General features: G+C 53.5%; 53 protein-coding genes (1 of these 53 running past the window's edge). 16 read left to right on the top strand and 37 right to left on the bottom strand.

Annotation, left to right across the window (positions count from 1 at the left end; genetic code table 11):
* Nucleotides 1-391: 391 nt before the first annotated feature.
* Complete coding sequence (gene gmhB / locus N5923_RS01950; protein ID WP_267140761.1) at nucleotides 392-952, bottom strand: D-glycero-beta-D-manno-heptose 1,7-bisphosphate 7-phosphatase; 561 nt, start codon at nucleotides 950-952, stop codon at nucleotides 392-394.
* A 189-nt stretch (nucleotides 953-1,141) separates the two neighbouring features.
* Between gmhB and metN the strand changes: the two genes are divergently transcribed.
* The 6 genes from metN to proS all read left to right on the top strand — a co-directional run bounded on the left by metN (nucleotide 1,142) and on the right by proS (nucleotide 6,821).
* Complete coding sequence (gene metN, locus N5923_RS01955; protein ID WP_267140762.1) at nucleotides 1,142-2,173, top strand: methionine ABC transporter ATP-binding protein MetN; 1,032 nt, start codon at nucleotides 1,142-1,144, stop codon at nucleotides 2,171-2,173.
* Nucleotides 2,166-2,819 carry a methionine ABC transporter permease MetI gene (locus N5923_RS01960; RefSeq protein ID WP_017800330.1) on the top strand — a complete coding sequence of 218 codons (654 nt, stop codon included), beginning with the start codon at nucleotides 2,166-2,168 and terminating at the stop codon, nucleotides 2,817-2,819. The genes metN and N5923_RS01960 overlap by 8 nt, the downstream gene beginning before the upstream one ends.
* Before the next feature lie 37 nt (nucleotides 2,820-2,856).
* Nucleotides 2,857-3,672 carry a MetQ/NlpA family lipoprotein gene (locus tag N5923_RS01965; RefSeq protein ID WP_267140763.1) on the top strand — a complete coding sequence of 272 codons (816 nt, stop codon included), beginning with the start codon at nucleotides 2,857-2,859 and terminating at the stop codon, nucleotides 3,670-3,672.
* Between the two features lie 150 nt (nucleotides 3,673-3,822).
* Nucleotides 3,823-4,230 (top strand): Rcs stress response system protein RcsF, encoded by a 408-nt coding sequence (gene rcsF, locus N5923_RS01970; RefSeq protein ID WP_267140764.1) that lies wholly within the window; start codon nucleotides 3,823-3,825, stop codon nucleotides 4,228-4,230.
* A complete protein-coding gene (gene tsaA / locus N5923_RS01975) occupies nucleotides 4,227-4,934 on the top strand; it encodes a tRNA (N6-threonylcarbamoyladenosine(37)-N6)-methyltransferase TrmO (RefSeq protein WP_267140765.1) in 708 nt (235 codons plus the stop codon). Before rcsF ends, tsaA begins: the two co-directional genes overlap by 4 nt.
* 168 nt (nucleotides 4,935-5,102) lie before the next feature.
* Nucleotides 5,103-6,821, top strand: coding sequence for a proline--tRNA ligase (gene proS / locus N5923_RS01980; RefSeq protein WP_267140766.1), 1,719 nt, complete (start codon nucleotides 5,103-5,105; stop codon nucleotides 6,819-6,821).
* 50 nt (nucleotides 6,822-6,871) lie between these two features.
* Here the strand turns inward: proS and N5923_RS01985 are convergent, their stop codons facing one another.
* The 4 genes from N5923_RS01985 to N5923_RS02000 all read right to left on the bottom strand — a co-directional run bounded on the left by N5923_RS01985 (nucleotide 6,872) and on the right by N5923_RS02000 (nucleotide 12,222).
* Nucleotides 6,872-8,728 (bottom strand): M48 family metallopeptidase, encoded by a 1,857-nt coding sequence (locus tag N5923_RS01985; protein WP_267140767.1) that lies wholly within the window; start codon nucleotides 8,726-8,728, stop codon nucleotides 6,872-6,874.
* 328 nt (nucleotides 8,729-9,056) lie between these two features.
* Nucleotides 9,057-10,913, bottom strand: coding sequence for a M48 family metallopeptidase (locus N5923_RS01990; protein ID WP_267140768.1), 1,857 nt, complete (start codon nucleotides 10,911-10,913; stop codon nucleotides 9,057-9,059).
* 347 nt (nucleotides 10,914-11,260) lie between these two features.
* On the bottom strand, nucleotides 11,261-11,671 hold the full coding sequence (arfB, locus tag N5923_RS01995) for an alternative ribosome rescue aminoacyl-tRNA hydrolase ArfB (protein ID WP_267140769.1): 411 nt from the start codon (nucleotides 11,669-11,671) through the stop codon (nucleotides 11,261-11,263).
* The gene (locus N5923_RS02000; protein WP_017800337.1) at nucleotides 11,668-12,222 is read right to left on the bottom strand and encodes a YaeQ family protein; all 555 of its coding nucleotides are present in this window, start codon (nucleotides 12,220-12,222) and stop codon (nucleotides 11,668-11,670) included. The genes arfB and N5923_RS02000 overlap by 4 nt, the downstream gene beginning before the upstream one ends.
* A gap of 134 nt (nucleotides 12,223-12,356) precedes the next feature.
* Here N5923_RS02000 and N5923_RS02005 point away from each other — a divergent pair, with 134 nt between their 5' ends.
* Both N5923_RS02005 and rof read left to right on the top strand, forming a co-directional pair.
* A complete protein-coding gene (locus N5923_RS02005; protein WP_267140770.1) occupies nucleotides 12,357-12,557 on the top strand; it encodes a YaeP family protein in 201 nt (66 codons plus the stop codon).
* On the top strand, nucleotides 12,544-12,807 hold the full coding sequence (gene rof, locus N5923_RS02010) for a Rho-binding antiterminator (RefSeq protein ID WP_267140771.1): 264 nt from the start codon (nucleotides 12,544-12,546) through the stop codon (nucleotides 12,805-12,807). The genes N5923_RS02005 and rof overlap by 14 nt, the downstream gene beginning before the upstream one ends.
* A gap of 35 nt (nucleotides 12,808-12,842) precedes the next feature.
* Here rof and N5923_RS02015 read toward each other — a convergent pair whose 3' ends face one another.
* The 22 genes from N5923_RS02015 to rpsB form a co-directional block, all read right to left on the bottom strand.
* Complete coding sequence (locus N5923_RS02015) at nucleotides 12,843-13,157, bottom strand: c-type cytochrome (RefSeq protein ID WP_267140772.1); 315 nt, start codon at nucleotides 13,155-13,157, stop codon at nucleotides 12,843-12,845.
* A gap of 12 nt (nucleotides 13,158-13,169) precedes the next feature.
* A complete protein-coding gene (gene tilS / locus N5923_RS02020; RefSeq protein ID WP_267140773.1) occupies nucleotides 13,170-14,471 on the bottom strand; it encodes a tRNA lysidine(34) synthetase TilS in 1,302 nt (433 codons plus the stop codon).
* Between the two features lie 47 nt (nucleotides 14,472-14,518).
* Nucleotides 14,519-14,908, bottom strand: a complete 390-nt coding sequence (locus N5923_RS02025; RefSeq protein ID WP_267140774.1) for a VOC family protein — start codon at nucleotides 14,906-14,908, stop codon at nucleotides 14,519-14,521.
* A gap of 77 nt (nucleotides 14,909-14,985) precedes the next feature.
* Nucleotides 14,986-17,130 (bottom strand): lysine decarboxylase LdcC, encoded by a 2,145-nt coding sequence (locus tag N5923_RS02030; RefSeq protein WP_267140775.1) that lies wholly within the window; start codon nucleotides 17,128-17,130, stop codon nucleotides 14,986-14,988.
* Between the two features lie 118 nt (nucleotides 17,131-17,248).
* Nucleotides 17,249-18,379 (bottom strand): ABC transporter substrate-binding protein, encoded by a 1,131-nt coding sequence (locus N5923_RS02035; protein WP_407704363.1) that lies wholly within the window; start codon nucleotides 18,377-18,379, stop codon nucleotides 17,249-17,251.
* Between the two features lie 239 nt (nucleotides 18,380-18,618).
* Complete coding sequence (accA, locus tag N5923_RS02040) at nucleotides 18,619-19,578, bottom strand: acetyl-CoA carboxylase carboxyl transferase subunit alpha (protein ID WP_267140776.1); 960 nt, start codon at nucleotides 19,576-19,578, stop codon at nucleotides 18,619-18,621.
* 12 nt (nucleotides 19,579-19,590) lie between these two features.
* Entirely contained in the window at nucleotides 19,591-23,073 is a 3,483-nt protein-coding gene (dnaE, locus tag N5923_RS02045) for a DNA polymerase III subunit alpha (protein ID WP_267140777.1), read from the bottom strand.
* Nucleotides 23,074-23,121: 48 nt separating this feature from the next.
* Nucleotides 23,122-23,766 (bottom strand): ribonuclease HII, encoded by a 645-nt coding sequence (gene rnhB / locus N5923_RS02050; protein ID WP_267140778.1) that lies wholly within the window; start codon nucleotides 23,764-23,766, stop codon nucleotides 23,122-23,124.
* A complete protein-coding gene (lpxB, locus tag N5923_RS02055; RefSeq protein WP_267140779.1) occupies nucleotides 23,759-24,907 on the bottom strand; it encodes a lipid-A-disaccharide synthase in 1,149 nt (382 codons plus the stop codon). The genes rnhB and lpxB overlap by 8 nt, the downstream gene beginning before the upstream one ends.
* Before the next feature lie 3 nt (nucleotides 24,908-24,910).
* Complete coding sequence (gene lpxA, locus N5923_RS02060; RefSeq protein WP_267140780.1) at nucleotides 24,911-25,699, bottom strand: acyl-ACP--UDP-N-acetylglucosamine O-acyltransferase; 789 nt, start codon at nucleotides 25,697-25,699, stop codon at nucleotides 24,911-24,913.
* Nucleotides 25,700-25,702: 3 nt separating this feature from the next.
* Entirely contained in the window at nucleotides 25,703-26,158 is a 456-nt protein-coding gene (gene fabZ / locus N5923_RS02065; protein ID WP_017800351.1) for a 3-hydroxyacyl-ACP dehydratase FabZ, read from the bottom strand.
* A 159-nt stretch (nucleotides 26,159-26,317) separates the two neighbouring features.
* Nucleotides 26,318-27,340, bottom strand: a complete 1,023-nt coding sequence (gene lpxD, locus N5923_RS02070) for a UDP-3-O-(3-hydroxymyristoyl)glucosamine N-acyltransferase (RefSeq protein WP_267140781.1) — start codon at nucleotides 27,338-27,340, stop codon at nucleotides 26,318-26,320.
* A gap of 3 nt (nucleotides 27,341-27,343) precedes the next feature.
* Nucleotides 27,344-27,841, bottom strand: coding sequence for a molecular chaperone Skp (gene skp / locus N5923_RS02075; RefSeq protein ID WP_267140782.1), 498 nt, complete (start codon nucleotides 27,839-27,841; stop codon nucleotides 27,344-27,346).
* 119 nt (nucleotides 27,842-27,960) lie between these two features.
* A complete protein-coding gene (bamA, locus tag N5923_RS02080; RefSeq protein ID WP_267140783.1) occupies nucleotides 27,961-30,354 on the bottom strand; it encodes an outer membrane protein assembly factor BamA in 2,394 nt (797 codons plus the stop codon).
* A 57-nt stretch (nucleotides 30,355-30,411) separates the two neighbouring features.
* Nucleotides 30,412-31,761, bottom strand: coding sequence for a sigma E protease regulator RseP (gene rseP, locus N5923_RS02085; protein ID WP_267140784.1), 1,350 nt, complete (start codon nucleotides 31,759-31,761; stop codon nucleotides 30,412-30,414).
* Nucleotides 31,762-31,777: 16 nt separating this feature from the next.
* The gene (cdsA, locus tag N5923_RS02090) at nucleotides 31,778-32,635 is read right to left on the bottom strand and encodes a phosphatidate cytidylyltransferase (protein WP_267140785.1); all 858 of its coding nucleotides are present in this window, start codon (nucleotides 32,633-32,635) and stop codon (nucleotides 31,778-31,780) included.
* 18 nt (nucleotides 32,636-32,653) lie between these two features.
* A complete protein-coding gene (ispU, locus tag N5923_RS02095; protein WP_267140786.1) occupies nucleotides 32,654-33,406 on the bottom strand; it encodes a (2E,6E)-farnesyl-diphosphate-specific ditrans,polycis-undecaprenyl-diphosphate synthase in 753 nt (250 codons plus the stop codon).
* Between the two features lie 185 nt (nucleotides 33,407-33,591).
* The gene (ispC, locus tag N5923_RS02100) at nucleotides 33,592-34,794 is read right to left on the bottom strand and encodes a 1-deoxy-D-xylulose-5-phosphate reductoisomerase (protein ID WP_267140787.1); all 1,203 of its coding nucleotides are present in this window, start codon (nucleotides 34,792-34,794) and stop codon (nucleotides 33,592-33,594) included.
* 212 nt (nucleotides 34,795-35,006) lie between these two features.
* Entirely contained in the window at nucleotides 35,007-35,564 is a 558-nt protein-coding gene (frr, locus tag N5923_RS02105; protein ID WP_267141017.1) for a ribosome recycling factor, read from the bottom strand.
* A 140-nt stretch (nucleotides 35,565-35,704) separates the two neighbouring features.
* Complete coding sequence (gene pyrH, locus N5923_RS02110) at nucleotides 35,705-36,430, bottom strand: UMP kinase (RefSeq protein WP_267141016.1); 726 nt, start codon at nucleotides 36,428-36,430, stop codon at nucleotides 35,705-35,707.
* Nucleotides 36,431-36,678: 248 nt separating this feature from the next.
* Nucleotides 36,679-37,527 (bottom strand): translation elongation factor Ts, encoded by an 849-nt coding sequence (gene tsf / locus N5923_RS02115; RefSeq protein WP_267141015.1) that lies wholly within the window; start codon nucleotides 37,525-37,527, stop codon nucleotides 36,679-36,681.
* 306 nt (nucleotides 37,528-37,833) lie between these two features.
* Nucleotides 37,834-38,559 (bottom strand): 30S ribosomal protein S2, encoded by a 726-nt coding sequence (rpsB, locus tag N5923_RS02120; protein ID WP_267141014.1) that lies wholly within the window; start codon nucleotides 38,557-38,559, stop codon nucleotides 37,834-37,836.
* Nucleotides 38,560-38,898: 339 nt separating this feature from the next.
* Between rpsB and map the strand changes: the two genes are divergently transcribed.
* The 4 genes from map (at nucleotide 38,899) to N5923_RS02140 (ending at nucleotide 44,074) form a co-directional block, all read left to right on the top strand.
* A complete protein-coding gene (gene map / locus N5923_RS02125) occupies nucleotides 38,899-39,693 on the top strand; it encodes a type I methionyl aminopeptidase (protein ID WP_267141013.1) in 795 nt (264 codons plus the stop codon).
* 89 nt (nucleotides 39,694-39,782) lie between these two features.
* Nucleotides 39,783-42,437 carry a bifunctional uridylyltransferase/uridylyl-removing protein GlnD gene (gene glnD, locus N5923_RS02130; RefSeq protein ID WP_267141012.1) on the top strand — a complete coding sequence of 885 codons (2,655 nt, stop codon included), beginning with the start codon at nucleotides 39,783-39,785 and terminating at the stop codon, nucleotides 42,435-42,437.
* A gap of 83 nt (nucleotides 42,438-42,520) precedes the next feature.
* Nucleotides 42,521-43,345: a 2,3,4,5-tetrahydropyridine-2,6-dicarboxylate N-succinyltransferase gene (gene dapD, locus N5923_RS02135; RefSeq protein WP_267141011.1), complete on the top strand. Its 825-nt coding sequence runs from the start codon at nucleotides 42,521-42,523 to the stop codon at nucleotides 43,343-43,345.
* A gap of 336 nt (nucleotides 43,346-43,681) precedes the next feature.
* Nucleotides 43,682-44,074, top strand: a complete 393-nt coding sequence (locus tag N5923_RS02140; RefSeq protein ID WP_267141010.1) for a DUF3461 family protein — start codon at nucleotides 43,682-43,684, stop codon at nucleotides 44,072-44,074.
* A gap of 37 nt (nucleotides 44,075-44,111) precedes the next feature.
* Here N5923_RS02140 and N5923_RS02145 read toward each other — a convergent pair whose 3' ends face one another.
* The 3 genes from N5923_RS02145 to dgt form a co-directional block, all read right to left on the bottom strand.
* On the bottom strand, nucleotides 44,112-45,269 hold the full coding sequence (locus N5923_RS02145; RefSeq protein WP_267141009.1) for a CdaR family transcriptional regulator: 1,158 nt from the start codon (nucleotides 45,267-45,269) through the stop codon (nucleotides 44,112-44,114).
* Between the two features lie 171 nt (nucleotides 45,270-45,440).
* Nucleotides 45,441-46,880 carry a serine endoprotease DegP gene (degP, locus tag N5923_RS02150; RefSeq protein ID WP_267141008.1) on the bottom strand — a complete coding sequence of 480 codons (1,440 nt, stop codon included), beginning with the start codon at nucleotides 46,878-46,880 and terminating at the stop codon, nucleotides 45,441-45,443.
* 146 nt (nucleotides 46,881-47,026) lie between these two features.
* Nucleotides 47,027-48,520, bottom strand: a complete 1,494-nt coding sequence (dgt, locus tag N5923_RS02155; RefSeq protein ID WP_267141007.1) for a dGTPase — start codon at nucleotides 48,518-48,520, stop codon at nucleotides 47,027-47,029.
* A 96-nt stretch (nucleotides 48,521-48,616) separates the two neighbouring features.
* On the opposite strand from dgt, the gene mtnN reads away from it, so the two are divergent.
* The 3 genes from mtnN (at nucleotide 48,617) to N5923_RS02170 (ending at nucleotide 50,504) form a co-directional block, all read left to right on the top strand.
* A complete protein-coding gene (gene mtnN, locus N5923_RS02160; RefSeq protein ID WP_267141006.1) occupies nucleotides 48,617-49,312 on the top strand; it encodes a 5'-methylthioadenosine/S-adenosylhomocysteine nucleosidase in 696 nt (231 codons plus the stop codon).
* Nucleotides 49,305-50,105 (top strand): vitamin B12 ABC transporter substrate-binding protein BtuF, encoded by an 801-nt coding sequence (gene btuF, locus N5923_RS02165; RefSeq protein ID WP_267141005.1) that lies wholly within the window; start codon nucleotides 49,305-49,307, stop codon nucleotides 50,103-50,105. The genes mtnN and btuF overlap by 8 nt, the downstream gene beginning before the upstream one ends.
* 144 nt (nucleotides 50,106-50,249) lie before the next feature.
* Nucleotides 50,250-50,504, top strand: a complete 255-nt coding sequence (locus N5923_RS02170) for a hypothetical protein (RefSeq protein ID WP_267141004.1) — start codon at nucleotides 50,250-50,252, stop codon at nucleotides 50,502-50,504.
* A gap of 40 nt (nucleotides 50,505-50,544) precedes the next feature.
* Here the strand turns inward: N5923_RS02170 and erpA are convergent, their stop codons facing one another.
* Complete coding sequence (gene erpA / locus N5923_RS02175) at nucleotides 50,545-50,895, bottom strand: iron-sulfur cluster insertion protein ErpA (protein ID WP_017800373.1); 351 nt, start codon at nucleotides 50,893-50,895, stop codon at nucleotides 50,545-50,547.
* 298 nt (nucleotides 50,896-51,193) lie between these two features.
* On the opposite strand from erpA, the gene hemL reads away from it, so the two are divergent.
* On the top strand, nucleotides 51,194-52,474 hold the full coding sequence (hemL, locus tag N5923_RS02180; RefSeq protein WP_267141003.1) for a glutamate-1-semialdehyde 2,1-aminomutase: 1,281 nt from the start codon (nucleotides 51,194-51,196) through the stop codon (nucleotides 52,472-52,474).
* 65 nt (nucleotides 52,475-52,539) lie between these two features.
* On the opposite strand, the gene nadS is transcribed toward hemL, so the two are convergent.
* The 6 genes from nadS to mrcB all read right to left on the bottom strand — a co-directional run.
* The gene (nadS, locus tag N5923_RS02185; protein WP_267141002.1) at nucleotides 52,540-52,830 is read right to left on the bottom strand and encodes a NadS family protein; all 291 of its coding nucleotides are present in this window, start codon (nucleotides 52,828-52,830) and stop codon (nucleotides 52,540-52,542) included.
* A 42-nt stretch (nucleotides 52,831-52,872) separates the two neighbouring features.
* A complete protein-coding gene (locus tag N5923_RS02190) occupies nucleotides 52,873-53,196 on the bottom strand; it encodes a type II toxin-antitoxin system RelE/ParE family toxin (RefSeq protein ID WP_267141001.1) in 324 nt (107 codons plus the stop codon).
* A gap of 142 nt (nucleotides 53,197-53,338) precedes the next feature.
* Nucleotides 53,339-55,318, bottom strand: coding sequence for a Fe(3+)-hydroxamate ABC transporter permease FhuB (fhuB, locus tag N5923_RS02195; protein WP_407704365.1), 1,980 nt, complete (start codon nucleotides 55,316-55,318; stop codon nucleotides 53,339-53,341).
* Complete coding sequence (gene fhuD, locus N5923_RS02200) at nucleotides 55,318-56,196, bottom strand: Fe(3+)-hydroxamate ABC transporter substrate-binding protein FhuD (protein WP_267140999.1); 879 nt, start codon at nucleotides 56,194-56,196, stop codon at nucleotides 55,318-55,320. Before fhuD ends, fhuB begins: the two co-directional genes overlap by 1 nt.
* 15 nt (nucleotides 56,197-56,211) lie before the next feature.
* Nucleotides 56,212-57,006 (bottom strand): Fe3+-hydroxamate ABC transporter ATP-binding protein FhuC, encoded by a 795-nt coding sequence (gene fhuC / locus N5923_RS02205; RefSeq protein WP_267140998.1) that lies wholly within the window; start codon nucleotides 57,004-57,006, stop codon nucleotides 56,212-56,214.
* Nucleotides 57,007-57,227: 221 nt separating this feature from the next.
* Nucleotides 57,228-57,671: the final stretch of a bifunctional glycosyl transferase/transpeptidase gene (gene mrcB, locus N5923_RS02210; protein WP_267140997.1), read on the bottom strand. 2,055 nt of this gene lie beyond the right edge of the window; only the last 444 of its 2,499 coding nucleotides appear in the window; the start codon falls outside the window, past its right edge — the gene reads right to left on this strand; the stop codon is at nucleotides 57,228-57,230.

The raw sequence follows: 57,671 nt of genomic DNA on the forward strand, positions 1-57,671 counted from the left end.
TATTCGTAATGAATATAGTAGTCACTCTTGAGACTTGATATTTCAAATTTTTTCCATCCGGAGATGGTTTGCGATATCAACCCTGCGAGTGCCCACACAGATTGTCTGATAAATTGTTAAAGAGCAGTGCAATCAGCGACTTCGTCTGCTGCTGCGAGGTGGCGTATATTACGCTTTCCTCCCTCAGAGTCAACCCCGTTTTCAGAAGTTTTTCTCCGGCGGTTCAGAGCGCTTAACGCTTTCCGAACCTCCTGAGCCGCCGCTGTGTAAGCCGTTGTTCCGTCTCAGTGGTTGCGCATTATAGGGAGGTCCTGAGGGATAGCAAGCACAAATCTAAACTTTTTTGTCACTTTCATGCCACTTGCCGTAACTTCGTACGAAACGCTGCTTTTTAACCCTGTTTAATGCGCTGCGGCAGCTCTGCAAGGCTATTAATCACCCAATCTGCTGCAGCTTCACCTTCAGCCGTGACGGGCTTGCCGCTGCGAACCAGTACTTTTATACCGACACCAGCCGCTTTACCCGCCAACATATCCTCAATCTTGTCGCCTACTATATAAGAAGCAGACATATCGATGTTCAGTTCCTGCTGTGCCGAGAGCAACATGCCCGGCTGCGGTTTACGGCAATCGCACTGCTGGCGGTAAGCGTCTTCTGTTGCATCCGGGTGATGCGGACAGAAATAGATGCCGTCGAGGTCAACTTCGCGATCGGCCAGCGACCAGTCCATCCACTCGGTAAGGCTGATAAACTGATCTTCAGTAAACATACCGCGCGCGATACCGGACTGGTTGGTTACCAGCACCAGCGCAAAGCCCATGTTTTTAAGTTCACGCATTGCGTCAATCACGCCATCGATAAACTCGAAGTTATCGATTTCATGAACATAGCCGTGATCGACATTTACCGTGCCATCACGATCAAGGAAAATTGCGGGTACAAGCTCTGCCACGTAGAAACTCCTGCTACTAAATTTGCTGCACAGTATCGCATGATTGCAATAAAAGAGAGAATGCCAGATTGAATGACTTCGATTGATTTAGACGTCTGGATGCCTTACCATCCGTTCAAATTTCGCGATAGCGAAGATTGACGCTAAGCCACACCACGGACAACTTTCATCACGATAATAAATAACTCAATGATAAAACTTTCAAATATCACCAAAGTGTTCCAGCAAGGCTCTCGCAACATTACTGCGTTGTCAGATGTCAGCCTGCACGTGCCCGCCGGACAGATTTACGGCGTGATTGGCGCATCAGGCGCCGGTAAAAGTACGCTGATCCGCTGCGTTAACCTGCTTGAACGCCCCACTTCCGGCAGCGTGCTGGTCGATGGCCAGGAGCTGACCACTCTGTCAGAGGGAGAGCTGACCCATGCCCGCCGTCAGATTGGCATGATTTTCCAGCACTTTAATCTGCTGAACTCGCGCACGGTATTTGGCAATATCGCCCTGCCGTTAGAGCTAGGCAATCTGTCACGCGAGCAAATCAAACAACGGGTGATTGAGTTACTCGACCTGGTGGGCCTGGCGGATAAGAAAGATGTCTGGCCGGCCAATCTTTCTGGCGGGCAGAAGCAGCGTGTGGCCATTGCCCGTGCGCTGGCCAGTAATCCAAAAGTCTTGCTGTGCGATGAGGCCACCAGCGCCCTCGATCCGGCAACCACCCGCTCGATTCTGGAATTACTGAAAGATATTAACCGTCGCCTTGGCATTACCATTCTGTTGATCACCCATGAAATGGATGTGGTGAAGCGCATCTGCGATCAGGTTGCGGTGATCAGTAATGGTGAGCTGATTGAAAAAGACAGCGTCAGTGAGGTGTTCTCGCATCCGAAAACCCCGCTGGCCCAGCAGTTTATTCAGTCCACGCTGCATCTCGATATTCCACAGGATTATCTGGACCGCCTGCTGCCGGAAGCCAAAACCGATACCGTGCCGCTGTTACGTCTGGAGTTCACCGGTCAGTCAGTCGATGCCCCGCTGCTGTCGGAGGCGGCGCGCCGCTTTAATGTTAATAACAATATTATCAGCGCGCAGATGGATTACGCCGGTGGCGTGAAATTCGGCATTATGCTGGCTGAAATGGATGGCGACGATGCAGATACCGCCGCTGCAATCGCCTTCCTGCAGGAACATCATGTGAAAGTTGAGGTATTAGGTTATGTCTGAGGCAATGATGTGGTTACTGGGCCGGGGTGTATGGGAAACCCTGATGATGACCTTTGTCTCTGGCTTTATGGGTTTTGTGCTCGGTCTGCCAGTAGGCGTGCTGCTGTATATCACCCGTCCGGGACAGATTATGGAAGGCGCGAAGCTGTATCGGGTGCTCTCCGCGGCGGTGAATATCTTCCGCTCGATTCCGTTTATCATCCTGCTGGTCTGGATGATTCCCTTTACTCGCCTGATTGTCGGCACCTCCATCGGTTTGCAGGCCGCCATTGTGCCGCTGACCGTCGGCGCGGCCCCCTTTATTGCGCGTATGGTGGAAAACACCCTGCTGGAACTGCCAACCGGACTGATTGAAGCCTCGCGCGCGATGGGCGCCACGCCACTGCAGATCATCCGCAAAGTGCTGCTGCCTGAGGCACTGCCAGGACTGGTAAATGCCGCTACAATTACCCTGATTACTCTGGTGGGTTACTCAGCCATGGGTGGTGCTGTTGGCGCCGGTGGTTTGGGCCAGATTGGCTATCAGTACGGTTATATCGGGTATAACGCCACAGTAATGAATACGGTATTAGTATTGTTAGTGGTTTTGGTGTATTTGATTCAATTCTGTGGTGATCGCATCGTTCGTGCAGTCACCCACAAGTAAACACAAGCAACATCAATTTCATTTTGAAGGAACGGATATGTCTTTTAAATTAAAAACTCTTGCCGCTGTGGGTGCATTAATTGGTTCACTGGCGCTGGCTGGCTGTGGTCAGGAAGAGAAAGATCCAAACCACATTAAAGTGGGTGTCATTGTCGGTGCAGAACAGCAGGTTGCTGAAATCGCGCAGAAAGTGGCCAAAGAGAAATACGGTCTTGATGTCGAGCTGGTAACCTTTAACGACTACGTACTGCCAAACGAAGCGCTGAGCAAAGGCGACATCGACGTTAACGCTTTCCAGCACAAACCGTATCTGGATCAGCAGATCAAAGATCGCGGCTACAAGCTGGTATCGGTTGGTAACAGCTTTGTTTACCCAATCGCGGGCTACTCCAGAAAGATCAAATCGCTGGATGAACTGCAGGAAGGCGCTCAGGTGGCGATTCCTAATGACCCGACCAACCTTGGCCGTAGCCTGCTGCTGCTGCAGAAACAGGGTCTGATCAAACTGAAAGACGGTGTTGGCCTGCTGCCAACCGCGCTGGATGTGATCGAGAACCCGAAAAAACTGAAGCTGGTTGAGCTGGAAGCGCCACAGCTGCCACGCTCTCTGGACGATGCGCAGATCGCGCTGGCAGTGATCAATACCACTTATGCCAGCCAGATCGGCCTGACGCCTGCGAAAGACGGCATCTTTGTGGAAGACAAAGATTCACCTTACGTTAACCTGATCGTGGCGCGTGAAGATAATAAAGACGCGGAAAACGTGAAGAAATTCGTACAGGCGTATCAGTCAGACGAAGTGAACGACGCGGCGAACAAAGTGTTCAATGGTGGCGCAGTTAAAGGCTGGTAATGCCCTGCCTTAACGCACATTAACTGAGGGCGACGGCAACGTCGCCCTTCTTTTTTTGACGTCAGACCAGCTTCAACCCGCTTCGCCGCTTGTCATTTCAACCATAGCTTGCTTCAATAACGCCACTTTTATCAACATGAGGATTGTCACATGCGTGTTATACCGCTCTGTTTGTTAGCGCTGTCGCTGACAGGGTGTTCACTGCTGCACAAGTCACCAGAACCGATTCGCAGCTCAACCACGCAATCGACGCCGACTGAACCCGCGCGCACCAAGCCAGCTCCACGCCCGGTGCCGGTTAAACTGTATACCAATGCTGAAGATCTGATCAGCAAGCCGTTCCGTGATTTAGGCGAAGTATCGGGTGATGATTGTCAAAGCAGCACGCAGGACTCTCCGCCGAATATCAATACTGCGCGTAAAAGATTGCAGATCCGGGCTTCCGGCATGAAAGCGAATGCGGTTCTGCTGCATAAGTGTGAGATCGTTAGCGCGACTCAGGGTTGTTATCGTCAGGCCATCTGCCAGGGCTCGGCGCTAAAAGTCTCCGATCAATGACCGCTTTTTCCTTCGAGCAAATCGGTGTTATCCGTTCTCCCTGGAAGGAAAAATTTGCCGTTCCACGCCAGCCGGGCCTGATTCAGGACGGCGGCGGTGAACTGCATCTGCTGGCGCCTTACAATCAGGCTGAAGCCGTGCGCGGTCTGGAAGATTTCAGCCATCTGTGGTTACTGTTTATCTTTCATCAAACCATGGAAGGCGGCTGGCGTCCGACGGTCAGACCGCCACGGCTCGGCGGCAATGCACGTATGGGGGTGTTTGCCACCCGCTCCACCTTCCGTCCTAACCCCATCGGCATGTCGCTGGTTGAACTGCTGGATATCCGCTGCGAAAAAAATGCGGTGATATTGCGGCTTGGCAGCCTTGACCTGGTTGATGGCACGCCGGTTGTCGATATCAAACCCTATCTGCCATTTGCTGAAGCGCTGCCCGATGCCCGCGCCGGATTTGCCCAGCATGCGCCACAAGCCGATATGCCGGTGAGTTTCTCGCCCGCCGCTCAGCAACAGATTGCTGCTCAACAGCGAGATTATCCGCAGCTTGAGCGCTTTATCGCCCAGGTGCTGGCGCAGGATCCGCGCCCTGCTTATCGCAAAGGCGAAGAGCCGGATCGTGAATATGCCGTCTGGTTACTGGCGTTTAACGTCCGCTGGCGCGTCACCGCCACGGGAACCGAGGTAATTGCCGTCGATCCACGCTAATATATTGCGCGGTTGCCGATAACGGCGCCCCTGCACTGTTTCAGAGACACCGACAAATATTATGTAACCCTCTCTCTTTTGAGGATTAAGACTGGCTGGTACACTAGCCGCCAGTGTTTCAGGTCAGTTTACTTTTGATAGCTTTCCGTTTAATGGAATCGTAACAACATGCGTACTACTCAATATCTGCTCTCCACGCAAAAGGAGACGCCTGCCGACGCCGAAGTGATTAGCCACCAGCTAATGCTGCGCGCCGGGATGATCCGCAAGCTGGCTTCCGGTCTTTACACCTGGTTGCCCACCGGTTTGCGCGTACTGAAGAAAGTCGAAAACATCGTGCGCGACGAAATGAACAACGCCGGTGCCATCGAGATCTCCATGCCGGTGGTGCAACCCGCCGACTTGTGGCAGGAAAGTGGACGTTGGGAACAGTATGGTCCCGAACTGCTGCGTTTTGTCGATCGTGGCGAGCGCCCGTTTGTGCTGGGTCCAACTCATGAAGAGGTGATCACCGACCTGATTCGTAATGAGCTCAGCTCTTACAAACAGCTGCCGCTGAACCTGTTCCAGATCCAGACCAAATTCCGTGACGAAGTGCGTCCGCGCTTTGGCGTGATGCGCTCACGCGAGTTCATCATGAAAGATGCTTACTCGTTCCATACCACCCAGGAATCGCTGCAGGAAACTTACGATACAATGTATCGCGCCTACAGCCAGAGCTTCAGCCGTATGGGTCTGGATTTCCGTGCGGTGCAGGCGGATACCGGTTCTATCGGTGGCAGCGCGTCTCATGAATTCCAGGTACTGGCGAACAGCGGCGAAGACGACATTATCTTCTCTACTGACTCCGACTATGCGGCGAATATTGAGCTGGCGGAAGCGGTGGCACCGGCAGGCGAACGCCCGGCGGCAACGCAGGAAATGCGTGAAATCGATACGCCGAATGCAAAAACCATCGCAGCACTGGTTGAGCAGTTTAATCTGCCGATTGAGAAGACGGTGAAAACGCTGCTGGTTAAAGCGACCAAAGAGAGTGGCCATGCGCTGGTTGCCCTGCTGGTACGTGGCGATCACGAGCTGAACGAAGTCAAAGCGGAAAAAATCGCTGCTGTAGCGGTGCCGCTGACCTTTGCTACAGAAGAAGAGATCCGCGCCGCACTGGGCGCAGGTCCGGGTTCACTCGGTCCGGTTGGTTTGTCATTGCCGATTATTGCCGATCGCACCGTTGCCAAAATGAGTGACTTCAGCGCTGGCGCCAATGTTGATGGTAAGCACTTCGTCGGCATTAACTGGCTGCGTGATCTGCCAGAAGCAGAAGTTGCTGATATCCGTAACGTGGTGGAAGGCGATGCCAGCCCGGACGGTAAAGGTACGCTGCTGATCAAACGCGGTATCGAAGTCGGTCATATTTTCCAGCTCGGCACCAAATACTCGGAAGCGATGAAAGCATCGGTTCAGGGTGAAGATGGCCGTAACCAGGTGATGACCATGGGTTGCTACGGTATTGGCATCAGCCGTATTGTTGCTGCTGCCATTGAGCAGAACCATGACGATCGCGGCATTATCTGGCCTGCGGCGCTGGCGCCTTTCCAGGTCGCTATTCTGCCAATGAATATGCATAAGTCTTTCCGTGTGAAAGATGTGGCGGAAGAGCTGTACAACACCCTGCGCGCTAAAGGCATCGATGTCATTCTGGATGACCGTAAAGAACGTCCGGGGGTGATGTTTGCCGATATGGAACTGATTGGTGTGCCGCACACTATCGTGATTGGCGACCGTAACCTCGACAGCGAAGAGATTGAGTATAAAGCGCGTCGTGAAGGTGAAAAGCGGATGATTAAAACCGCTGAAATCGTTGATTTCCTCGTTGCTGAGCTGGCGAAGTAAGTCAGTCTGGCAGTAAAAAAAACCACCGCTTATGCGGTGGTTTTTTTATATTAGCCCTCAGTGGCGGCAACCGGTTCCTGCTCAAGCAAGGCGCGCATATTCTGGTGGCGATTCCAGTAGAGGCCGAAGGTCTGATTAAAGGCGGCAATTTCCTTTTTGATCCCCGGCAGGCGAATTAAGCTGCGTTTCTCTCCCTGCGCATTCGGCTGATAATGCTGCAGGTGGACAATGTCAGTGCCAAATCTGCTCCTGTGGTTCGCACTTTTAATGTTGCCCCACTCCAGTAACTCCGCACTCTGCGAATGAGTCACGCCGCGGTAGCTAATCTCAACCTGTAGTCCCCCTTTCAGCGGGAATACCACTGGCGGGAAATATTTTAATACCAGTGCGGTTTCCTCTGCACCAACCGGCTCATAGCTCCATGCCAGGCTCTCTTCATGCGCTGAAGAGAAATCCCCCTCATACTTCTGCCACAGCTGCTGCTCAATCTCTGTGGCCACTGGCATCAGATCAACCCAGCTCTGCGTCGGCAAGGCAGCAGCAATCGCTGCATAGCTGTCCTCTTCCAGCGTATAACCGACATTGCGCATCCTTTCGCTTAACGGCGGATGCGAATCATACGGATGCGGTATGTTTTGCTCGCGCATTATGCTGATAAAGTGCGTGGAGTTGACGTGTTCTGGCAAACCCGCGGCAATGGCTTTACTGATCCCCAGCTCTTGCTGATATTGCTTTTTATTACCAAACAGGCTGCGCTCAACCTCGCCACGATAACTGGCATAGGCGGAGATCTTAATCAGTGATTCGATAATGGCGGCTGGGGTAATCAAACGGGCGGCATTGCGGTCAGCGATAAATTCGCGTTCGCGGCTGTCGCGCTGTGAGGCCAGCTCAAACAACATGCGGTACAGGCAAGCCAGATAGTAGACCACCAGCGTGGGAAAATTCTCGCCCATCATATGGGTCCAGTTATCGAAGCGCTGCAATTTCGGTCCCAGCAATGCGCCAGAGGACGTATCGCCTTCGTACAGATGCGTCAGCTCATGCACCATCACCCCGTCCGCCTGCCCGAGTGTTAACTGGCGCAGCAATGGAATACTGACATACAGCTTACGACCTCCCAGTGACTGCTGCTTAACCCTGAGCGGCCCCTCGGTAACATAAAAGTTGGTGTCAATGCCGGCAATAATATGGTCCGGTGGTGTGGTACCAACCTGAGCCGCCAGCGCATCAATTCGCGCCCAGAGTTCCGGGGCCGCCGCACGCCTCACCACCTCTCCTTCAACCTCATCCCTGGTCGGCAGCCTTTTAAAGATGCCTCTGATGACATAGTAAATGCCAGCCAGCGCCATCAGGCCGGTAATAAACACCACTTTGGGATAATAGGTCTGGGTGAAGAAAGCCGTAATCCAGTAAGAGAGCCATACCAGCATCACGCCCTGCACCGCCACCATCATCAGGCTGGCCAGCACCAGAAACGGGCGTACCAGCATCAGGCTCCAGTACTGTCCTTTGCGGCGGGTAAACGCCAGTGCGCTGAACAGCATGACCAGCAGCAAGATTGCTGCACCGGCTATCAGCGTGCCGATGGCCAGTTTATCGATCAGGAAGAATTGCTCCAGCTCGGAACCTGTCGCGCAGACGGCGTTATGGTATTCACTCAGCTTACGGTCAACCGCGCCACAAACGCTGGATGGCGGATTCAGCTGCAGGAAAGCGGTCAGTCCGGCGACATCTGAATTCTGTTGTCGCGCATCATTAATTAATATCTCGGTATACTGTTTATCGAGCTGACTTTTGCCATATTCGGAAAACACCAAGGTAATGAACGGGATAAGAAAAAGTGTCAGCAGAACCAACAGAAAAACTTTTAAATATCCTTTTTTAAAAGCTGTTAATTTATTCAAAATAATAAGCCTGCAAACTTTTGTGGAATAACAAAGCTGTTTATATCAGGCAATACCGTAAAGTCAGATCTTCCGGTTCGGAGTGAATGGCGTGAGATCCTTCTCAGGCATGCAGCAGCTGTCATGCTAATAACCATTTAGCATGCCAATACAACACCATTTCTTTAGCTCATGCAAGATTGCTGGGTTTGATTCAGGCTAATTTACCGTCTTTATCCGAATAAAACCGCAACTGAACAGTGTTATTCAGCCAGCATCCTGCTTATTTCCCTCTTAATTATTCAGTAAAAATATAGCGGCCACCGCTTTGTTGCGATGGCCGTTTTATTTAGCTCGGTATTGCTACGTTACGCTCTTGCTCCTGCAAAGCACGCATACTCTGGTGGCGATTCCAGTAAAGGCCGAAGGTTTGATTAAAGGCTTCGATCTCCTTTTTAATCCCCGGCAGAGCGATCTTGCTGCGTTTTTTTCCCAGCGCGTTCGGTTGATGATGCTGCAGGTAGATAATATCCGTACCAAAGCGACGCACATGGTTCACGCTCTTAATATTGTCCCACTCCAGCAGCTCGGCGCTTTGCGGCGGCACAATACCACGGTAGCTAATCGCCACCTGTAAACCACCTTTCAGCGAGTATGTTACTGGCGGGAAATATTTCAGCACCAGCGCAGTCTCTTCTTCGCTGACCGGTTCATAGCGCCATGCCAGGCTCTCCTCATGCGCTGAAGAGAAATCACGCTCATATTTCTGCCACAACCGCTGCTCAATCTCTGTCGCCACCGGCATCAGATCAGCCCAGCTCTGCGCCGGGAAGCTGGCAGCAATCGCTGCATAGTGTGTCTCTTCCACCGTATAACCGACATTGCGCATTCTGTCAGCCAGCGGCGGATGCGAATCAAACGGGTGCGGAATATTTTGCTGACGCATCAGGCCAATAAAGTCCGGCGAATGGACATGTTCTGGCAGGCCTGCGGCAATCGCCTTACGGATACCCAGCTCATTCGCAAGCAGCGTTTTATTATCGAACAGCGTTTGTTCAACCTCACCACGATAGCTGGCATAGGCGGAGATTTTAATCAGTGATTCGATAATGGCAGCCGGGGAAATCAGCGTTGCGGCAGTGCGATCGGCAATAAACTCACGCTGACGGCTGTCACGCTGCGAGGCCAGTTCGAATAGCATGCGGTAGAGACAGAGTGGATAAAACACCACCAGCGTTGCCAGATTCTCACTCATCAGCTGCGTATACTGGTCAAAGCGGTGCAGCTTCGGCCCCAGCAGCGCGCCGGAAGCGGTATCGCCTTCATGCAGATGCGTCAGTTCATGCACCATGACACCGTCCGCCTGCGCGGTATCCAGCTGGCGCAGCAGCGGAATACTGACATACAGTTTTCGCCCGTGAAGTGGCTGCTCATTGACGCTAAGCGGCGCTTCAGTAACGTAAAAGTTAACATCAATACCGGCGATAATGTGGTCCGGCGGCGTGGTACCCACCTGAGCCGCCAGCGCATCGACACGTGCCCAGAGTTCTGGTGCCGCCTCGCGCGTCACCACTTCACCTTCTACCCCATCCTCTTTCGGCAGCTTTTTAAAGATGCCTTTAATCATATGGTACATGCCATACAGCACCAGCATGCCCACCAGCAGAATCACTTTCGGGTAATAGGTCTGGGTAAAGAAGGCGGTGCTCCAGAAGGAGAGCCATACCAGCATTGCCCCCTGCACCAGCACTTCCAGCGCGCTGGCCAGCATCAGGAACTGACGGGCCAACGTCAGGCTCAGCAGTTGTCCTTTGCGACTGGTAAATGCCAGCGCGCTGAACAGCAGCACCAGCAGTAAGATCACAGCACCGGCAATCAGCGTCCAGAAAGAGACTTTATCCATCATATAGAATTGCCACAGTTCCGACTGTTCTGCACAGACCGCATGCTGATAATCGCGCAATTCGTCCGGGACGGCGCCGCAAACGCTGGAAGGGGGATTCTGCCGCAGGAAATCATTCAGTCTGTTGACATCCTGATTTTGCGCGATGGCATCATTAACAAAGATCTCGCTATATTGCTGGTCAAGCTGGCGACTGCCATATTCAGAGAAAACCAGAGTAATCGTCGGGATAAGAAAAAGCGTCACCAGAAGCCACAGAAATACTTTTGCATATCCTTTTTTCAATGCCTTTAATTCGTTCAAAATAATAAACTCGCTAAATGTCTGTTGGCGGACAAAGCTGCTTATATCAGGCAACAAAAGAGATCAGATCTACCGGTAAACCGGGGGAATGGCGGCGAGATCCTTCTCTGGCGTGCATCAGCTTTATAGATATTAATAATTTTCAGAGCGGACTAATAAGACAATATTTTTGAATATCAGGCAATAGCGAATGGCGAAATTTAGAGTAATTATGCTTAACAATCAAATTCCTGTCGCTGCCTGAGGGGGGATTTCATGCAGCGATAATAAAAATTTGGCTTAATTTAAATTACTTCCGTTAATTTACTATCGCCATTAATTCGAGCGGATATGCCATATCCGGCAGCTTAGCGCACCTTGCCGCGCAAGTTCTTGGTCGCCGCTTTCCGCGCTTTTCCTTCCAGCCTTCGCTTGCGGGATGCCAGCGTTGGACGTGTGGCGCGCCGGGTTTTCTCCACCACGGTTAAGTCGTTAATCAGATTTTCCAGCCGCTTTAATGCCGCTTCGCGATTAAGCTCCTGGCTGCGATACTCTTGCGCTTTAATAATCACCACGCCATCTGGCGTAATCAGATGGTGACTGGCCGCCAGCAGACGCTCTTTATAAAATTCCGGCAATGACGACGCACGAATATCAAAGCGCAGATGAATGGCGGTTGAACTTTTATTAACATGCTGGCCGCCCGCGCCCTGCGCGCGGATGGCGGTAATTTCTAATTCAGCATCGCTGATGGTCGCATTACGTGAAAGAACAATCATGGTGCTTTGCCATTTATCAGCCAGTCAGTAAAACGCACTTCCAGATGATTTTGCTCATCAGACAGCCAGATGGTGCCATCCTGGATGGTCGCCTGCAGCGTCATACTGCGCGAAGCGAAAGCGGTCAGTGCCGCCAGCATCGCATCATCAATAAAACGTACCGTCAGATTGTCCTGTTGCGACAGCTTGCTCTGATTCTGCTGCCACCAGATCTGCGCAGCGCGTGCGGTATACGTATATAAAAATACGCTGGCGGAACGATTGCAGGCTCTTTTAATTCGCCGCTCTTCGGGCAGGCCTAAATCAATCCACTCTTCGATGCCGTTATGGTCATTCAGCCGCCAGATTTCCGGCTCATCTTCAGCGCTGAGGCCACGGGTAAATTGCAGGCGCTCACCGGCATGGCATAACCACGCCAAAAGCCGCAGCATCAGGCGCTCTTCAGTCTCCGATGGATGACGCGCCAGTGTCAGGCTGCTGTCGAGAAAAACGTTGCGATCCATATCCGCGACATTAACGTTGGCTTTGTAAATCGTTGCTTTAAGTGCCATGAGATCCCTTATTATCAGATTGTGCATTGTAACGCGCCGCGACAGCAAATCACCCTGCTGTGGGCTGATTTCACGTAAAAGCCTGTGCTATAGTCGCTTACTAGCCAGAGAGTTATGCTCTGAAGGAGGTGCATGTGCAAAAGTATTGTGAATTAGTTCGCCGCAAATATGCTGAGATAGGCAGCGGCGATCTTGGATACGTGCCGGACGCGATAGGTTGCGTGTTAAAAGCACTGGACGAGATAGCTGCCAATAGTGAGCTAGACTCTTCTATCAGGGAACAAGCAGCTTTTGCTGCTGCAAACTTATTGGTGAGCGATTATGTTGACGAATGAAGCGTACAAACCGATCAATTGTGACGACTACGATAACCTTGAGCTTGCCTGCCAAAGTAACTGGATACTGTCGCTGGAACTGAAAAACGGCGAAAAGCTCAGCGCGAAGGCCACAGATATGGTGATGCGAAAAAACATCGAATATCTGGTCATCGAGCTCACTGGCGAACAGCGCGAACTGCGGCTGGATCATATTGCCAGTTTCAGCCACCCAAAGCTGGGAACGGTTGTAGTCAGCGAATCTGACTGATTTTGCGGGCGGAAAACTCTTCCGCCCCTGCCTTTTCAGGGCTTCAGACTGCCATAGTAAGCCGCCAAATCGTCCATATCCTGCTCGCTTAATCCCGCCACAAACGCTTTCATCACTTCCGCCTGTCCGCCACTACGTTCACCCTTTTTGTACGCCTGCAACGCGTGCGCCAGGTAGGCACTGTTCTGTCCGGCGAGATTAGGATAGAGCGGTACGGAGGCCTTGCCTTCCGCGCCATGGCAGGCCAGGCAGGTGGCCGATTTTTGCCTGCCAGCAGTGACATCTCCTGCGGCCCAGGCCGGAACCGCGCTGATGGCCAGCAACAGCAACCCGATATGCTTATAGATCATTGTTCTCTCTGCTTATTGTGTCAGCCAGCTAATACGCCAGCTTTTGTTATCGGTGATACGGCCTTCGTGAGTGACAAAAACGCCCAGCGCGGCAATCAGTTGTTCGCCATAAAACAGTAGCGGCGTCCGCTCACGCTGCCAGACCGGGACAGCGAACTCCTGCCACAACTTTTTGATCGCCCGACTGCCAGCGCGCCCGACAATATGAAAATCACCCTGCGCACAGAAACGGATCGTCACCGGTTCATCCGCGCGCGGTTGACGCAGTTCACTGCCCTGCGGGTCGATGCACACCGTGCCAAGCTGCTGCGGTAGCAGCAGTGGTTGCCATGGGCTTTGCCACGGGATAACACATTCACGCAGCGAAGGATACTGTGGCAGCCAGTAAATGGCCTGGCGGTAGCGGCGGATTTGGTGATTTCCCAGCTGCAGACAGGGTGAAGCATCTTCACGACTATTGATGACCTCATGCCAGATACGTTGTACAGCGTCGCGTGATGGCATCTGACCGCCCTGCGCGCCAATCCAGCGGCGCAGTAGCGCATAACGCCGCGCCTCACTAAGTGGCTGTAACGGCGCGATAAGCAGTGAACCATCCGCCTGCGTCAGCGCGGCCAGCGATTCGGCCAGCAGCTCATCAAGTAACTGTTCCTGCTCGCCACAGAGCGCGGCGCTGCGTGCGCTGGCTTGCGCAAAGTGCGGCCAGCGCTGATTCAGCAGCGGCAGCACCTGCTGGCGCAGAAAGTTGCGGTCATAACGCACATCCTGATTACTCTCATCTTCAATCCAGCGTAACTGATACTGCTGCGCCCACAGCTCCAGCTGTTTGCGCGTCTGAGTCAGTAAAGGACGCAGTAACAGATTTTCCCCCAGCATCAGGTGCGCCGGCATCGCCGCCAGCCCGGCGGGGCCGCTACCGCGCTTCAATGCTAACAGCAACGTCTCGCACTGATCATCAAGATGCTGTGCAGTCAGCAGGGTTTCTCCCGGCTGCAGATGCCGACGAAAAGCGCCATAGCGCGCGCTGCGCGCCGCTGCCTCAATCCCCTGCTCGCGGCCATCCACTTCGACATGCTCAATCAGCAATGGCAGCTGCCACTCAGTACACTGCTGCTGACAATGCTGCAGCCAGCTGTCGGCAAAAGGACTCAGACCATGGTGGATATGAATGGCGCGCAGTTGCAGATCGGGATGGATGCTACGTAGTTGCACCAGCTGATACAGCAACACGGTCGAATCCAGCCCGCCACTGTAGGCTACCAGCAGGCGAGAGTGCCCGGCAAGTTGTGCGTCGAGACTGGAAAGCGGTGGCATAGCGATAGCGACGACCTCGGATAACCCGGTAAAAGTAAGCGGGTATTCTACGCCTGATACAGTTCCAGCGGCAAACCATCAGGATCGTTAAAAAAGGTAAAGCGCTTGCCGGTCAGCGGATCGACACGAATCGGCTCACAAACCACGCCGCTCTGCGACAGCTGCGCAAAGGCATCATCAATATTATCAACGCTAAACGCCAGATGGCGCAAACCGCAGGCTTCCGGATGACTGACGCGCGCCGGTGGCTGAGGAAAGGAGAACAGCTCAATGGTGTAGTGGCCATTCAGCGCCAGATCGCCTTTCCATGAATCGCGTGCGGCGCGGTAGATCTCATCGATAAGCGTAAAACCGAGAATATCGCAGTAAAAAGCTTTGCTACGCGGATAGTCGGTGGCAATGATGGCGATATGATGAACCTGCTTTAATCCCAGCATAATGATTTCCTGATTACGGCATATTGCCAGCACCATACCCGTAGCAGGCGCCAGCAACAAGGGGAGGAAATCCGGATTCAGCTGACCGGATCTTTCAGTACCCGCACCAGATAACGTCCCTCTTCGGTCAGTTTCGCGCCATGAATATCGGTTTCAAAGCCAGGATAGTGCTCACCAATAGTGCAAAGCATCAGCAGGAAATCGAGCACCGCACGGCTGTCAGCGGTAATCATCTCGCCCGGCATCACCAGCGGCACGCCTGGGGGATATGGCAGGATCATATTGGCGGAAACGCGCCCCACCAGCTGGCTGATATCGACAGTTTCCACATTGCCTTTGACCTGCTGCTGGAACATCTGATGCGGCGTCATTTTCATTTCCGGCAGGACATCAAAGGCCTGCAGCATCAGACGCGGCAGATCGTGCTGACGGATCAGGGTATGGATCCCCTGCGCCAGCGTCTGAATGCGCATATTACGGTAGAAGTCAGGATCTTCGGCATAGAGATCCGGCAACATATTCTGTACCCGCAGATTAAGATCGTATGCGCGTTTAAATTCGGTCAGGCCACGCAGCAGACTCATCGCCTTGGTTTTATCGATGCCGATACTGAACAGAAACAGCAGATTGTAAGGGCCGGTTTTTTCCACCACCACGCCACGCTCATCAAGGAATTTCGCTACCAGCGCCGCCGGGATCCCCTCATCGGCCATCACTCCCTGTTCGCTCATCCCCGGCGTAAGAATGGTGACTTTAATCGGATCGAGATACATATGATCGTGATCGGCATCGGTAAAGCCGTGCCAGTCATCGCCAGGCTCAATCGGCCAGCAGTCAGCCTCATCCACCGCTTCCGGTTGCCAGATATCAAAGAACCAGCTGTCACTCTCTTCGCGCAGCCGCTGCACTTCGCGGCGGAAATGCAGCGCACGCTCCACCGAACGGTTAATCAGGCGCTTGCCCGGATTGCCGCGCAGCATCGCCGCCGCAGTTTCAATCGAAGCGACAATCGCATAGTTCGGCGAGGTGGTGGTATGCATCATGTAGGCTTCGTTAAACGTCTGCTCGTCGTAGTCACCTTTAATATGAATCAGTGACGCCTGTGAGAAAGCAGCCAGCAGTTTATGCGTCGACTGGGTTTCGTAAATCACTTTTCCCGGTGTGCGTTCGCCACTCATGCCGCTTTTACCGGCATAAATCGGATGGAAATTGGTATAGGGCACCCAGGCGGAATCAAAGTGAATCGACGGTACATCCAGCGTCTGCTTAATATAGTGCGTGTTATACAGCAGGCCATCATAGGTGGAGTTGGTAATCACCGCATGTACCGGCCAGCTGGCGCGCGGGGTCCCGGATACCTTCTGCGCAATGCTGTCGCGACGGAACTCTTTCTGCGGGATACCACCAAGGATGCCCAGCGGATTGCGCGTCGGCTTCAGCCAGATCGGCACAATATCGCTCATCATCAGTAGATGCGTCAGCGACTTATGACAGTTACGGTCAATCAGTACCGTGCTGCCCGCTGGCGCCGCATACATACCGACAATTTTATTCGAGGTCGAGGTGCCGTTGGTCACCATATAACTCTGTTCAGCACCAAAGGTGCGCGCCACATACTCTTCGGCTTCGAGGTGCGGACCGGTATGATCGAGCAGCGAGCCCAGTTCGGTAACGGAAATCGAAATATCGGCCTTCAGGGTGTTAGCGCCAAAGAAGTCATAGAACAGGCTGCCCACCGGGCTTTTCTGAAATGCGGTGCCCGCCATATGGCCGGGGGTGCAGAAGGTATATTTCCCCTCCTTCACATAGGTAAATAGCGCGCGTGTTAGCGGCGGCGTAATGGTATCAATATATTCGTTGGTGTACTGACGGATACGCTGCGCAATATCGTCGGCGGCATTCAGCGCATACTCAAAGAACCACAGCGCCATCCGCATCTCATTAATGCTGACATCCAGCTGCGAGTGGGTATTGATAAAGGCGTACAGCGGCAGATACTCATTAAGCTGATTAATTTCACTGCACAGGTCGAGACTGTATTCATCCCAGTCAAAGATGACGCCGCAAATACGCGGATTGTGTTCAATCAGCTTAACCAGATCATCGGCATTTTTCGGGTAGATTAGCTGGAATCCCTGCGCGCTCAGGGCGGCGTCAAGTTCCCGGATTGGTTGGTCTTTATAGAAAACGTCGTGCGGTCCCATAATGGCGATGATATTCAATGCGTACCTCCTGGTAAATTTACTGCCAGGGATAAGCATAGCGGATCGACGCGCGCACCACGATCAGACCAGCACTGATAACGCATGCGGGCCGGTTAACTTACCGGCCCGTGCAGGCTTAGTTTGCCGCCGGTAATGTTACCCAGTAGCCAGGCTGGTAATCGATCGGCAGGAAGCGCTGATGGAACTCACGGAATGTTGCGTCCGGATCGAGATCGTTAAACAGATCGGGATGCATCCACTTCGCTAATTGCTGGATCGCGACAAACTGATACGGGCTGTCATAAAACTGATGCCAGATGGCATGGGCGTGACCATTGGTCGCCACCGGCTGGGTTTTAAACGCTGAACGCGCCATTAATGCCTGTAAACGCTGGATAGCGACTTTCTGATCCGCCCCCGGGCCGACGCCAACCCAGCCATTGGCGGTGTTGTAGTTTTTCCAGTTGGCACCGGTCACCACCACCACATCAGGACGCGCGGCGATAATCTGCTCCGGGTTCAGCGTGCCGAAAGTGCCGGGGATCAAGTTTTTGGCAATATTGTCACCGCCAGCCACTTCCACCATGCGGCCAAAGTTTTCATCGCCAAATGACATGCAGCACTCGTCGGTGTAGCCACCAGCGCGGTCGATCATCACTTTTGGCCGCGGCCCCTGGTACGCTTTCAGACGGTTGATCACCAGATCGATCTGCTGCTGACGGAAATCAATGATCTGCTGAGCGCGCTCGGGTTTATTCACCAGCTGGCCCATAATGCGGATACTCTTTTCCGCATTCTCAAAAGGTTTTTCGCGGAAGTCGATAAACACCACCGGAATGCCAACGCTGGCCAGTTTTTCGATTAATTTCGATTCGTCGGTAGCGGCTTTTGATTCCAGATTCATCAGCACCAGATCCGGCTTCAGGGTCAGTGCCTGCTCGACATTAAAGGTGCCATCTTTGGCGCCGCCAAAGGTCGGTAGCTTAGTGATCTGTGGGTATTTCGCGGCGTAAGTCTGGTAGCTGTCAAAATCCGCCTTGGGCAGATCGTCACGCCAGCCGACCACACGTTTAAATGGCGCATCGGTGTCAAAAGCCGCCAGCAGATAGATCTGGCGTCCCTCGCCTAAAATAATACGTTTTACTTCGGATTTGATTTCGACTTTCCGGCCGCTCACATCTTCGACCACAAAAGGCGCAGCCAGCGCATTATGCGCCAGTGCCAGTGCGGCCAGTAACAGTGCAACGCGACTCCACAGGTATTGCATGATTAACCCCTAAAAGACAATGATTATTATTATCAAAAAGCACCCGCATCTTATCCGCAGATAAAAGCGACAGCAATCAGTTTCTTAGGGTAACTATTCAGAAGGGGAATCAGACAGGATCAGACATACAAAAATGCCACTTGCCCGTTACGGGTAAGTGGCATTTCGACATGTAGGGGAGCCGTTCTCGGCTCCCTTGGGCGGCGAGAACGCCGCCCCTACAAAGAGCACTGCATCTGTTATGCGTAACCGTAATTCATCAGGCGCTGATAACGACGGTTAAGCAGCTCCTCGGTGTTCAGCACATCCAGATCGGCCAGATCGGCCAGCAGCTGAGCCTTTAAATTCTCAGCCATTTTGATCGGGTCACGGTGCGCTGAACCCAGCGGCTCCGGGATCACCGTATCGATCAGTTTTAGCTCTTTCAGACGCGGCGCAACAATGCCCATCGCTTCAGCGGCCAGCGGCGCTTTTTCTGCGCTTTTCCACAGAATTGACGCACAGCCTTCCGGTGAAATCACCGAGTAGGTGCTGTACTGCAGCATATTCACTTTGTCGCCAACGCCAATTGCCAGTGCGCCACCGGAACCACCTTCACCAATTACGGTGCAGATCACCGGAATTTTCAGGCCTGACATTTCACGCAGGTTACGGGCAATCGCTTCAGACTGTCCACGCTCTTCCGCACCGACGCCAGGGTATGCACCCGGGGTGTCGATAAAGGTCAGCAGTGGCATCTTGAAACGCTCAGCCATCTCCATCAGGCGTAACGCTTTGCGATAGCCTTCTGGTGCCGGCATACCGAAGTTGCGACGAATTTTCTCTTTGGTTTCGCGGCCTTTCTGATGACCAATGATCATCACCGGACGACCGTCCAGACGAGCAATACCCCCAACAATCGCTTTATCATCTGCATAAGCGCGATCGCCAGCCAGCTCGTCAAAGTCGGTAAACACGTTACGGACATAGTCCAGCGTGTATGGGCGCAGCGGATGACGCGCTAACTGCGCGATCTGCCATGCCCCCAAATCGGAGAAGATTTTACGTGTCAGCTCAACGCTTTTCTCGCGCAGACGCTGCACTTCTTCATCCAGATTAATATCCAGTTTTTCATCCTGACGGCTAACCGCAGTAAGCGAATCGATCTTCGCTTCCAGTTCTGCGATTGGCTGTTCGAAATCCAGGTAATTAAGACTCATAATATTCCTGTTTTAGTCAAACTCCAGTTCCACCTGCTCCGATCCTACCAACGAACGTAGATCGTTAAGTAAACGATCGTTGGGCGACACGCGCCATGCTGCGCCGAAGCGCAACTTCGCCCGCGCATCCTCTCTCTGATAATAGAGATGCACCGGAATGGTTCCCGAACGATGGGGTTCCAGGGATTGACGGAGACGGTTCAAAAGCTGGTCATCAATTTGCCTGTCCGTCAGCGAGATAGCAAGCCCGCGCGCATATTTTTCGCGAGCTTCATCAATGTCCATCAGTTCGCGGGCGGTCATCTTAAGGCCACCACTGAAGTCATCAAAGCTGACCTGTCCGCTGACGATCAGGATACGGTCTTTCTCCAGCATGTGCTGGTATTTATCTAACGCATCTGTGAACAACATCACTTCCAGACGGCCAGAACGGTCATCCAGCGTGCAGATGCCAATACGGTTACCGCGTTTTGTTACCATTACGCGGGCCGCCACCACCAGACCGGCTGCCGTGGTGACTTTACCACGATCGGTCGGGTGCATGTCTTTCAGGCGCGATCCACCAACATAGCGCTCTATTTCTTTCAGGTACTGATTAATCGGATGGCCGGTGAGATATAACCCAAGGGTTTCACGCTCACCGTCCAGCTGAATTTGTTCCGGCCACGGCGTGACATCAGAATAGGACTTCTCAACCTGCTCCGGCGCTTCCGCCAGTACGCCAAACATATCGGCCTGGCCAATTGCCTCGGCTTTGGCGTGCTGATCGGCAGCCTTCAGCGCATCGCCAAGGGCACTCATCAGCGCAGCGCGGTGCGGTCCAAGGCGATCGAACGCCCCGGACATAATCAGCTTTTCCAGCACCCGGCGATTAAGCTTTTTGGTATCGGTACGCGCACAGAGGTCAAACAGCTCACGGAAATAGCCGCCTTCGTTACGCGCTTCGAGAATCGCCTCAATCGGGCCTTCACCGACGCCTTTAATCGCGCCGATACCGTAGACGATCTCGCCGTCATTATTCACATGGAAATGGTACTGGCCGGAGTTAATATCCGGTGGCAGGATTTTTAATCCCATACGCCAGCACTCATCCACCAGCGAAACCACTTTCTCGGTGTTATCCATATCGGCGGTCATTACCGCCGCCATAAACTCGGCCGGATAGTGCGCTTTTAACCACAGCGTCTGGTAAGAGACCAGCGCATAAGCCGCGGAGTGCGATTTGTTAAAGCCGTAACCGGCGAACTTCTCCACCAGGTCAAAGATTTTTACCGACAGCTCGCCGTCGATACCGCGCGATTTAGCGCCATCTTCAAAACCACCGCGCTGCTTGGCCATTTCGACCGGGTTCTTTTTACCCATCGCACGACGCAGCATATCCGCGCCGCCAAGGCTGTAACCGGCCAGCACCTGGGCGATCTGCATCACCTGTTCCTGGTAGAGGATAATGCCGTAGGTCGGCTCCAGTACCGGTTTCAGCGACTCATGCTGCCACTGGATATCCGGATAGGAGATCGCTTCGCGACCATGCTTACGGTCGATAAAGTTATCCACCATTCCCGACTGCAGCGGGCCGGGACGGAACAGCGCCACCAGCGCGATCATATCTTCGAAGCAGTCAGGTTTCAGACGCTTAATCAGATCTTTCATGCCGCGTGATTCAAGCTGGAATACCGCGGTGGTTTCCGAGCGTTGCAGCATGTCGAAGCTTTTTTTGTCATCCATCGGGATGGCGGCGATATCGATTGGCGGTTCGCCCTGCTTTTCACGGCGGGCGTTAATCATTTTCAACGCCCAGTCGATAATCGTCAGGGTGCGCAGGCCAAGGAAGTCAAACTTCACCAGACCGGCATATTCAACGTCGTTCTTATCAAACTGGGTGACCGGCTGGTTACCGTTCTCGTCGCAATAGAGCGGCGCAAAATCGGTAATTTGGGTCGGCGCGATCACCACACCACCAGCGTGTTTACCGGCGTTACGTGTAACACCTTCCAGTTTGCGCGCCATATCGATCAGCGCTTTAACCTCTTCATCCGCCTCGTAGATTTCCGGCAGCTGCGGCTCAGCGGCGAAGGCTTTTTCCAGCGTCATTCCCGGATCGGGCGGCACCAGTTTCGAGATACGGTCAACAAAGCCGTATGGATGCCCCAGTACACGGCCAACGTCGCGGATTACCGCTTTCGCTGCCATGGTTCCGAAGGTAATAATCTGCGATACCGCCTGGCGGCCATACATCTCGGCCACATGTTCGATTACCAGGTCACGTTTTTCCATGCAGAAGTCGACGTCAAAGTCGGGCATCGATACACGTTCCGGGTTAAGGAAGCGTTCGAACAGCAGGTCAAACTCCAGCGGATCGAGGTCGGTAATTTTCAGCGCATAGGCCACCAGCGATCCGGCGCCGGAACCACGTCCGGGACCAACCGGCACCCCGTTATCCTTCGACCACTGGATAAACTCCATCACGATCAGGAAGTAACCGGGGAAACCCATCTGGTTGATAACTTTTAGCTCGATATCGAGACGGTCATCATACTCCGGGCGTTTTTCCACGCGCACTTCAGGGTCCGGGAACAGAAACTCCAGACGCTCTTCCAGTCCCTGTTTCGATTTCATCACGAGGAAATCTTCGGTGCTCATGTCACCGGTCGGGAACTGCGGCAGGAAGTACTCGCCAAGACGAATGGTGACGTTACAACGCTTAGCAATCTCTACGCTATTTTCCAGCGCTTCCGGGATGTCCGAGAACAGCTCACACATCTCCTCTTCACTGCGCATATATTGCTGAGGGCTGTAATTACGCGGGCGTTTTGGGTCATCAAGGGTAAAGCCGTCGTGGATCGCCACGCGAATTTCGTGAGCGTCGAAATCTTCTGCGTTGATAAAGCAGACTTCGTTGGTGGCCACCACAGGAATCCCTTCAGCAATCGCCAGTTCAACCGCGGCATGCAGATAGCTCTCTTCATCCGGGCGTCCGGTGCGGATCAGCTCCAGATAGTAGCGATTGGGGAAATGCTGCTGATAGAACGCCAGACATTGCGCGACCAGCGCCGTGTTGCCGCGCAGCAGGCTTTTGCCGACATCGCCGCGCCGTCCGCCAGAGAGCAGAATCAGCCCTTCCTGCAGATCGATCAACCAGTCACGGTCGATAATCGGCCCCGCCGCACCATAGCCGCGCTGATAAGCGCGCGAGATCAGCAGTGTCAGGTTCTGATAACCGGTGTTATTGGCCGCCAGCACGGTGATATGGCTCAGCTCATCGCCCATCAGCTCGCTGGAGACAAGGAAGTCAGCGCCGATAATCGGCTTAACACCTGCGCCATGCGCGCTGCCATAAAACTTCACCAGACCGCAGAGGTTGGTGAAGTCAGTTATGGCGACCGCAGGCATGCCGATAGCTGCCGTTTTTTTCACCAACGGGGCAGTCTTGGCGAGTCCATCGATCATGGAATAGTCGCTGTGAACGCGCAGGTGAATAAAACGTGGTTCAGCCATAAATCTTTTTAGCTCCGGTTGTTCAGACGGGCAGCGAAAACGCCGCCCCTACAGTGTTTGCAGGGGAGCCGGTTTCAGCTCCCGTGCATTGCTGACTTCTGCATCCAGCAGTGCGTTACGCACCGGGGCGAAACTGCGGCGATGATGCGCCGTGGCACCGTGTTGCGTCAGCTGTTGCAGGTGGAACGCGGTCGGATAACCTTTATGCTGGGCAAAGCCATACTGGGGAAACTCTTTATCCAGCTCAGCCATTTCGCGATCGCGCGTCACTTTAGCAATAATAGAAGCCGCACTGATCTCCGCGACCAGGCTATCGCCTTTTACCACCGCCAGCGATGGCATCGGCAATGCCGGGCAGCGATTACCGTCAATCAGCACATAGTCCGGCAGCACAGAGAGTCCCGCCACCGCACGCTGCATCGCCAGCATGGTGGCATGCAGGATATTCAGCTGATCGATCTCTTCCGGTTCAGCGCGACCAACACTCCAGGCCAGTGCATTGGCTTTGATCTGATCATACAGCGCCAGACGCCGCTTTTCTGACAGTTTTTTCGAATCTGCCAGACCGATAATCGGTTTCGCCGGGTCGAGGATCACGGCTGCGGTGACAACCGCGCCAACCAGCGGCCCGCGACCCACTTCATCAACGCCGGCAATACAGCTCGCCAGCGGTGGATAGATAAAATTAGACATTTGCCAGCTCCAGCACGGCTTCTGCCGCTTGTTCATCCGCGTTCCAGCGGATTTGATGGTGCAATTCGTGGAAGGTCGCCAGCAATGCGTCGCGCGTCTTCCCCCCGGAGAGTAACGGTTCCAGCGCCGCCGCCAGCAACTCAGGCTGGCACTCGGTCTGCAACAGCTCTTTCACCAGTTCACGGCCGGCCAGCAGATTCGGCAGCGAGACATAATCGGTTTTTACCAGACGCTCCGCCAGCCAGAAGGTGAACGGCTTCATGCGATAGCCCACCACCATCGGACACTTGGCCAGCATACACTCCAGTGCAGCAGTACCGGACGCCAGCAGTGCGGCATCGCTGGCAACCATCGCCTCACGGCCATGACCATCGAGCAGATGCATCGGCAGATCTGGCGCCACTTCCGCTTTGATCCGTTCGAACTGCTCACGCCGTTTAGCGTTGACCAACGGCACGACAATTTCCAGCTCCGGCCACTTTTCGCGCAGCAGCAGCGCCGTTTTCAGGAAGTCGGCGCTAAGCATCTCAACTTCCGCGCCGCGACTGCCCGGCAGCAGCGCCAGACAGCGGGCATTTTCATCAATCCCCAACGTCTGGCGTGCGGCCAGCTTATCCGGCTGCAACGGCATGGCATCCGCCATCGTGTGGCCGATAAAACGGCAAGGCACATTAAACCGGTCATAAAACGCTTTTTCAAACGGCAGAAATGCCAGCACCAGATCGGTTGATCTGCCAATTTTGAAAACACGTTTTTGTCGCCATGCCCAGACTGACGGGCTGACGTAATGAATGGTGCGAATACCGCGCTGTTTTAAACGTCCCTCGAGGGTGATGTTAAAGTCTGGCGCATCAATGCCAACAAAAACATCCGGCCGCAGTTCGCTAAAACGACGGGTCAGATCGCGACGGATCTTCAGCAAGCGTGGCAGACGCTCCAGCACCTCAACGATGCCCATTACCGCCAGCTCTTCCATCTCATACCAGGCTTCACAACCTTCCGCCTGCATCAGCGGCCCCGCGACGCCAACAAAATGCGCATCAGGGTGTTTCTCTTTCAGGGCGCGGATCAAACCTGCACCAAGAATATCGCCGGAGGTTTCTCCGGCGACCAGGGCAATCGTTAAAGGACGCTTTAGCATGAGTTAACGAATCAGACCTCGCGTTGAACGCGTAAAGAAATCGTAGAATGGCTGCACTTCAGGATGTTGTTGAGCAATAGCTTCAATCTCAGGCTTCACTTCATCCAGCGTGCGACCACTGCGGTACAGCAGTTTGTAAGCATTGCGAATCGCATGCAGTGCTTCTTTGCTGAAGCCGCGACGTTTCAGCCCTTCGATGTTGATACCAAATGGCGTTGCGTGGTTGCCCTGCGCAATAACAAAAGGTGGAACATCCTGGGCAACGCCAGAACAACCGCCGACCATCACATGCGCGCCGATGATGCAGAACTGATGCACCGCCGTCATACCACCGATAATGGCAAAGTCATCAACGGTGACATGGCCGCCAAGCGTGGCGTTGTTGGCAAAGATACAGCGGTTGCCAATCACACAGTCATGGGCGATATGTGCGTTAATCATCAGCAGGTTATCGCTGCCAATTTTCGTCACGTCACCGCCCTGAATGGTGCCACGATGGATAGTCACACTTTCGCGAATGCGGTTGCGATCGCCAATTTCCACGCGTGTAGGTTCGCCGGCATATTTGAGATCCTGATTCACTTCACCAATCGAAGCGAACTGATAAATCTCATTATCCTTGCCAATGCGCGTGTGGCCATTCACCACCACATGGGACTTCAGTACGGTACCTTCACCAATTTCAACGTTAGCGCCAATAAAGCAAAATGGGCCAATATGGACGCGAGCGCCGATAATGGCGCCCTCTTCAACAATTGAACTCGGATGGATTACGGCGGTTTGGTCTATCACGGATTAAGCCTCCCGGCTGCGGGCACACATCATGGTTGCTTCGCAGACAATTTTACCGTCAACAGTGGCCACGCCTTTAAAGCGCGTCAGGCCACGACGGGTTTTCTCAAATGTGACTTCCATAATCATCTGGTCGCCAGGTACGACAGGACGCTTAAAGCGCGCTTCATCAATACCAGCAAAATAGTACAGCTCGCCCGGTTCCAGTTTACCCACGCTTTTAAACGCCAGAATACCGGTGGCTTGCGCCATCGCTTCCAGAATCAGGACGCCTGGAAAAATCGGCTTACCAGGGAAGTGCCCCTGGAAAAACGGTTCATTGACCGTTACGTTTTTCACTGCACGCAGATATTTATGCTCTTCAAAATCAAGAACGCGATCTACCAGCAAAAATGGGTAACGGTGCGGCAGTAGCTCTAAAATCTCTTCAATCTTCAGAGTATGAGTTTCAGTAGTCAAAATACTCTTCCTGTCCTAAAAAATATCTGATGGCATTAATAACACGGCCTGCAAAGATCACAGGATCGTCCGCAGGCCGCAAATTCTGTTTCCGTGCGCTTGGCTTTCCCTGCTTCGCATGTTTTATTTATCAAAGCTGGGCAGACGCGGGATGTTCGCTTAGTCTTTGCCGACTTTGCGCTCGATGTTCTTTAAGCGTTTGCTTAACTCATCAATGTTCATCACCAACGCTGCAGTTTTACGCCAGGTTTTGTTGGGTTGCAGCGGAATTCCGGAAGAGTATACCCCAGGTTCGGTAATTGGTCTCATCACCATTCCCATTCCGGTCACCGTAACTTTGTCACAAATCTCCATGTGACCGTTAATTACGCTGGCACCGCCAATCATACAGTAGCGACCAATCGTCAGGCTGCCCGCCATGATCACGCCACCCGCCACTGCGGTATTGTCGCCAATCACAACGTTATGTGCAATCTGACACTGGTTATCAATGATAACACCATTGCCGATTTGAGTGTTATCCAGTGCGCCACGGTCGATGGTAGTACAGGCGCCAATTTCCACCCGGTTACCAATCACTACGGTGCCAAGCTGAGGGATTTTCACCCAATTTCCGCGATCGTTAGCATAACCGAAGCCATCTGCACCGATCACCGTGCCTGACTGGATCAGACACTGCTCGCCGATTCGCACTTCATGGTAAACCGAAACATTGGCCCAAAGACGGGAACCAGCGCCGATGTGGGTATCTTTACCTACAAAACAGCCAGCGCCAATCACGACGTTATCACCCAGCTCAACGCCAGATTCGATCACCGCATTAGCGCCGACTGAGACATTTTTACCGAGTTTAGCGCTGGCATCAATCACCGCACTGGGTGCGATATTGCTGGCCGGTTGCGGAGTAGTGTCTAACAGTTGCGCCATACGCGCGTAAGTCAGATAGGGATTTTTAACGATCAGCGCGGCGCTCTGGCACCACTCCAGATCCGCTTCCGTCAGCACCACGGCTGAAGCCTGGCAGGTTGCGAGCTGCTCGCGGTAGCGACTGTTAGATAAAAAAGTGATCTGACCGTTTTGGGAGGATTGCATAGAAGCAATGCCGGAGATGACGATATCGCCATCCCCGTGCAATTCTGCATCCAACTGCTGGGCTAAATCAGCCAGTCGAATTGAAGACATGGATTATTTAACCTGTTTCAGTACATCAGCAGTGATGTCTTTAGAGTTAGATGCATAAGCTACTGCGTTTGCATCGATAACGACGTCGTAACCTTCATCGTCAGCCACTTTCTTCACAGCGTCCTGAATACGGCTCAGGATTTTATTACGCTCTTCGCTCTGACGACGACGGTTGTCCTGCTCAAAAGCCTGCGCTTTAGTCGAGAACGCTTCACGCTGCGTCATAATGTCTTTTTCCATGCGGCTGCGCTCGCTCGCCTTCATGGTAGAGCCGTCGCGCTGCAGACGCTGCATTTTAGTTTGCAGATCACGTTCCTGGTTCTGCAGCTCGCTTGCGCGGCCTTTGAATTCATTTTCAAGCTGCTTCGCAACTGTCGCACGCTGCGGTAACTGTTGGAAAATGCTGGAAACGTTTACCACTGCAATTTTGTCAGCAGCCTGGGCGCCAGCTGAAACAGCTAAAGCAAGACTCAGACCTGCGGCACATAACAACTTTTTCACTATAAACTCCTTACCATCACCGTTCGTGTCATTGACACATGTTTTGCGTGACCCCGGCGACAATAATGTCACCGGGCGACAACGCGATACTCACTTGAGCAGCTTCCTTGCGCAGGTCGTTACCAGGTTTTACCAATGTTAAACTGGAACTGCTCTGCTTTATCTCCATCATACTTTTTCATCGGCTGAGCGTATGAGAACACCAGCGGGCCAAGTGGAGACATCCACTGCAGCGCCAGACCGGCAGAAACACGTACGTTGGTTGGATCGCTGTAATCCGGCGCACCTGCCGCGCGGGTTTCAGCAGTATCCTCCCAATGGGTATCCCAGACGGTACCGGCATCAACAAACAGCGATGTACGTACCGAGTTAGAATACTTCTCACTCAGGAATGGCGTTGGTGTAATCAGCTCCATGCTGGCTACCGCCATAGCGTTACCCCCTACCGCATCGTCAGAGCTACAGAGTGCTGCTGTTCCTGAACAGTTTGACGAGTTGTTATTGTAGTAGACCGCTTTCGGACCGATGTTATTCGAACGGAAACCACGTACCGTGCTGGAGCCACCGGCATAGAAGTTCTCGTAGAATGGCAATTCCTTACCGCTTAAACCATCGCCATAACCCAGACGACCACGACCTAACAGTACCCAGGTACGATCCTGGTTAATCGGCATATACTGTTGGCTGTCCAGCGTCACTTTATAGAAGCTGTTGTCTGAGCCAGGAATCGTCACTTTACCGTTCAGGTTGGTACGGTTACCTGAGGTCGGGAAGAATCCGCGATCCAGATTGTTGTATGTCCAACCATAGTTGAAGGTAAAGTCATCTGCTGAATAATCTTCGCCTGGCTCCTGACCAACGGAACGCAGATAACGCCACATAGCGATCTGCGGCTGCATATCAGACAGGGAGTTATGTACATAACCCAGTCCGACACGCAGGGTGTTATTTTCGTTAATCGGGAAGCCCAGCGTACCGTCCGCACCATAACTTTTGTTGGTGTAGTCAGACAGGTCAGCATCATCCGCTTTAAAGTCGTTGTAGAACAGACGACCGCCAAGGCTGACGCCATCAACGGTAAAGTACGGATCCGTCAGAGAGAATTCTGCATAGGTCTGGTAATCGTTTTTGGTACCACTGATACCAACGGTATTACCGGTTCCCAGCCAGTTTTCCTGCTGTACGCCGACCTGGAAGCTGACGCCGCTTTCGGTGCCGTAACCAATACCAAAGTTAAAGGTACCGGTGTTGCGCTCTTTCACCTTGTACACCACATCGACCTGATCAGGCGATCCAGGTACACGCTGGGTATCGGTGTCGACCGTTTCGAAATAACCGGTACGGTTCAGACGCTCTTTACCCTGCTCAACGAGGTCGCTGCCCAGCCATGCCCCTTCCATCTGACGCATTTCGCGGCGCAGAACGGAATCTTTCGAAGTATCGTTACCTTCAAAGCGTACTTTACGTACGTAGTAACGGTTACCGGCATCGACGTTGACATGCAACTTAACGGTTTTATCCGCATCGTTAATTTCAGGCTGCGTCACCACGCGTGGATAAGCATAGCCGTAACGGCCAAACATCTTCTTGATGTCGTCTTCCATGCGCGTCACTTTGGCGCCGTTATACAGCTCGCCCGGCTCGACTTTGGTCAGGCCTTCAACTTCCGCTGAGTGACCCGCCATATTGCCGTTAACCACCACACCTGAAAGCTTGTACTGATCGCCTTCGGTGATATTGACGGTGATATAGATGCCTTTTTTATCCGGCGTCAGGCTGACCTGGGTGGAATCGATATTAAAGCGGGCATAACCGCGATCCAGATAGAAGCTGCGCAGGGTTTCAAGGTCACCCGCCAGTTTCTGCTTCTGGTATTTACGATCGCCCACCACATTCCACCATGGCACTTCATCGCGCAGCTGGAAACGGGAGATCAACTCTTCTGAACTGAACGCTTTGTTACCGACCACGTTAATCTGCTGAATCTTGGCGGAAACACCTTCGGTGAACACCAGTTTCAGGTCAACACGGTTGCGCGGCAGCGGTGTAACCACTGCTTTTACGCTGGCGCTGTATTTGCCGACGCTGTAGTAGAAATCCTCCAGACCCTTCTCGATTGTCGAGATGGTAGTGCGGTCCAGCGCTTCGCCGACGCGTACGCCAGAGGCTTCAAGGTTCTGCTTAAGCATGTCTTCTTTCACCGCTTTGTTGCCGGAGAAAGTGATGCTGGCAATGGTCGGACGCTCTTTCACTTGCACAATCAGCGTTTCGCCGTCGCGCAGGACCTGAACGTCTTCGAAGTTTCCGGTCGCAAACAGGGAGCGAATGGTATTACTGATGTCTTCGTCAGACACAGAATCCCCTACCCGCACAGGCATGCTAAGCAAGGCCGCACCGACGGCGACTCGCTGCAGTCCTTCGAAATGAATGTCCTTCACTACGAACCCGTCTGCACCGTATACGGTGGCGCTGCTAAACAGCAGCGACGCTATGAGCAACTTTTTCATCGCCATCGTTGTTATGCGTTCTTCCTAACACATCCCGAGCCTGCGTGCGCCTTGCGGCGACGACTACAAGCGAGAGAAATCATTGAATAGTGCAAGCCCCATTAACAGCACCAGCAAAATTGAGCCGATACGATAACTGAAGTCCTGAACTCGCTCAGACACCGGTCTTCCCTTGATCTTTTCGATCGCCAGGAAGAGCAGATGACCACCATCTAAAACCGGTAATGGGAACAGGTTGATAATCCCGAGGTTCACGCTGATTAACGCGAGGAACATCAGATAATAAATCACACCATATTCAGCTGACATCCCGGCACCCTGCGCGATTGAAATCGGCCCGCTCAGATTGTTCAGCTTTACATCACCCGTCACCAGCTTGCCAAGCATGCCGACCGTCAGCTTCATCAGTTGCCAGGTTTTATCCGTAGCCTCACCAATTGCCGCAAACGGACCATACTGGCGCACCGTCTTATATTCGTCCGGCAGTGGGATCACGCGGGGTATCACACCCGCAAACCCTTCTGCACTGTTATCCGGCTTCGCCTCAGGCGTCAGCGTCAGACTGACCACTTCCCCCTGGCGCTCAACGTCAAGCGCAATGGCCTTACCGGGATTGTCACGCACCTGGGTGACAAAACTCTGCCATTGCCCTAATAGCTGACCATCGACTTTAACGATCCTGTCGCCTGCTTGCAAACCTGCCGCACTGGCAGGTGAGCCAGACTGCACTTCAGCCAGTACCGATTCAATCTCTGGTCCACGTGGCCGAATCCCTAATGCCACCACCGGGTCCTGCTTATCAGGCTCGAATTGCCAGTTGCGCAAATTGAGCTTTTTTTCCGTTGATTGCGAAGAGCCAAATGGCGCCACCCGGATAGTGGTTTCGTCGTCGCCGATTTTCGCCACCAGCGCCATACGTACTGCTTCCCAATCAGGCGTTTCGATACCGTCTACTGCTTTTAGTTCCATGCCCGGCGCAATTTGCGCTTCCGCAGCCACCGAACCGCTCACTATTTCACCAATAACCGGACGAACCCCAGGCACGCCATGGATAAATACCAGCCAGTAAGCAAAGATGGCAAAAATGAAGTTAGCGATGGGACCGGCAGCAATAATAGAGGCGCGCTGCAGCACGGTTTTGTTATTGAAAGATTGATGACGCAGTTCAGGCGGCACGCTCTCGACGCGTTCATCGAGCATCTTAACGTAGCCACCAAGAGGAATAAGTGCGATCACATACTCAGTGCCCTGACGATCGCGGCGGCGCCACAGCGCTTTACCAAAACCGATGGAGAAGCGCTCAACTTTGACGCCACAACGGCGTGCAACCCAGAAATGACCGAACTCATGGACGGTAATCAACACGCCCAGCGCAACGATAAAGGCAGCAAAGCTCCAGAGTATGCTCAACATGGCAATGATGCGTCCTTTATAGGGTTTTGAAGACCAGCAGCAGCAGGCAGGCAAACACCGGCACCGCAGCAGTCAGGCTATCAATACGGTCGAGAATACCGCCGTGACCCGGAATCAGATTTCCGCTGTCTTTAATCCCGGCTTCGCGTTTAAACATACTCTCGGTCAAATCACCCAGTACCGACGCTAATGCCGCGACAATCGAGCACGCCAGCAGGGTAACCGGCTCGATGGTTAACGGCGCCCACAGGCCAAACAGCCAGGAGATCAACGCCGACGTCAGCAGCCCGCCAAAGAAACCTTCCCAGGTTTTGCCCGGCGAGACTTTTGGCGCCAGCTTGTGTTTGCCAAACAGACGACCAAACATATAAGCGCCAGAATCCGCGCCCCACACCAGCAACATCACATACAGCAGCCACCAGGCACCGGCAAAATGGTCGATATCATAGTGATACTGGCGCAATGCCAGCATGCCCCAGAAGAAAGGCACAATGGTCAGGATACCGAACACTAAACGCAGGAAACGTGATTGACGCCAAAGTGCGGCGGATGTCGGATAAAACAGCACTAATCCCAGCGCCACCAGCCACCAGCCGAGCGAGGCCCAGAGCGAGATAGTCATCACGGGTAAATGCAGACTGTGCTGATACGCCGGAAGCGCCAGCATCATTAAGGCGAGCAGCAGACCGCAAAGCACGGCCAGCCAGATACGTTGAGAGCGGGATGCAAAGCCCGCAAACTGACCCCATTCCCATGCGGCCAGCATACACACCACCAGGATGGTAATCATAAAACCTGACGGTGGCAGCAAAAACAGCGCGGCAATTACCACCGGAATCAGTATGAATGCCGTAATCAGACGAGATTTCAGCAAAGGTTACCCCCAGTGCGCTCAGGCGCCACCAGGTGCTGCGCCGCCAAACCGGCGCTCTCGGTGTGAGAAAGCATTCATTGCACCTTCAAAAACTTGTTCATCAAAATCAGGCCAAAGAACATCAGTAAAGTAAAACTCTGCGTAGGCAACCTGCCATAGCAGGAAGTTACTGATGCGATGTTCTCCCCCGGTCCTTATTACCAGATCCACTGGTGCCAGATCGCTGAGGCAAAGATGCTTCGCCAGGGACTCTTCTTCGATTTGATCGGGACGAAGCAATCCTTCCTGCACCTGCTCGGCGATTTGTCTGACGCCATGGATAATATCCCAACGGCCACCATAATTCGCGGCAATGTTGAGCGTTAGTCCATTATTTTGTTGAGTAAGTTCCTCAGCGCGGCGAATCCGCTCTTGTAAGCGTGAATTAAAGCGACCGATGTCACCAATAATTCTTAAACGAACATTATGCTTGTGCAGACTTTTGACTTCACTGTCGAGCGCCCAGACAAAAAGCTCCATTAACGCCAATACTTCCTGCGGCGGACGGTTCCAGTTTTCGCTGCTAAAGGCATAAAGCGTGAGTGCATCGAGCTTATTACTCACGGCGAAACTTACGGCACGACGTACCGATTTCACTCCCGCTTTATGACCGGAGATGCGCATTTTTCCCTGGTTCTTCGCCCAGCGACCGTTGCCATCCATAATGATGGCCACATGGCGGGGGCCGGTCCCGAGCTGGTCATCGGTTTGTAATTGATTTTCGGACGACATAACGCGTAATTATTTCCTTTAATCAGAAATACAACGGCTTCTGAATACTCTGTACGCTGGCGCAAAAAAGCCGTGTTCCACACGGCTCTCACTACCGCTACGACAGGCCACATCTGCTCAACGGTAGCCGGTGACTATACCATTTCCGTCCGCGGCGAACAAATAGCGGCTCGGCAAATCGTGAATTACCGGTAAGCGGTAAAGCGCGGCAGCAGTTCATTCGCCACGGCGCGCGCCTGGTTGTCGATCGCAATTACTGCTTCAACACTCTGCGGCTCCTCACAAGAAAGCGCTGCCAATACCGCCATATTCAGCCCGGCAATATCAGTAAAACGAATCTGTGTATTCAGGAACGCAGCGACAGCAATTTCGTTCGCAGCATTCAACGTGGTTGTCGCGGCCTGCCCTTGTTCACAGGCATCCATCGCCAGTTTCAGGCAGGGATAACGCGCGAAATCAGGCTCAGCGAAAGTGAGTGCACCCATGCGGGTGAAATCCAGCGGCGTGACGCCAGCTTTAACCCGCTGTGGCCAGGCCATCGCATGGGCAATTGGCGTGCGCATATCTGGCGACCCCAGTTGTGCGATCACGCTACCATCGCGATAACGCACCATAGAGTGAATCACCGATTGCGGATGCAGGATCACTTCCATCTGCGCGTCAGTGGCATTAAACAGCCAGCGGGCTTCGATGTATTCAAGGCCTTTATTCATCATGGTGGCCGAGTCGACAGAGATTTTACGTCCCATCGACCAGTTCGGATGCGCACATGCCTGATCTGGCGTTACGCTGCTGAGCGCAGCGACTGGCGTGTCACGAAAAGGGCCACCCGATCCCGTAAGAATAACGCTATCAATGCCGTTACCCTTGAGATCAGCGTAACCTAACTGCTGCTGGATGGAAGCAGGCAAACTCTGAAAAATGGCATTGTGCTCGCTGTCGATCGGCAAAAGCTGGGCTTTCGACTCGCGTACCGCGTCCATAAATAAGCGGCCGCACGTGACAAGCGACTCTTTATTGGCCAGCAGCACGGTTTTCCCCGCGCGGATCGCCGCGAGGGTCGGTAACAACCCGGCGGCGCCGACAATCGCCGCCATCACCTGGTCGACATCGTCTAATGCCGCCAGCTCACAGGCAGCCTGTTCTCCGGCAAGCACTTCGGTGGCGACATTTAACGCAGCCAGCCGCTGACGTAACGCCTGCGCAGAGGCTTCGTCGGACATCGCCGCAAAGGCGGGACGGAACAGCTGGCACTGTTCAGCCATCAGCTCGACGTTGCGACCGGCGACCAGCGCCTTTACCGCAAATAAATCAGGATTTTCGCGCACCACCGCCAGTGTGCTGGTGCCAACGGAACCGGTCGAGCCGAGGATGGTTAATTGCTTCATTTGGCTGCTCTGTGTAAGTACCCAATATTATTCCATGCAGACGGGCGGCGAAAACGCCGCCCCTACATTCAGATCGGTGTAGGGGCGGCGTTTTCGCCGCCCGTGCTGATAATGTGCATGAACCATGACCAATCAAAATGCAAAACGCCGCCAGAGCCGCCATTCTGCCAGAACGGGAATCTGTACGGCGTTTTTTACGGCGCATAATGGAATTAGAATTCCATCAGTTCCGCTTCTTTTTCTGCCAGCGTCACATCGATTTTTTTGATGAAGACGTCGGTCATTTTTTGAATCTCATCCTGTGAACGACGCTCTTCGTCTTCACTGATCTCTTTGTCTTTCAGCAGCGCTTTCACTTTATCGTTGGCGTCACGACGGACGTTACGAACGGAAACACGACCCTGTTCCGCTTCACCGCGGACCACTTTGATCAGATCTTTACGACGCTCTTCGGTCAGTGCTGGCAATGGAACGCGAATATCAGTGCCTGCAGAACTTGGGTTAAGGCCCAGGTCAGAGGTCATGATCGCTTTCTCAACGGCCTGACTTAATGAACGGTCGAACACGTTGATTTTCAACGTACGTGAATCTTCTACCGTCACGTTAGCGAGCTGACGCAGCGGGGTAGCAGCACCGTAGTACTCAACCATGATGCCATCGAGAATACTCGGTGAAGCACGGCCAGTGCGGATTTTGCTGATATGGTTTTTGAATGCATCGACGCATTTATCCATGCGCGTTTCTGCATCTTTTCTGATGTCGTTAATCACGTTGGAACCCTTGGATTCTGGTTACCAGGCAGGCCTTAGCCAGCTAAGACCCGTTTAAATAATCTTCGATAATTCTGAATGGAGCGCGTGACAGAGCATCGCGCTAACAGAATATACCCTATTTTACGCCGTGACTGATATTAATGCGTAATCAGCGTGCCTTCTTTTTCACCCATCACCACGCGGCGCAGCGCGCCTGGTTTGTTCATATTGAACACGCGGATTGGCAACGAATGGTCGCGCGCCAGGGTAAATGCCGCCAGATCCATAACTTTCAGCTCGCGCTCCAGCACGTCCTGATAGCTCAGTTGATCATGCAGAGTCGCATCCGGGTTGCTCACCGGGTCAGCAGAGTAAACGCCGTCGACTTTGGTGGCTTTTAGCACCACGTCGGCTTCGATCTCGATGCCACGCAAGCAGGCAGCAGAGTCGGTAGTAAAGAATGGATTACCGGTACCGGCAGCGAAGATCACCACACGGTTATTACGCAGTAAACTGATAGCTTCAGCCCAGCTGTAATTGTCACACACGCCATTCAGCGGAATCGCTGACATCAGACGCGCGTTAACATAAGCACGGTGCAGCGCGTCGCGCATGGCAAGGCCGTTCATTACTGTGGCCAGCATACCCATATGATCGCCAACAACGCGGTTCATACCAGCTTTTGCCAGACCCGCGCCGCGGAACAGGTTCCCGCCGCCGATCACCACGCCCACCTGAATGCCGAGCTCGACCAGCTCTTTCACTTCTTGCGCCATACGGTCGAGTACACTTGCGTCGATACCAAAGCCTTCGGCACCTTGCAGTGCTTCACCGCTCAGTTTTAGCAGGATACGTTGATATACAGGTTTTGCATTGGTAGCCATGTCATTTTTCCTGGAAGCTATCATCAAATTGGAAGAGTTAAATCTGATGTATCATCCGCTTAGTCAGCATAAATTGCTATTGGGATGAGACTGAAAATGCGTGGTGCTAAGTTTTTTATCCTGGGCAGACGGGAGCCGATAACGGCCCCCTACGGTATCTGTAGGGGCGGCGTTATCGCCGCCCACAGCTAACACGTACGTAGCCCGGATAAAAAAGAACCGCCGATTGGCGGTTCTTTCAGAGCCTGTTACTGCTTAGACATGGCCGCAACTTCTGCTGCAAAGTCGCTTTCAACTTTCGCGATGCCTTCGCCCACTTCAAAGCGGATGAAGTTAACCACGGTAGCACCTTTCTCTTTCAGTGCCTGGCCAACGGTTTTGGCTGGATCGATAACGAACGCCTGACCGGTCAGAGAAACTTCGCCGGTGAATTTCTTCATACGGCCTTCAACCATTTTCTCTGCAATTTCTTTCGGCTTGCCAGATTGCATAGCGATATCCAGCTGAACCTGACGCTCTTTCTCAACCACTTCGGCAGACACGTCTTCCGGGTTGACGAACTCAGGCTTGCTTGCTGCAACGTGCATTGCAACCTGCTTAATCAGCTCTTCATCAGCGCCTTTAGCGGAAACCAGTACGCCGATACGAGCGCCGTGCTGGTAGCTGCCCAGCTGCTCACCTTCGAGTACTTCTACGCGACGGATATTGATGTTTTCACCAATTTTGGCAACCAGTGCCACGCGCTGCTCTTCGAACTGGGTTTTCAGCACATCAACATCAGTCACTTTACCAGCGACTGCTGCATCCAGAACTTCATCAACGAATGCCTGGAAACCGCCATCTTTAGCAACAAAGTCAGTCTGGCAGTTAACTTCCAGAATCACAGCGTAGTCGCCCGCGATTTTAGTTTTGATAACGCCATCAGCAGCAACGTTGCCTGCTTTTTTCGCTGCTTTAATCGCGCCAGACTTACGCATATTTTCGATAGCCAGCTCGATGTCGCCGTTCGCTTCGATCAGCGATTTTTTGCAGTCCATCATGCCCGCGCCAGTACGCTCGCGCAGTTCTTTTACCAATGCAGCGGTAATTTCAGCCATTCCAGAATCCTCGATTCGTCTCTGTGTGCCTGAGCACATTAATAGAGACTTGTTGCGGAAAATTTATTCTGCCCCGCCAGCCTGATGGCCCGGCAAAGCAAACTTTAAAAAAATAAAAGGGGCCTTAAGGCCCCTTACAGATCACAATCTGAAATACCCTTCGCCCTTCAAACTGCAGCGGCGTTGGCTTCCTTCTCTCACCCCGGTCACTTAGTTAACTAAGCTCCCAGAATTCGTTCAGTTGCCGCCTTGCTGCAGCTTGAATGCTCTTGGGTATTTAAAGGGCTCGGTTAAGAGCAAGCCTTATTATTCAGCTTCAGCGAAGGTTTCTTCAGCCTGCTGAGCCAGATCCTGTGAACGACCTTCGCGAACGGTGGTAGCGACTGCAGTCAGATACAGTTTTACGGCACGGATCGCATCGTCGTTACCAGGGATAACGAAATCAACGCCATCTGGATCAGAGTTAGTATCAACGATAGCAAATACCGGGATACCCAGGTTGTTTGCTTCTTTGATAGCGATGTGTTCGTGGTCAGCATCAACAACGAACAGTGCGTCCGGCAGGCCGCCCATATCTTTGATACCGCCCAGGCTGTTTTCCAGCTTGGCCAGTTCGCGAGCACGCATCAGCGCTTCTTTCTTGGTCAGTTTCTCGAAGGTACCGTCCTGAGACTGGATTTCCAGATCTTTCAGACGTTTGATGGACTGACGAACGGTTTTCCAGTTAGTCAGCATGCCACCTAACCAGCGATGGTTAACGAAGAACTGGTCGCAGCTCAGAGCAGCTTCTTTCACCGCTTCGCTTGCCGCGCGCTTAGTACCAACGATCAGGATCTTACCTTTACGGGAAGAGATCTTGTTCAGTTCAGCCAGAGCGTTGTTGAACATTGGTACAGTCTGCTCAAGGTTGATGATGTGAACTTTGTTACGTGCGCCGAAGATGAATGGCTTCATTTTCGGGTTCCAGTAACGGGTCTGGTGACCGAAGTGTACACCGGCTTTGAGCATGTCGCGCATGGAAACAGTTGCCATGATTACCTCTAAATAAATGATTGGGGTTGGGCCTCCACATATCCCATACAACCGACCCGGAACAGCGATAACGCTCTTCGCAGGCACCCCGGCGTATGTGTCGATACGTGTGTGTTATTTACACATAATGAGATTTATGCGTTTCCTGCATAACAAGTTTAACCTTGTCGTACAGAGAATCGTCGGCGCGCTTTATACCATAAAGCCGCCTGTGACGCCAATAATTGTTATCCCGCCAGACGCAACTCAATCACTATTTGGCAGCATCCGGACAGGCTGTTAACATTGTATCACTAGCTACATTATTGTCGAAAATGACGACAACAGCGGATAAAATTAATGGCAATTTCAATAAAAACCCCTGAAGAAATCGAAAAGATGCGCGTGGCGGGCCGTCTGGCAGCCGAAGTGCTGGAGATGATTGAACCCTATGTGAAGCCGGGTATCAGTACCGCTGAATTAGATCGCATTTGTCACGACCATATCGTCAATAAGCAGCAGGCGATCTCCGCCTGTCTCGGCTATCACGGTTTTCCCAAATCAGTCTGTATCTCGATTAACGAAGTGGTGTGCCACGGTATCCCGAGTGATGAAAGGCTGCTGAAGGACGGCGATATCGTCAATATCGACGTCACCGTGATCAAAGATGAGTATCACGGCGATACCTCGAAGATGTTTATCGCTGGTACGCCGACGATTCTTGGTGAGCGTCTGTGCCGCATCACGCAAGAGAGCCTCTACCTGGCGCTGCGCATGGTGAAACCGGGTATTCGTCTGCGCACGCTGGGCCGTGAGATCCAGAAATTTGTTGAAGCGCAGGACTTCTCGGTGGTACGTGAATACTGCGGCCATGGTATCGGCAAAGGTTTCCACGAAGAGCCACAGGTACTGCATTACGATGCGGATGATGGCGGTGTGGTGCTGCAGGCTGGCATGACCTTCACTATCGAGCCGATGGTGAACGCCGGTGATTATCGTATTCGCAGCATGAAAGATGGCTGGACGGTAAAAACTAAAGATCGCAGCTTGTCCGCGCAGTATGAGCATACTATTGTGGTGACAGAAAACGGCTGTGAAATTTTGACGCTGCGTAAAGATGACACCATCGAAAACGTGTTAGTGAACGAGGGTTAACCCCGCGAAGCACGCTGCGTAAACCCCAATAAAAGCCGGCGCTGTTGCCGGTTTTTTTATGTCCGAGCGATGCTGAAGAGAGAGCGCAGATGAGCAATAGCGTGACAGAAAAAATGAATATCGGGCTTTCGGACTCTCCGGCCCACTGGGACGATACGCAACTCACCCGCGAAACCCTGAAGCAGTACCTTGACGCCTTTAACCAGCATCTGGCCGATGCCTTTGATGCCGGCGCCGATGCTGAAGATCTGATCGATGCCCGCACCCTGTTTATTGACCGCCTGTTGCGTCGCCTGTGGCGTTTTTACGGTTTTGACGTGATGACTGATATCGCGCTGGTGGCGGTCGGCGGCTATGGTCGTGGCGAGCTGCATCCGCTGTCTGATATTGATGTACTGATCCTCAGCCGCAAACCACTGGACGAAGCGGCAGCGCAACGCACTGGCGAACTGCTGACGCTGATGTGGGATCTGAAACTGGAAGTGGGCCATAGCGTGCGTACGCTGGAAGAGTGCCTGCTGGAAGGGCTTTCCGATCTTACCGTCGCCACCAATCTGATCGAATCACGCATGCTGGTAGGCGATGTCGCGCTGTTCCTTGAAATGCAGAAAAACGTCTTCAGCGACGGTTTCTGGCCATCATCGCGCTTTTTCGCCGCCAAGATTGAAGAGCAGCAGGAGCGCCACAAACGCTACCACGGCACCAGCTACAATCTGGAACCGGATATTAAAAGCAGTCCGGGCGGACTGCGCGATATCCACACCCTGCTGTGGGTGGCGCGTCGCCATTTTGGCGCCACCTCGATGAGCGAAATGGTCGACTTTGGTTTTCTTACCGAGGCCGAGCGCAACGAACTGAACGAGTGCCAGAGCTTTTTATGGCGTATTCGCTTTGCGCTGCATCTGACCCTGACCCGCTACGATAACCGCCTGCTGTTCGATCGCCAGCTTACCGTGGCCCAGCGCCTGAACTATCAGGGCGAAGGCAACGAGCCGGTGGAGCGGATGATGAAGGACTTCTTCCGCGTCACACGCCGCATCAGTGAACTAAACCAGATGCTGTTGCAGCTGTTTGACGAGGCGATTCTGGCGCTGGGCGCCGATGAGAAGCCACGCGCGATTGATGATGATTTTCAGCTGCGCGGCAGTTTAATCGATCTGCGTGATGAAACCCTGTTCGATCGCGAACCGGTGGCGATTATGCGCATGTTCTACACCATGGTGCGCAATCAGAATATTACCGGCATCTACTCCACTACCCTGCGCCAGCTGCGCCATGCTCGCCGCCACCTGAAACAGCCGCTCTGCACCATTCCGCAGGCGCGTAAGTTGTTCCTTGCGATCCTGCGCCATCCCGGCGCGGTCAGTCGCGCGCTGGTGCCAATGCATCGCCACAGCGTGCTGTGGGCGTATATGCCGCAGTGGAGCAATATTGTCGGCCAGATGCAGTTTGATCTGTTCCACGCCTATACCGTTGATGAACACACTATCCGCGTGCTGCAAAAGCTGGAAAGCTTTGCCGATGAAGCGACGCGCCCGCGCCATCCGCTTTGCGTCGAGCTATGGCCGCGCCTGCCGCAGCTGGAACTGCTGTTAATGGCCGCGCTGTTTCACGATATCGCCAAAGGACGTGGCGGCGACCACTCGGTGCTTGGCGCGCAGGACGCGCTGGAGTTTGCCGAGATGCACGGGCTTAACTCGCGCGAAACCCAGCTGGTCGCCTGGCTGGTGCGCCATCACTTACTGATGTCGGTCACCGCGCAACGACGCGATATTCAGGATCCAACCGAGATTCAGCAGTTTGCAGAAGTGATGCAGAATGAAAATCGCCTGCGCTATCTGGTCTGTCTGACCGTCGCCGATATCTGCGCCACTAATGAAAACTTGTGGAACAGCTGGAAACAGAGCCTGCTGCGCGAACTGTTTTTCGCTACCGAGAAGCAGCTGCGTCGCGGCAGTGAAAACAGCCCGGATCTGCGCGAACGTGTGCGGCATCACCGTTTGCAGGCGCTGGCGCTGCTGCGCATGGACAATATCAATGAAGAGGCGCTGCACGATATCTGGTCACGCTGTCGCGCGGACTATTTCCTGCGCCACACGCCGAATCAGCTGGCGTGGCATGCGCGCCATCTGATGGACCATGACTTAACTAAACCGCTGGTGCTGGTGAGTCCGCAGGCCACACGCGGCGGCACCGAGATCTTTATCTGGAGCCCGGATCGCCCTTACCTGTTTGCCGCGGTCGCCGGTGAGCTGGATCGTCGCAATCTTAGCGTGCATGATGCGCAGATCTTTACCAGCCGCGACGGGCTGGCGATGGATACCTTTATCGTACTGGAACCGGACGGCAGCCCGCTGTCAGCCGATCGTCACCTGATGATCAGTCAGGCGCTGGAGCAGGCAATTACCCAGACCAACTGGGTGCCACCACGTACCCGACGCCAGGCTGCGAGGCTGAAGCACTTTAACGTCGATACAGAGGTCAACTTTTTACCGACCCATACCGACCGCCGTACCTATCTGGAACTGATTGCGCTTGATCAACCTGGTTTACTGGCGCGCGTGGGCGAAGTCTTCTCGGATCTGGGCGTGTCACTGCACGGTGCGCGCATCAGCACCATCGGCGAGCGGGTAGAGGATTTATTTATTCTGGCAAACAGCGATCGGCGTGCACTTGATGCCGAATTGCGTGATGTATTGCAACAACGGTTGACAGAGGCACTTAATCCAAACGATAAAGTGTGACGCAGATTTAATTTTTACCATGTAATGTAGGGGCGGCGTTATCGCCGCCCGTGCAGAACGATTGATTACAGGAACTATATTTAATGCAACAATTACAGAGTGTTATTGAAGCCGCCTTCGAGCGCCGTGCCGACATCACCCCAGCTAACGCTGATACCGTGACTCGTGAAGCCGTAAACCAGGTGATCAGCCTGCTGGACAGTGGCGCCCTGCGCGTTGCTGAAAAGATTGACGGTCAGTGGGTTACCCATCAGTGGCTGAAGAAAGCGGTTCTGCTCTCATTCCGCATCAATGACAATCAGGTGATTGATGGCGCAGAAAGCCGCTATTACGACAAAGTGCCAATGAAATTCGCCGACTACGACGATGCACGCTTTAAGAAAGAAGGTTTCCGCGTCGTGCCGCCTGCAGCCGTGCGTCAGGGTGCGTTTATCGCCCGTAACACTGTGCTGATGCCATCCTATGTCAATATCGGCGCTTACGTTGATGAAGGCTCAATGGTTGATACCTGGGCGACCGTGGGATCTTGCGCGCAGATCGGTAAAAACGTTCACCTGTCTGGCGGCGTTGGCATCGGTGGCGTACTGGAGCCGCTGCAGGCTAACCCGACTATCATCGAAGATAACTGCTTTATCGGCGCACGTTCTGAGATCGTTGAAGGCGTGATCGTTGAAGAAGGCGCAGTGATCTCGATGGGCGTGTATATCGGTCAGAGCACCAAAATCTACGATCGCGAAACCGGCGAAGTGCATTACGGCCGCGTACCTGCTGGATCGGTGGTGGTTTCCGGTAACCTGCCATCGAAAGACGGTAGCTACAGCCTGTACTGTGCGGTGATCGTGAAGAAAGTCGACGCCAAAACGCGTGGCAAAGTGGGCATCAACGAACTACTGCGCACCATCGACTAATCATACTGCGGGCCACGCCCTGTGGCCCGTAATCTTTTCTTTACACTTTCCCGCGCATTTACCTGTTTCGCGTAGCGAATTAACAGGTGCATTTGTTCAGATTTCAGACGATAATCCGCGCCAGTTAACCTTAACTACCGTACGACGGTTTCTCCATTTTCGACTTCTGTGACTACATTGATCGCATTAGTACGAAACGAGTGAGCTAAGTGAAGACAAGGCGTAAGCGCGCAGCAACCGCAGTGGACTTGAGTCCATGAGCATTGCGAGCACTGCACAACGCAGGATTCACGACGCGCAGCCGGATCGACACCAACTTACAAAGGAATCAGAACCATGTATGACAATCTGAAAAGTCTGGGCATATCCAATCCCGATGATATCGACCGCTACAGCCTGCGTCAGGAAGCCAACAACGACATCCTGAAAATCTATTTCCGCAAAGATAAAGGTGAGTTTTTCGCCAAGAGCGTAAAATTTAAATATCCGCGTCAGCGTAAAACTGTGGTCGGCGACAGCATCGGCCAGGGTTACAAAGAAGTGCAGGAAATCAGCCCAAATCTGCGCTATGTGATCGACGAACTGGACCAGATTTGCCAGCGTGACCAGGTAGAAGTGGACCTGAAACGTAAAATCCTGCATGACCTGCGTCATCTGGAAAGCGTGGTATCAAATAAAATTACCGAGATCGAATCCGATCTGGAAAAATTAACCCGTAACGGGCGTTAATTGCCGGGGCGGCGTGATATCGCCGCCCGCTTCTTTCCTATGGCTGCTCATCCAGCTGTAACGCTACATATAACAACAGCCTGTCATCGAAATTACTCAGATTTAACCCCGTCAGCTCCGAGATCCTGTTCAGACGATATTCCAGCGTATTGCGATGGATAAACAGCGCTTTTGCCGTGGCCGAAGGCTGCACATTATGGCTGAACCACGAAATCAGCGTTCGCCGCAGTAAGCCGTTACTGTCCAGCGCCTTCAGTTTTGCCAGCGGACGTGACAGTTCATTCGCCTGCCAGCCGCCGCGTAAACTGTCCAGTAACACCGGCAGCACTAAATCCTGATAAAAGTAGCTACGCTGATCCGGCATCCGCTGTTTGCCCACCAGCATAGTGGTGTGTGCGGTTCGATATGAACGCGCAATACTGCCCTGCCCGGTAAAAAAATTACCCAGCGCAATCCTGATACGCAGATGCCCGCTCTCTTTCATCCGTGACAGCAGCTGCTCAACGCGCCGCCGGTGCTCGTCCTGATCGTGGCGACCATGGGAATTTAGCGCCGGTTTTAGCACAACCATCTCTGTCAGCGAAACAATGGCGATCAGGTTATCGCGCTCGGGCGTGGTCAGCAGAGTTTGCAGTTGCTGCAACTCGGACATCGCACTGTCGACGCCCAGCTGTCCGCTGTCGACTTCCACCACCGCTACCACGCGCGGCTGGTTAAGATCGATACCCAGACGCTGCGCCCAGTCATTCAGGGCAGGCGAAAGGATTTCATTGCGGATTAAATTCAGTACCAGCTCTTCACGTAAACGGCTGTCCTGCGCCAGCATATGCAGCAGACGTGCCTGTTCCAGCATCATCTCAGCGGTCATACAGACCAGTTCACCATAGTGGCGCAGAGTCAGCGGGTCGCCGGTCAGACCGATCACGCCGACGATCTCGCCATCAATACGCAGCGGTAAATTAATACCCGGCCGCACGCCATGCAGATGCTTCGCTACCGCTTCGTCGATATCCACTACCCGCGCTTGCGACAGCGCCAGCAGCGCCCCTTCGTGCATTTCCCCAATGCGTTCACGATCGCCACTGCCAACAATGCGCCCGCGCGCATCCATCACGTTGACATTGCTGTCAATAATTTTCATCGTGCGCGCGACGATCTCCTGGGCCAGACGTGCATCCAGATGATAGGTGGCCATCAAACACTCCTGCAAAGCATAGGGATATTCAGCATACCGGGGAGAATCGCGCGACACATTGTGCAACTGCACAGAGCGGTGTTTCAGCTGTAAAAATTGCGGGGGGTATCACAAACAGAGCGAAGAATGGTGCTAAAAAGTACCGGCGTCAGGGCGCCGGTACTTCAGAAGTTACTGCATTACCAGGTAGATAGTGCTGTCACCACGCTGAATATTTAGCGCCAGCACTGCAGGTTTGCCATCAAGGATCTTACGTAATTCGCCAAGGTTAGCCACCGCCTGCTGGTTCACCCCGAGGATCACATCCTCCTTCTTCAGGCCGATGCGCGCGGCTGCCGTATTCGGCTTTACGTTGTCGACCTTAACGCCTTTATTGTTGGCGATATTGCTGAGATCGGCGCCTTCAATACCAGCGTAAATGATCGCGGAGTCCACTTTGTTCTGCGTACTCTGTTGCAGCTCAACATTTACCGTCACCGGTTTACCATCACGCAGCAGGCCGAGTGCCATTTTGCTGCCCACCGGCAGGGTTCCCACCTGGGCGCGCAGCGCGGAGAAGCTGGAGATCGGTTTCTGGTTAACGGAAACAATCACATCACCGGCTTTAATCCCGGCTTTCGACGCCGAAGAGTCAGGCAATACCTGGCTGACAAAAGCGCCGCGCTGAGCATCAACTTTCATCGCTTTCGCCAGTTCGGAGTTCAGCTCGGTGCCCATAATTCCCAGCTCACCGCGTTTCACCTGACCGTATTCCACCATCTGCGCAGTCAGGTTTTTCACCATATTGCTGGGGATGGCGAAGCCGATACCGATATTGCCGCCGTCCGGCGCGAGGATGGCGGTGTTAATGCCAATCAGTTCACCGTTAAGATTGACCAGCGCACCGCCGGAGTTGCCCCGGTTAATCGCGGCATCGGTCTGGATAAAGTTCTCATAGTTTTCAACATTCAGGCCGCTACGACCCAGCGCCGAAACAATACCCGAGGTCACGGTTTCACCCAGTCCATAAGGGTTGCCGATCGCCACGGTATAATCTCCGACGCGCAGATTATCGGAATCCGCCAGCTGAATCGCCGTCAGGTTTTTAAAGTCCTGCAGCTGGATTAGCGCGATATCAGAGCGCGGATCTTTGCCGATCACTTTGGCGTCATATTTACGCCCGTCACTCACCTGCACCTGAATTTTCGTGGCGTTATCCACCACATGATTATTAGTGACAACATAGCCTTTAGCCGCATCAATCACTACGCCAGAACCTAGCGCTCGGAATTTCTCCTGCTGAGTATTGCCGCCGTCCTGACCATCTTGCCCGCCCTGCCCACCGCCCTGACACATTGGCGAACTCTGGAAAGGTGAACCATCCTGACAGAACGGTGAATTATCACCAAAGAACTGCTGGAACTGTTGCGGCATGCGCGGGGTGCGCACGGTAGTACTTCCTTCAACGTTAATACTGACCACGGAAGGCATAACTTTTTCCAGCATTGGCGCCAGACTTGGCAATTGCTGGGTGGAGGAAGAGGCTGTTTCGGCAGCCTGAGTCACTGCTGGATTCAGCGCCATACCCAGGCTCAGAGCCAGTGCGCTCAATACTAAGGTTGTTTTTTTCATTCGTCGGTTTCTCGTCTCTGACAATGATGCAGACCATTGCTGTGGTCACGATTTTAAGATTAAATTTTTAGCGCGAAGTTCATGTTTAAGTATTTGGTAATGGTAAAAATTTATTCTTAATCTTTACAAATCTCGCCAGCAAACTTTTACTCTACCGCCATCAGGCGACGATATTCATCCCAGGCGTACAGATCGGTCATGCCACTGATATAATCCTGCAACAGACGGGCGCGATAATAGCGCTCCCACAACAGGCGCTGATACTTATGTTCAACGATGATAGTTCTCATTTTTTGCTGATATGCTTTACGATGCTTACCCGACAATTTATGGAACAGCCGCGTCTCAATAGGACGACCTTTTAAAAAGTCCTCATTCATTAATGCGGTAAAATCTTCGTAATTCAAGGTCAGCAATGGCTTATAGATATCCAGCAACCCCTTCATCACGCGATAACCCTGTAGCTCCAGCTGCTCCACTTCCGAGTGGTTAAAGACATGCCTGCGCGCCACGGTTTTGAACATCGCCAGCAGACGCCCTTCTTCGCCATCATCTTCTAATAATGCGTGATTAAAATCGCCGGCGAAGATAGCCGGTAAATTTTCCACAAAGCGTTTTACCGCGTAGGAAACTAAAACATTTTGCACACTGACGCGCAGCGACATAAAGAACTGATCGTTCTTGCTGCGGAAACGTCCATTGCCATTGGCATTTTTCCACGCATAACCAACCGTCCGGGAAAAAACATCACCGGTTTTGGCTTTGCCCCAGCTCTGTTCAAGAAATTCATATAACGCATCGACATTAAAAATCGCTTTTTCTACCGCATCATCTAAGTCGGCAATACAGTAAGAAATATCATCGGCCGCTTCCATAATATAGGTCAGCGGAAAACGGTGATGCTCCTGAATATCGGTGGCTGCCCGTAAATCGGCAATATAGTCCTGCTCTGACAGATAAAAACCGGGCTTTTTCATCAGCGTGCTAAATTCCGCTGGTTTATCGCCCTGCCACCATGCCGGTGCGGTATATTTTAAAATACAGGCAACCTGAGAATAGGTGAGATTCAGTTGCAGCAACGTATGCACCAGACGTATTGCCTGCGCATTGCCCTCAAAGTGGCAGAGATCCTGACGAATAGTGTCATTAAGCGCGCTAAACGCCTTCATCTCGTCATCGCTGAATACGCCACACACCTGCGGATCGACCAGTTCAGCGGGTAAATTATCATCAAACCAGTCGTTTATCGCCGCCTCGCCAAAATGACCAAACGGCGGGTTGCCGACGTCATGCAGCAGACAGGACATCTCCACCAGGCTTTCAAAAGCGCCGGTAAAATCATCCAGTCCATACTGCTCCAGCCCGCCGCTGGATTTTAGCGTCTCGATAATCTCTTTGGCGATATAACGCCCGGTCTGCTGCACTTCCAGCGAATGGGTCAGGCGCGAACGCACCGCCGCATTACGCTCCAGCGGAAAGACCTGGGTTTTCTGCTGTAAGCGCCGAATCGCCGCAGAGTTAATAATTCGTCCACGGTCACTTTCAAAATGACGCGTAATATTATATTCACCAGCGGGTTCTTCACGGTTATTGTATGGCCGCTGAAAACTCATTTTCTTCCTGAAATTAATCTCTGCCATAATTCCTCTCACCGGGTGCGTGAATACTATCAGGACAACCATGTTAAACTATGCATCACTTCAGGTGATAAATTCTACAACAAAGCGAGACTCTCTATGAAAGCAGGCATTATTGGTGCAATGGAGCAGGAAGTGACCCTGCTGCGTGACAAGATTGAAAACCGTCAGACCCTGACGCTGGGCGGTTGTGAAATCTATACCGGCACCCTGAACGGCGTTGAAGTGGCGCTGCTGAAATCGGGCATCGGTAAAGTGTCGGCCGCCATGGGCACCACGCTGCTGCTGGAGCTGTGCAAGCCTGACTTTATTATCAATACCGGCTCGGCTGGCGGCCTGGCGCCGACGCTGAGCGTTGGCGATATCGTGGTGTCCGATGAAGTGCGTTACCACGATGTTGACGTTACCGCCTTTGGCTATGAAGCCGGACAGATGGCCGGTTGCCCTGCCGCGTTTAAAGCTGACGAGAAGCTGATTGCCGCCGCTGAAAGTTGTATTGCACAGCTGAGCCTTAATGCGGTGCGCGGCCTGGTGGTCAGTGGCGATGCCTTTATCAACGGCGCTGAGCCGCTGGCGCGCATTCGTCAAACCTTCCCGCAGGCGATTGCGGTTGAGATGGAAGCCACGGCTATTGCGCATGTCTGCCATCAGTTCAAAACACCATTTGTGGTAGTGCGCGCGATTTCAGACGTGGCCGATCAGGAGTCACACCTCAGCTTTGATGAGTTCCTGGTGGTTGCCGCGCAACAATCATCCCTGATGGTTGAAACCCTGCTGAATAACCTGCGTGGCTAAATTTTTCGCTGTCCTGCTGTTGCTGCTGACGCTGCCAGGCGTCACGCTGGCAGCCACGGCGCCGCGGGTAATCACGCTGGCGCCACATCTTACTGAACTGGCGTTTGCCGCCGGTATCACACCGGTTGCGGTGAGCGCTTACTCTGATTATCCGCCGCAGGCGACTAAGCTGGAACAAGTGGCTAACTGGCAGGGAATCAAAGTCGAACGCATCCTGGCGCTTAAACCGGATGTGGTGCTGGCGTGGCGTGGCGGTACGCCGCAGCGCCAGGTCGAACAACTGCAGGCGCTGGGGCTGAAGATTGTCTGGATGGATGCGCAATCCATTGAGTCAGTGGTTGACGGGTTGCGTGAACTGCAGGCATGGAGTCCGCAACCCCGGCTGGCACGCCAGCACGCCGATGAGCTGGCGCTGCGGTTTGCCACTCTGCGGCAACGCTATCAGCACCCGCAACGGCGGCCGGTATTTCTTCAGTTTGGCATGCAGCCACTGTTCACCGCCTCGCAGGCCACGCTGCAGAACCAGATACTGCAACTCTGCGGCGGAGATAATATTTTTGCCGACAGTAAAGTGCCGTGGCCGCAGGTCAGCCGCGAGCAGGTGCTGATGCGCCATCCGCAAGCCATCGTTATCACTGGCGCCGCAACACGTATTCCGGCGGTAATTCACTTCTGGCAACCGCAACTCGCTGTACCGGTTATTGCGATCAATGATGACTGGTTTAGTCGCGCGGGACCGCGTATTATTCAGGCAGCTGAGCAATTATGCAGCATGCTCCAGCCCAACAAATAGCTGTAACTGTAAAGACCGGATAAAGAACGGTTAAAGAAACAGCAAATATTGCCGTTAATTAAGTAGTGCCGCGATGGGAACTGATATTCTCATGGCGTTTTATATGCGTCCTGCGCATATGTTTGCACCAGGAAAAAAACTACCATGAAAGCCGTTATTTTGGCCTTAGGCCTGTTGATGGCGGGTAACCTCTATGCTGCTTCCACAACCGGCAGCATCGGGGTGAAATTAACCATCTATTCACTGTGTAAAGTGGATGGGCGTGTCAGTGTCAGTCAGAGAGCACCACAGATTGATTGCGGCCGCCAGATATCCGCACAACCGAAAGTGACCGAAAGCAAAATAGCAAGGAATGCCACCAGTAATCAGGAACAGCGTCTGGTCACCGTCGAGTGGTAAAGCGAAAGGGCGAAGATATCTTCGCCCTTTTTTTTCAGCATCAGATACTGAAAGAAGATCCGCAACCGCAAGTGGTTTTTGCGTTTGGGTTAGTGACAATAAAGCGTGAACCTTCGAGGCCTTCGGTATAATCAACCGCACCACCCACCAGATATTGCAGGCTCATCGGGTCAACCACCAGCGCCACGCCCGATTTCTCGATGGTCATATCGCCGTCATTAATCTTATCGTCGAAAGTGAAACCATACTGGAAACCGCTGCAACCACCACCGGTGATATAGACGCGCAGTTTCAGATCCGGATTATCTTCATCAGAAATCAGGTTTTTCACCTTGCTGGCTGCCGCTTCGGTAAATTGCAGAGGCAGTGCTGTTGCTACATCGTCACTCATTTGAATACTCCAGTAATACGTTCAGGCCGCCGCCTGTCAGGTCAATAGTTGACCATAGCTTTTATCATTATCTAATAGCCTGATAGCGCAAGCAAGTTTTGGCGCATGGTGCTTTGCGGCTAAATGCTTCAGCTACTATCTTAGCCTTATCTGCACAACATGATACGCATACGGTGCGATGACGTCGCGATAAAATCCTTTGCAGACGAATCAATCGTGCTGCACGCCTTTCAACCCGCCGGTATGTTCCTTAGAATGGTGGGGATTTTTCTAATTGTACGATTCAGGAGCCCGATCCATGAGTAAGTCTGAAAACCTGTATGCCCAGGCGCAAAAGTTAATTCCCGGTGGAGTTAACTCTCCGGTGCGCGCGTTCACCGGTGTCGGCGGCGTACCGCTTTTCATCGAGCGTGCGAACGGCGCTTACCTCTATGATGCGGATGGTAAAGCCTATATTGATTACGTCGGCTCCTGGGGGCCAATGGTGCTGGGACATAACCACCCGGCTATCCGTAATGCGGTAATTGAAGCCGCCGAACGTGGCCTGAGCTTTGGTGCACCGACCGAGATGGAAGTCAAAATGGCCGAGCTGGTTTGTCAGCTGGTGCCAACCATGGATATGGTACGGATGGTGAACTCCGGCACCGAAGCCACCATGAGCGCCATCCGTCTGGCACGCGGTTTCACCCATCGCGACAAGATCATTAAATTTGAAGGCTGCTACCATGGCCACGCCGACTGCCTGCTGGTGAAAGCCGGTTCCGGCGCACTGACTCTTGGCCAGCCGAATTCACCGGGCGTGCCAGCGGACTTCGCGAAACATACTCTGACCTGCACCTATAACGACCTGGCATCGGTACGCGCAGCGTTTGAGCAGTATCCACAAGATATCGCCTGCATTATCGTTGAACCGGTAGCGGGCAATATGAACTGCATCCCGCCGCATGATGACTTCCTGCCGGGACTGCGCGCACTCTGCGATGAGTTCGGCGCGCTGTTTATCATTGATGAAGTGATGACTGGCTTCCGCGTGGCGCTGGCAGGTGCTCAGGCGCATTACGGCGTGAAGCCGGACCTCACCTGTCTGGGCAAAATCATCGGTGGCGGTATGCCAGTCGGTGCGTTTGGCGGTCGCCGTGAAGTGATGGACGCGCTGGCGCCAACCGGCCCGGTTTACCAGGCAGGCACCCTCTCCGGTAACCCGATTGCCATGGCGGCCGGTTTCGCCTGTCTGAGTGAAATCGCCAAAGCAGGCTGCCACCAGACCCTGACTGCGCTGACAACTCAGCTGGCAGACGGCCTGCTGGCGGCGGCAAAAGCGGAGAATATTCCGTTGGTGGTCAATCATGTTGGCGGAATGTTCGGTCTGTTCTTTACTGATGCAGAGACGGTGACCAGCTACCAGGATGTGACGAAGTGCGACGTTGAGCGCTTTAAGAAGTTCTTCCATCTGATGCTGGAAGAGGGCATTTACCTGGCGCCTTCAGCCTTTGAAGCAGGCTTTATGTCACTGGCGCACAGCAAAGAAGATATTCAGAACACTATCGATGCAGCGCAACGCAGCTTTGCCAGACTGTAATCCAGCCTGAAGATTTTGTTGCAATAACGGCTTCCTTAGTGGAAGCCGTTTTCTTATATGACTCTTCAGATCGCAAGCAGGTCATTCATCAGCGCCGGGTTACGTTCCAGCATCAGCAGTATTTTTAGCGATGAACCTGAAGGTATACGACGCGCCTGCTCCCAGCTTTGCACCAGCGACGCGCTGACGCCCACCGCCTCGGCAAATTCATCCTGCTTCATCCCACTGGTTTCACGTAATAATTTGACGTCTGGCAAATGGTGGCGATGAACCTGAGCAGGTTGCATTTCGCCTTTCTCAATCGCAACCATCTGTTCCATGCTTTCGACCAAATCGTTAAACAGTTGTTTATCCATAATATAAACCTTTGCGAAAATGCCGTGCAGTGCAGGCATGGTTTAGTTAAGTCTGTCGGTTAATGCCTTCGGTATGGCTTTCTCTGATTCACTCAGGTCATCTTTTGCATTTTTAGGATAATCCGTCAGCAGATAGAGTCTGCCGCTATGAGTGAGAAGATAGTAAATAATTCGGACGCCGCCTTGCTTCCCCATACCGGGACGACTCCAGCGTATTTTTTTGCAGCCGCCAGTTTTGCTTATCGTGTCGCCTTCAGCATGATGCGTCAGCAAATATTCCTGTAATTCCCGGAAGCTATCATCGTTTAGCAGGTGTTGACGTTGCTTACTGAAGACGACCGTTTCAACAAATTCAAAATACTCCATTTGTTATCTACCTCCATGCAGAAGCAGATAGTAATCGTACGGAGTACGATTATCAATACTTTATTCGTACCAGGTACGGTAAAATGGCAATAAAAAAGCCGCAACGTTATCCATTGCGGCTATTAACAGCTTCGCCCCTTTATCAGCTTTTCCGCAGCAGATAAACAAAGTACGGCGCGCCAAAGAAGGTTGCCAGCAGACCTGCCGGGATCTGATCCGGGAACGACATCATGCGCCCACACCAGTCAGCAAATACCATCAATGCGCCCCCCAGCAGCGCAGCAATCACCAGCTGTGGCAACGCGCGGCGGAAGCCCAGCATACGCGCCATATGCGGTGCCATCAGACCAATAAAGCTCAGTGGACCGATTGTCAGCGTGGCTGCGGCGGTTAATGCGGCAGCCAGCAACAGCAGCGCCAGCCGCGACGGCGTTAGCGCCATCCCTACGCCGCGCGCGGTATCACCACCGAGCGGCAGAATCGCCAGCCAGCGCGTGGCTAACGGCGCCAGCGCAACCAACACCAGCGCAATCACGCAGGTACGTAACGCCTGTGCGCCGTCGACATTATAGGTAGAGCCGGAAATCCACGTCAGCAGCCCCGCCATACGCGGATCGCCACTCGCCAGTAGCAGCATCACCAGCGTGGTAAAAGCGGTGCTTAGCGCCATCCCCGCCAGCAACATCCGTTCCGGCGAGAAACCGCCGCGGCCCGCAGCCAGCAGAATAATGATCAGCGTCAGCGCCGCACCCGCACTGCCCGCAGGCAGCAGCCAGCCAAAAGCATCACCCGGCACGATAAACAGCATCACGACCACGCCAAAAGCGGCGCCAGAACTGATCCCCAGCACTTCCGGACTGGCCATCGGATTGCCGGTCAGGCGCTGAATCAGGCAACCGGCGACGCCCAGCATCATGCCCGCCGCCAGCGCGGCAACCAGACGTGGCCCACGCCATGGCAACAACTGCTGCCAGAGTTCGCCACTGGCCCATACCCAGCCCTCAGCATTGCGGCCAAAGGCGAGCGCAATCACCGCCATCAGCAGCAGTACGCCAAGCGCAACCAGTGCCCACCACACCACCCGATGGCGCTCAGCCGGAATCTTATCGCCCGCATTCATCGCCGGCGGCACCGAACCGGTTCGCAACCGCGGCAACAGCCACAGCAGCAGCGGCGCGCCAATTATCGCCGTGGCGGTACCGGTTGAGACCTCCAGCCAGATACCGGTCAGCCAGCTTACGCTCTGATCCGCCAGCCACAACAGCAGCGCACCGATAAACGGTGCCAGCAGCATTCGGCTGAGTAAGCGGCGCGCCCCCAGTATTCGCGCCAGCAGCGGCGCAAACAGACCAATAAAACCGATAATCCCCACCGTACTGACCAGCTGGGCACTAAGCAGAATCGCCAGCACCAGTGCGGACAGACGCGCCAGTGACAGCGCCAGACCGAGGTTTTTTGCTACGCCATCGTCCAGTCCCATCAGGGTCAGCGGGCGCAACAGCAGTAGCGTCAGGGCAAAGGCGATTAACAGACGTGGCCAGAGCAAGATCACATTGCTCCAGTCCTGTTGATTCAGTGCGCCGGTGCCCCACAGAAACATATTCTGAAGCTGGTCTTTATTAAAGATGGCGACGATCTGATTGACCGCGCCGCAGTAAAGGCTCATCACCAGACCGGCAAGAATCAGGGTGACCGGCGATAAACGCTTGCCCCAGGCGATACCAAACACCACCAGCCCGACCAGCAGCGCACCAATCAGCGCCGCCATCTGGGCGGTCAGAAAACCCGCCGGCAGCGCGCCAATGGTGACCATGGTGATCCCCAGCTGCGCACCGGACGCCACGCCGAGGGTCGTGGGTTCGGCCAGCGGATTACGCAGCACCTGCTGGAACAGCAGACCGGCCAGCCCCAATCCGGCACCGACCAGTAGTGAAATCGTCAGACGCGGCAGCGTGCTGTAGTGAAACACCATCTGCTCAACATCATCAGCATCCGGCTGGCGCAACGCCGCCCACCACTGTGCCAGCGGCAGCTGATGGCTAAAGTTATAAAACGTCAGCGCCAGCGCCGCGATAAACAGCGTGCCAGGCAGCGCGACTGATAACCTGTTGTTTACGTTCATCATGCCTCCAGCGCGCTGTCGAGGGTGTAGCAGAATTGCATCGCGGTCAGAGTCGCACCATAGAACCAGACGGCGGGCACCCGCTTAAAGCGCTGCTGACGGATAAACGCGAAGGATTGCCACAAGGCGGTGGAGGAGACCTGCTGCATCAGCGGCTCATCGCCATGAGAAAAACAGATAACATCGGCGTCTTTAATCACCGCCAGCCGCTCGAGGCCAATTACCGCGCTGCCCCAGAAACTGGTTTCTTCCTGCCAGGCATTTTCAATCCCCAGATGATTCATCACTTCGAGGAACAGACTGGATTTACCAAAGACAATCGCATGGCGGTTATCGATTAAAGACATCAGTAACAATGGCTTCTGCACACGCGGCGCCAGCCGTGCACGCATTTGCGCGATAAAGCTGTCGAACTCCGCCAGATGCTGATGGGCGCGCGGTTCAATATCGAGGCGTTGAGCCAGCTTAACCAGCGAATGGCGTGCAGCGGTCAGCGGTTTGCCGTCGCCTTCGTTAAAGCTAAAGCCCATTCCCGGCGCAATACGGGCGATTTTATCGGGTGACGGCCCATAGCCCGAAGAATAGACAATTAGCGAGGGTTGCAGTTGCGTCATTAACTCAAGGTTCGGCTCGGTACGCAGACCGACGTCAATGGTATCGGCAGCCAGCTCTGGCTTCCCGACCCACACCTGATAGTCCTGCTTGTCGGCAACCGCCATCGGCGCGATACCAAGCGCCAGCAACAGTTCAACCGGCAGCCACTCGATAGCAATAATACGTTGCAGATCCGGCGGCACCGCGGCGCTGGCCGACAGGTTCAGCCATAAGGGAGAGGTCGCCATAGCGGTGAGCAGGCGGCGGCGAAGAGTATCCGGCATCAGAACATCCTGTAATCAGTAAACAAAGCTCACTGGCGCACCGCCTTGCGGATGCGGCAGGATGCCCATAGGAATGCCGTAGATCTTCTCCAGCACGTCAGCATGCATAATCGCCTGGGGTTCGCCCTGGGCAATGGCTTCACCACCGCGCAGCGCCACCAGATGGTCGCAATAACGCGCCGCCATATTGATATCATGCAGTACCGCAATCACCGTCAGGCCACGTTGATGGCTCAGACGCTGGATCAGCGCCAGCACATCAACCTGATGCGCGATATCCAGCGCTGAGGTCGGCTCATCCAGCAGCAGGCAGCGGCTGTTCTGCGCCACCAGCATCGCGATCCAGGCACGCTGACGCTCACCACCGGAAAGGCTGTCCACCAGCCGCCGGGCAAACGGTTTTAACCCGACCAGCGCGATCGCTTCATCGACGCGTTCACGATCTTCTATGCCGAAGCGTCCCAGCGCACCATGCCAGGGATAACGGCCAATCGCCACCAGTTCACGCACCGTCATGCCTTCGGCAGCGGGCAGCTGTTGCGGCAAATAGGCAACCTGGCGGGCAAAGGTTTTGCTGTTCCACTCCGCCAGCGGGGCATCATTCAGCAGCACTTTTCCATCGCTGGCGTCGTGATGACGACCCAGCATTTTCAGCAACGTAGATTTGCCGGAACCGTTATGACCAATCAAACCAGTCACTTTACCGGCAGGAAAAGTCAGCGAAAGTGGATGTAACAATGTACGGCCGGGAACGGTGAAACTCACATTGTCCAGCCGGAAGGTGGTGTCCTGGGCTTGCTGAAGTTGCATGACGGTCTTCAAGGTTGATGAAAGAGAATCGCTACGGAATGTAAACGATAATTATTATTATGAAGGTCGAATGATATGCGAAATAAACGCGGATCTGCAACAAAAAATCCAGTTGGTGCGGGGTATCTGAATGGGGGGAAAACATTGGTAAGGGCGGCGAGAACGCCGCCCTTACATGGGACTATCAGTGTCCAGGGGCACCGTTTTCGGCGCCCCTGGGATTACTGACCAAACATATCTTTAATCCAGCCCGCTACGCCGTCGCCATCCTTCTGCTCCGACTGTTGCTGTAACTGCTGCTGTTGCTGTTCAACCTGCTGCTGCTGTTGCTGGCAAAGCGCATTGGCATCGGTGGTCCAGACCGGCAGAGATCGCCAGCTGCTGCTACCACTGCCGCAGACAAAGTTACCGGCGGAATCAACGTTCATCGGCGCAATATCTTCCGGTGGCGTCAATGTCAGCGGCATCGGTGCCTGATTTTCCAGGTAGTGGCGATAGATCTGCATCGCACCGGAAGCACCGTACAGTTTGGTCGGCTGGTTGTTATCGCGACCAATCCAGGTAATCGCCACTTCCTTGCCATCAATACCGGCAAACCAGCTATCCACCTGATTATTGGTGGTACCGGTTTTCGCCGCGAGGTTAGCGTTAGGGTATTTCGCCCC

Origin of the sequence: Winslowiella arboricola (genome assembly GCF_025527015.1) — a bacterium.
Taxonomy (GTDB): Bacteria; Pseudomonadota; Gammaproteobacteria; order Enterobacterales; family Enterobacteriaceae; genus Erwinia; species Erwinia arboricola.

What these genes read in the sequence shown, in the direction of transcription:
- fhuB (WP_407704365.1), bottom strand. Translation starts at nt 55,318, where the DNA reads ATGAACGTAAACAACAGGTTATCAGTCGCGCTGCCTGGCACGCTGTTT.
- rcsF (WP_267140764.1), top strand. Translation starts at nt 3,823, where the DNA reads ATGCGTGTTATACCGCTCTGTTTGTTAGCGCTGTCGCTGACAGGGTGT.
- rseP (WP_267140784.1), bottom strand. Translation starts at nt 31,761, where the DNA reads ATGTTGAGCATACTCTGGAGCTTTGCTGCCTTTATCGTTGCGCTGGGC.
- ispU (WP_267140786.1), bottom strand. Translation starts at nt 33,406, where the DNA reads ATGTCGTCCGAAAATCAATTACAAACCGATGACCAGCTCGGGACCGGC.
- tsf (WP_267141015.1), bottom strand. Translation starts at nt 37,527, where the DNA reads ATGGCTGAAATTACCGCTGCATTGGTAAAAGAACTGCGCGAGCGTACT.
- fhuC (WP_267140998.1), bottom strand. Translation starts at nt 57,006, where the DNA reads ATGCAACTTCAGCAAGCCCAGGACACCACCTTCCGGCTGGACAATGTG.
- N5923_RS02025 (WP_267140774.1), bottom strand. Translation starts at nt 14,908, where the DNA reads ATGCTGGGATTAAAGCAGGTTCATCATATCGCCATCATTGCCACCGAC.
- N5923_RS02170 (WP_267141004.1), top strand. Translation starts at nt 50,250, where the DNA reads ATGAAAGCCGTTATTTTGGCCTTAGGCCTGTTGATGGCGGGTAACCTC.
- metN (WP_267140762.1), top strand. Translation starts at nt 1,142, where the DNA reads ATGATAAAACTTTCAAATATCACCAAAGTGTTCCAGCAAGGCTCTCGC.
- rnhB (WP_267140778.1), bottom strand. Translation starts at nt 23,766, where the DNA reads ATGTCTAATTTTATCTATCCACCGCTGGCGAGCTGTATTGCCGGCGTT.
- mtnN (WP_267141006.1), top strand. Translation starts at nt 48,617, where the DNA reads ATGAAAGCAGGCATTATTGGTGCAATGGAGCAGGAAGTGACCCTGCTG.
- tsaA (WP_267140765.1), top strand. Translation starts at nt 4,227, where the DNA reads ATGACCGCTTTTTCCTTCGAGCAAATCGGTGTTATCCGTTCTCCCTGG.
- dgt (WP_267141007.1), bottom strand. Translation starts at nt 48,520, where the DNA reads ATGGCAGAGATTAATTTCAGGAAGAAAATGAGTTTTCAGCGGCCATAC.
- nadS (WP_267141002.1), bottom strand. Translation starts at nt 52,830, where the DNA reads ATGGATAAACAACTGTTTAACGATTTGGTCGAAAGCATGGAACAGATG.
- N5923_RS02140 (WP_267141010.1), top strand. Translation starts at nt 43,682, where the DNA reads ATGTATGACAATCTGAAAAGTCTGGGCATATCCAATCCCGATGATATC.
- tilS (WP_267140773.1), bottom strand. Translation starts at nt 14,471, where the DNA reads ATGCCACCGCTTTCCAGTCTCGACGCACAACTTGCCGGGCACTCTCGC.
- N5923_RS02000 (WP_017800337.1), bottom strand. Translation starts at nt 12,222, where the DNA reads ATGGCACTTAAAGCAACGATTTACAAAGCCAACGTTAATGTCGCGGAT.
- erpA (WP_017800373.1), bottom strand. Translation starts at nt 50,895, where the DNA reads ATGAGTGACGATGTAGCAACAGCACTGCCTCTGCAATTTACCGAAGCG.
- N5923_RS02145 (WP_267141009.1), bottom strand. Translation starts at nt 45,269, where the DNA reads ATGGCCACCTATCATCTGGATGCACGTCTGGCCCAGGAGATCGTCGCG.
- lpxD (WP_267140781.1), bottom strand. Translation starts at nt 27,340, where the DNA reads ATGTCTTCAATTCGACTGGCTGATTTAGCCCAGCAGTTGGATGCAGAA.
- N5923_RS02035 (WP_407704363.1), bottom strand. Translation starts at nt 18,379, where the DNA reads ATGCAATACCTGTGGAGTCGCGTTGCACTGTTACTGGCCGCACTGGCA.
- pyrH (WP_267141016.1), bottom strand. Translation starts at nt 36,430, where the DNA reads ATGGCTACCAATGCAAAACCTGTATATCAACGTATCCTGCTAAAACTG.
- glnD (WP_267141012.1), top strand. Translation starts at nt 39,783, where the DNA reads ATGAGCAATAGCGTGACAGAAAAAATGAATATCGGGCTTTCGGACTCT.
- map (WP_267141013.1), top strand. Translation starts at nt 38,899, where the DNA reads ATGGCAATTTCAATAAAAACCCCTGAAGAAATCGAAAAGATGCGCGTG.
- hemL (WP_267141003.1), top strand. Translation starts at nt 51,194, where the DNA reads ATGAGTAAGTCTGAAAACCTGTATGCCCAGGCGCAAAAGTTAATTCCC.
- bamA (WP_267140783.1), bottom strand. Translation starts at nt 30,354, where the DNA reads ATGGCGATGAAAAAGTTGCTCATAGCGTCGCTGCTGTTTAGCAGCGCC.
- fhuD (WP_267140999.1), bottom strand. Translation starts at nt 56,196, where the DNA reads ATGCCGGATACTCTTCGCCGCCGCCTGCTCACCGCTATGGCGACCTCT.
- dapD (WP_267141011.1), top strand. Translation starts at nt 42,521, where the DNA reads ATGCAACAATTACAGAGTGTTATTGAAGCCGCCTTCGAGCGCCGTGCC.
- N5923_RS01960 (WP_017800330.1), top strand. Translation starts at nt 2,166, where the DNA reads ATGTCTGAGGCAATGATGTGGTTACTGGGCCGGGGTGTATGGGAAACC.
- degP (WP_267141008.1), bottom strand. Translation starts at nt 46,880, where the DNA reads ATGAAAAAAACAACCTTAGTATTGAGCGCACTGGCTCTGAGCCTGGGT.
- lpxB (WP_267140779.1), bottom strand. Translation starts at nt 24,907, where the DNA reads ATGCTAAAGCGTCCTTTAACGATTGCCCTGGTCGCCGGAGAAACCTCC.
- accA (WP_267140776.1), bottom strand. Translation starts at nt 19,578, where the DNA reads ATGAGTCTTAATTACCTGGATTTCGAACAGCCAATCGCAGAACTGGAA.
- N5923_RS01965 (WP_267140763.1), top strand. Translation starts at nt 2,857, where the DNA reads ATGTCTTTTAAATTAAAAACTCTTGCCGCTGTGGGTGCATTAATTGGT.
- arfB (WP_267140769.1), bottom strand. Translation starts at nt 11,671, where the DNA reads ATGATTGTTCTTTCACGTAATGCGACCATCAGCGATGCTGAATTAGAA.
- rpsB (WP_267141014.1), bottom strand. Translation starts at nt 38,559, where the DNA reads ATGGCAACTGTTTCCATGCGCGACATGCTCAAAGCCGGTGTACACTTC.
- dnaE (WP_267140777.1), bottom strand. Translation starts at nt 23,073, where the DNA reads ATGGCTGAACCACGTTTTATTCACCTGCGCGTTCACAGCGACTATTCC.
- N5923_RS02015 (WP_267140772.1), bottom strand. Translation starts at nt 13,157, where the DNA reads ATGATCTATAAGCATATCGGGTTGCTGTTGCTGGCCATCAGCGCGGTT.
- N5923_RS02190 (WP_267141001.1), bottom strand. Translation starts at nt 53,196, where the DNA reads ATGGAGTATTTTGAATTTGTTGAAACGGTCGTCTTCAGTAAGCAACGT.
- proS (WP_267140766.1), top strand. Translation starts at nt 5,103, where the DNA reads ATGCGTACTACTCAATATCTGCTCTCCACGCAAAAGGAGACGCCTGCC.
- rof (WP_267140771.1), top strand. Translation starts at nt 12,544, where the DNA reads ATGTTGACGAATGAAGCGTACAAACCGATCAATTGTGACGACTACGAT.
- ispC (WP_267140787.1), bottom strand. Translation starts at nt 34,794, where the DNA reads ATGAAGCAATTAACCATCCTCGGCTCGACCGGTTCCGTTGGCACCAGC.